Genomic DNA, 56,387 nt, shown 5'->3' with positions numbered 1-56,387 from the left:
CGGCGTCCTGTACCGACGACTTGAAGCGCAGAAAAACACAGTGAAGGATCATGCGTGGTCTCCCGTTGTCGTGCCCCGATTTGGCCACGATCACCATAGGCGGTGACGCCGCAATGGCAAGTCGGGTCTGATGCGGCTGAGCGCCGTCGAAGGCGGGTTATTTTACCAGAAGCGACCGGCCGAGATTGGGTTTCTTGAACGGCTCCATGCCGAGGCGGGCAAGTTCGTCAGCCCGTTCGTTTTCCGGATGGCCGGCATGGCCCTTGACCCAGTGCCACTTGACCTTATGGCGCTGGTTGGCGGCATCGAGCTGCTGCCAGAGTTCGCCATTCTTCACCGGCTTCTTGTCGGCGGTCTTCCAGCCGTTCTTCTTCCAGCCGAAGATCCACTTGGAGATACCGTCCATGACATATTTGCTGTCGGTATAGAGATCGACTTCGCAAGCGCTTTTCAATGCGGTGAGCGCGGAGATGGCAGCCAGAAGCTCCATGCGGTTATTGGTGGTTTCCGCCTCGCCGCCGTTCAGCTCCTTGGTGGTTTCACCGTAACGCAGGATGGCACCCCAGCCGCCGGGGCCGGGATTTCCGGAGCAGGCGCCATCGGTGAAAATCTCGACCTGCTTCATGACGCCACCTCGATTGCCGGAGCATATTCGGCGACCGATGAAATCTGCCGGTGGAAGCGCAGCTTGCGCAGATATTCGAGCGGGTCCTTCTTCACCACCAGCGCGCCTTCCGGCGTCGTCAGCCAGTCGTAAAGGCGGGTGAGGAAGAAGCGCAGGGCCGAACCGCGGGCGAGAACCGGCATCGCTTCGCGTTCTTCATCCGAGAGCGGGCGCACCGAACAATAACCTTCGAGCAGCGCCGAACCCTTGGTGACATTGTAGGAGCCATCCTTCTCGAAGCACCAGGCATTGAGGCAGATCGAGACGTCATAGGCGAGCAGGTCGTTGCAGGCGAAATAGAAGTCGATCAGGCCGGAAAGCTCGTCGCCGAGGAAAAAGACATTGTCCTGGAAGAGATCGGCATGGATGACGCCTGCGGGCAGGTTTTTCGGCCAATGGGCTTCGAGATAGACGAGTTCGGCGGTGATTTCCGCTTCAAGGCCCGTCTCGACCTCGTCGGCACGCTCGGCCGACTTTTCCCAAAGGACCTTCCAGCCTTCGAGCGACAGCGCATTCGGCCGCTTGATGTCGAACCCCTCACCGGCAAGATGCATGCCGGCCAACGCCTTGCCGACTTCACGGCAGTGCTTTGCCTCCGGCTTTCTCAGCCACATGCCTTCGAGGAAGGAGATGAGCGCTGCCGGACGACCGGAAAGCTCGCCCAGAAGTTCGCCATCACGGCGCGGAAGCGGCAGCGGGCAGGACAGGCCGCGCTCCGACAGATGCTGCATAAGCCCTAGGAAAAACGGCAGGTCCGACTTTTCCACCCGCTTTTCATAAAGCGTCAGGATCAGCGGATCCTTCGTCGTATGCAGCAGGAAGTTGGAGTTTTCCACGCCTTCGGCAATGCCCTTGTAGGAGGTCAGCTCGCCGACGTCATATTGCGCCAGAAAGTGCTTGAGGTCGGTTTCGGTGATGTCGGTATAAACGGCCAAGGCGGTCTCACAGTCGGTCAAGGGGCAGAATCATCTGCCCGGAAATGGTGCCTTACCTATCGCGCTGTTTACGTGGTCGCCGCAAGCGGGCGATCGCCATTTACCCAGGCCATATCCTCGACCGTCAGCGGCACGGAGCGAAGCTCGCGGTTGACGAGGAAGTTTTCGGTTTCCTCGGCGGTGATCGCCAGCTCGATCTCGGCGGCAAACCGTTCCTTGAAGGCGGCGATGATCTCGTCCACGATGACTTCGGGTGCCGATGCGCCTGCGGAGAGGCCGAGCGTGCGGATATTACCGATTTCGTCCCAGTTCAGTTCGGAGGCGCGCTGAACAAGCAGCGAGCGCTTTGCCCCTGCCCTCAGCGCTACCTCGACGAGGCGCTTGGAGTTGGATGAATTCGGAGCGCCGACGACGATGAAGAGATCGCAGCCGGGGGCGGCTTCCTTCACCGCTTCCTGGCGGTTGGTGGTGGCATAGCAGATACTGTCGGCGGCCGGGGCTGTCAGGTTCGGAAACCGTTCCTGCAGCTTGGCGATGACGCCCGCCGTGTCGTCGACAGACAGGGTCGTCTGGGTGACATAGCCGAGATTGTCGGGATCTTCCGGCATATAGGCTTCGGCATCGGCGATCGTATCGACGAGCGAGACCGTGCCTTCCGGCAATTGCCCCATCGTACCGATGACTTCTGGGTGTCCGGCATGGCCGATCAGCACGACATGGCGGCCGAGGCGCTGATGGCGCATGGCCTGCTTGTGAACCTTGGACACCAGCGGGCAGGTCGCATCGAGATAGAAGAGGTTTCGCGACTGCGCATCTTCGGGCACCGATTTCGGTACGCCGTGGGCGGAGAAAACGACCGGCTGCTGGCGATGTTCTTCCGGGATCTCGTTCAGTTCCTCGACAAAGACGGCGCCCTTGGCTTCCAGTCCCTCGACGACATAACGGTTATGGACGATCTCGTGGCGGACGTAGACCGGCGCACCGTATTGTTTCAGCGCCAAAACGACGATCTGGATCGCCCGGTCGACGCCGGCGCAGAAACCGCGCGGACCGCAAAGCCTGATCGAAAGAGCCGGTTTGGTGAGCTGAATGTTCATTCCGCATCCGCTGTTGGAAAATGCCTAAGGCCTCATATAGGCGAGGCAATTGAGGCGCGCCAACAGAAAATGTCGTTATCGACCTTCTCCGGCCGGTGATGATGCGGACTTGCGGCTGCGCCACCACATGCCGAAAACCACGGCCAGCAGTGCTGCGGCGAGACCGTACCATGTCGCGGCATATTGGAGATGGCTGTTGGGAAGGTCGAATTGCGTCACACCGCCCTTCGGCCAGCCGCCGGGATTGATGACGGATGCATCGGCATCGACGAAAAAGGCAATGACGTCGGAGAGCCCGGCACTTGCCGCCATGGCATCGAGGTCTTTCCAATAGAAGATGTTTTTAGCGAGATCATTGTCCGGGACCAGCATGGACGGCTTGCCGGAGAGTTTTGCGCGAGCGTAACCGGTGATCGTCTGTTCGCCGGAAACCTCGCCTTCCGCTCGTGTCGCCGGCTCCTTCATCTCATAGGGCACGAAGCCGCGATTGACGAAGATCTTGCGGCCGTCCGCCAGCGTCAGCGGCGTGTAGACATAAAAGCCGGTGCGACCTTCGAACGTGGCGAAGAAATGCCGCTCCTTTGTGTGGTCGAATATGCCGGAAAGCGCGATGCGGCGGTATTCGATATCGTCGCCGGCTGCAGCTCTCTGCTCGATCTGCGCAAGCGAAACCGGCTCGGCTGCGCGGCGCTCAGTGATATCGGCGAGAAGGCCCTCCTTCCAGTAGAGCCGCTCCACCTGCCATGTGCCAAGGATGAGCAGGATGGCGAGGGAGAGGAGAACGAGGACGGTGGTGAGGATATTTCTCAATGAGGTTTTCTTGCGTGAGCTGGTCGTGACGACGTTGGTTCTCATCTTGCTACGACCAATCTCAAACAAAGTCACACGCGGAGAACTAGCCCCTCACCCTAACCCTCTCCCCGTAAACGGGGCGAGGGAACGTGCCACGATTGAGGCATAGCGGCCGCGGCTTGCGTCCTTCTCCCCGTCATTACGGGGGTCCGGAGGACGGGACGGGGCAAGCGACCCGTCCCCGGTTGGTGCCGGCAGGCGGATGAGGGGCAACCGCCTGGCCCATTCATCACAGATGCGCCAGCGGTGCGCCCCAGCCGCCCCAGATGTAGATCGAGAAGAACAGGAACAGCCAGACGACGTCGACGAAGTGCCAGTACCAGGCGGCCGCTTCGAAGCCGAAATGGCGTTCGGGGGTGAAGCCGCCATTGATGGCGCGGATCAGGCAGACGATCAGGAAGATCGTGCCGATCAGCACGTGGAAACCGTGAAAACCGGTCGCCATGAAGAAGGTGGCGCCGTAGATCGAATTGGAGAATTCGAAGGGTGCGTGCGCGTATTCGTAGGCCTGCACGGCGGAGAACAGGATGCCGAGCGCGACCGTCAGCGCAAGCCCGGTGACCAGTCCCTTGCGGTCGTTGTGCAGGAGCGCGTGATGCGCCCAGGTCACGCAGGTGCCGGAGAGAAGCAGGATGATCGTGTTGTAGAGCGGCAGGTGCCAGGGATCGAGAACCTCGATGCCCTTGGGCGGCCATTGACCGCCGAGCGCTTCGACGCGGGCGGCCTGGATCGCCTCGTTGGGATAGAGGCTCGCATCGAAAAAGGCCCAGAACCAGGCGACGAAGAACATCACTTCGGAGGCGATGAACATGATCATGCCGTAACGCAGATGCAGCGATACGACCCGCGTGTGATGGCCTTCATCACCTTCCTTGATCGTGTCCGCCCACCAGCCGATCATCACATAAAGGATGATCGCCAGGCCGATGAAAAACACCCAGGGGGTGGCCCAGTTGAGGCCGAACATGTGGAACTCAGCGCCCTTGAGATAGCGCATGTAACCGACACCACCGAAGGTGATGACGAAGGCGCCGATCGCGGCCAGAAGCGGCCAAGGGCTCGGATCGATGATGTGGTAGTCGTGATTTTTCTGATGCGCGTCTGCCATGTCAAAATCCCCGATAAATGCCTCTCCACCGCCTGCGGAATTTTTTCGCAGGCGCTCCTCTCAAAGCTTATTGTCTGCCTCATTCTTCTTCACCGCTGCGACGGGCTTTGCCGGCTCGCTCGGGTAGAAGGAATAGGACAGGGTAATCGTTCTGATATTCTTCGTTTCCTCCGCCTTGACGATCTCCGGATCGACGTAAAAGACGACGGGCATGGAAACGCTTTCACCCGGCGCAAGCGTCTGCTCGGTGAAGCAGAAGCACTGCACCTTGTTGAAATAGGCACCGGCTTCCATCGGCGTGACGTTGAAGACGGCGGTGCCGGTGGTGGCGACGGCTGAGCGGTTGGTCGCCGTGTATTCGACCTGGATTGTCTCGCCGATCTTCGGCTGCACGGCTTTCGCCGCCTTGAAATCCCAGTTAAGGCCGCTTGATATGTTTGCATCGAAGGTAACCTGAACGGTGCGGTCGAGCACGGTCGACGAATACTGCTCTACACGCTGGGTTGTGCCGTTATAGCCGGTGATCTGGCAGAAGAGACGGTAGAGCGGAACAGACGCGTAAGCGGCGCCAACCATGCCGAAAACAAATACGGCGCAACCGGCAAAGATCGAGGCGTTGCTGACCCGCTTTGCCTGGCCTGAATGCCCGCCCTGAATTCCGCCTGCCATGTCGCTCCTCCCTTAGCTCCATTCGGCTCCGTCTATCGGCCTAGTTCCAGAACCCGCCGACCTTGACCAGCGTGATGATGTAGAAAAGCACGCAAAGCCCCGCGAGAACGAGGCCGAGTGCCACATTGCGGTTTCGCCGTGACCTTTTCTGCGTCTCGCTGAGCTTGACGGTATCGATCACAGAAACCCTCCAAGGAACTGGCCGAGACCGGCCGCCATGTGGTCGAAGATCAGCGCGGAGAAGACCGCGAAGAGATAGAAGATCGAGTAGAAGAACAGCTTCTTGGCCGGCAGCATCTTCTCGTCATCCTCGGCCATGCGCAGGACGAGAATGGAATAGTAGATGAAGATGAGGCTCAGAATGCCGGTAAAGATGCCGTAGCCGATGCTGGCAAGACCGGTGACGGTCGGGGCGGCGACGACGGCGGCCATCAGGACCGAATAGACGACCATCTGGATCTTGGTCGAGCGCTGGCCAACGACATTCGGCATCATCGGAATACCGACCGAGCCGTAATCGCGCATCTTGAACAGCGCCAACGCCCAGAAATGCGGCGGAGTCCACATGAAGGTGATCATGAACAGGATGACGCTGTCGAGTGACACGCCACCGGTAACGCAGGCCCAGCCGAGCATGGGCGGGAATGCGCCTGCAGCACCGCCGATGACGATGTTCTGTGGCGTCGAGCGCTTCAGCCACATCGTGTAGACGACGGCGTAGAAGAAGATGGTGAAGGCGAGCAGGCCGGCGGCAAACCAGTTGACGGCAAGGCCGAGGATGACGACCGAGAAGGCCGAGAGCGTCAGGCCGAAGGCAAGTGCCTCATTAGGGCGGATGCGGCCGGCGGGGATCGGGCGCTTGGCGGTGCGCGTCATCACGGCATCGATATCGGCATCGTACCACATGTTGAGCGCGCCGGAGGCGCCGGCACCAACGGCGATGCAGAGGATGGAGATGATCGCCAGAACCGGGTTGATCTCACCGGGCGCGAGAACAAGGCCTGCAAAGGCGGTGAAAACCACCAGCGACATGACGCGCGGCTTCAGCAGCGCGAAGAAATCGCGCGCATCGGCTTCGGAAAGGAGCTTTCCTTCCTCTTGCGACATCGCTTGGGTGGAATCGATAACAGTCATTTCAATTCAGATCCTGACGAGATGCCGGGCGCTGCCAAGGCAGCACCCGGATCGGAATTCCTACTTGATGCGGGGAAGCTGTTCCCATTGGTGATAGGGCGGCGGCGACGACAGCTGCCATTCCAGCGTGGTCGCACCCTCGCCCCAGGGGCTATCACCGGCAACCCGCTTCTTGGCGAAGGCTTCCCATACGCCAAAGAGGAAGATGAGTACACCCACGAAGGAGATATACGAGCCGACTGAGGAGACGTAGTTCCAGCCGGCGAAAGCATCCGGATAGTCGATATAACGGCGCGGCATGCCGGCAAGGCCGAGGAAGTGCTGCGGGAAGAAAACGAGGTTCACGCCGATGAACATGACCCAGAAATGCAGCTTGCCGATCGCCTCGTTATACATGTAGCCGAACATTTTCGGGAACCAGTAATACCAGGCGGCAAAGATGGCGAAGACCGCGCCGAGCGACAGGACGTAGTGGAAATGGGCCACGACGTAATAGGTGTCGTGAAGCGAGCGGTCGAGGCCGGCATTGGCCAGCTGCACGCCGGTGACGCCGCCAACGGTGAACAGGAAGATAAAGCCGATCGCCCAGATCATCGGTGTCGCAAACGTGATCGAGCCGCCCCACATGGTCGCGATCCAGGAGAAGATCTTGATGCCTGTCGGCACCGCGATCACCATCGTGGCGAAAACGAAATAACGCTGCGCATCGAGCGACAGGCCAACCGTGTACATGTGGTGGGCCCAGACGATGAAGCCGACAGCGCCGATCGCCACCATTGCATAGGCCATGCCGAGATAACCGAAGACCGGCTTTTTCGAGAAGGTCGAGACGATGTGGCTGACGATGCCGAAGCCGGGCAGGATGAGAATGTAGACTTCCGGGTGACCGAAGAACCAGAACAGATGCTGGTAGAGGATCGGGTCGCCGCCGCCTTCCGGCGAGAAGAATGTGGTGCCGAAGTTACGGTCGGTCAGCGCCATGGTGATGGCACCGGCCAGAACCGGCAGTGACAGAAGCAGAAGGAAGGCCGTTACCAGCACCGACCAGGCAAACAACGGCATCTTGTGCAGCGTCATGCCCGGCGCGCGCATGTTCAAAATGGTGGTGATGAAGTTGATCGCACCGAGAATGGACGAGGCACCGGCGACGTGGAGCGAGAAGATCGCGAGATCTACTGCCGGTCCCGGATGGCCGGAGGTCGAAAGCGGCGGATACATGGTCCAGCCGCCGCCCGCGCCATAGGCGCCTGCCGGTCCTTCGACGAACATCGACAAGACAAGAAGAAGGAAGGCCGGGACGATCAGCCAGAAGGAAATGTTGTTGAGACGCGGAAAAGCCATGTCCGGCGCGCCGATCATGATCGGCACCATCCAGTTGGCAAAACCGCCGATCATCGCCGGCATGACCATGAAGAAGATCATGATCAGCGCGTGGGCGGTGGTAAACACATTGAACATGTGCTTGCCGCCATCGATCGCGGCATCGCCCTCGAAACCATAGACGATAGAGGCGAGGCCGTGGAAAATCTGGATGCCGGGTTCCTGCAGCTCCATGCGCATCGCGACCGACAGAAGGCCGCCGATAATGCCGGCCATGATCGCGAAGATCAGGTAAAGCGTGCCGATATCCTTGTGATTGGTCGAGAACAGCCAGCGGGCGGCAAAACCCGGCTTGTGGTGATGCTCTCCATGCGCATGCGCGTCGTCATGGGCAGCGCGATGGGAATGGTCGTCGTGATGTGTCGTTTCAGCCATTGATCTCGCCTCCCTTACTTGACGTCGTTTGCAGCGACATCGACGCCGACTGCAATTTTGTTATCCGCAGATGCCAGAAGCGCCTTGTAGGCTCCGGGCAGATCGTTTGCGGCGGCAGCGAGCCAGGCGGTGTATTTCTCGTCCGAGACGACGCGGATGGCGATCGGCATATAGGCGTGGTCCTTGCCACAAAGCTCGGAACACTGTCCGTAATAAAGGCCCTCGCGTTCGGCGCGGAACCAGGTTTCGTTAAGGCGCCCTGGCACGGCATCGATCTTCACGCCGAAAGCCGGCATGGCGAAAGCATGGATGACATCGGTCGGAGCGGCTGTCACGAGAAGGCGTACCGTCTTGCCTACGGGAATGATCATCTCGTTGTCGACGGCGAGAAGGCGCGGATAAACGGCTATGTCCGTCTTGCCGGCCGCGGCGCGATCGGGTTCTTTCAACAGGTAGCTGTCGAAAGCGACAGGCGACGCCCCTTCCCCTTGGCCGGATCCCTCATATTCGTAATTCCACTGCCACTGGGTGGCGGTGGCCTTCACCGTCATGTCGGTTTCGGGAATTTCCAGCTGGGCGTTCAGAAGATTGAAGGACGGGATGGCCAGCATGAAGAGAATCAGGACCGGCGCCACCGTCCAGACGATCTCGATCGTCGTGTTATGGCTGGTGCGCGATGGCGTCGGGTTCTTGTCGGCGCGGAATTTCACGGCGACGATGATCAACAGTGCCAGAACGAAAAGCGTGACCGGAACGATGAACCAGAGCGTGTACTTCTCGAACCAGCTTATCTGGTGCATGATTTCGGTTGCCGGCGCCTGAAGCCCCATCTGCCAGGGATGCGGCTGGTCCGCATGCGCCACCGAGGCGCTTACCAGCCCCGCAATCGGGGCGGTGATAAGACAGATGATCGCCATCATCATCGCATAAGCCCTGTTCATCACAAACTTTCTCCCCACGCATGTGATCCAGATCAACTCTTACGCAGTCTCCAAGCTATAGCTTGGTTCAACCATAGTTTGCTTATATCCGCAACGTCTTGCGACAAATGCCCCTGCGGCATTTTGCGCATTGTAGACGCGCGACATCCTCTGGTTGATTTCCCTCCGTAATAGACCACACCTCCCTCCACAGAGTCGCAGCCTGAAATGAGGATATGCTCTTTCGGCTGACAAATTCCACCAGATTTTGAAGCCGGCGACGTCCTTGTGACTTGAACAGGGTCCTACTTTCGCCGTACTCCGCTGAAAACTCGGCAAGGCTTTCCAATTCGCACCGCGAAAGACAGGATAAGCCGCATTGATTCGAACCAGAGGTTTCCATGGGTCGTCCCTCCCTCATCGGCGCAAGCCTTATTGCCCTCCTGACGCTGGGCACGGTCTCCACCGCATTCGCACAGCCGGCACCCACACCGCCGGTGCCGAGTGCCGCACCGAAAGGTCCCGCCCCGAGCGCGCAGGCTCCGGCACCCGCCCCCACCCCTGGCCCTTCCGGACAGCAGCCCGGCAATGTGAAGGAAAGCCATGGCGCGTGGTCGGTGATCTGTGACCGCCCTGCCGGCGCTTCCGCCGAGCAATGCGCGCTGATGCAGAACGTTATTGCCGAGGACCGGCCGGAAGTCGGGCTTTCGGTCGTCGTCTTGAAGACGGCCGATCGCAAGGCGCGTATCCTGCGCATTCTCGCACCGCTCGGCGTTCTCTTGAAGGACGGCATGGAGCTTTATGTCGACAACAACAATATCGGTCGCGCCTATTTCACTCGCTGCTTCTCGGAAGGCTGCTATGTGGAAGTGGAAATCGACGAGGAACTGATGCGTATCCTGCGTGCCGGCAAGAACGCCGTGTTCGCACTGCGCGAATCCTCCGATCAGGACCGTGTCGGCATTCCCGTTGAACTCAACGGTTTTGGCCCCGGCTACGACGCACTTCCCTGATCATCGGATAGCTGCGTCGAAGGGCAGGAAGACCATGGGCCTCGTAGGCAGCCACCGTTTCACCGTTCGCTATGATGACGATATCGTGCGCGATGCGATCCGCGCCTTCGTCTGGCGTCGTGCCGTAGTCGAACAGAAGATGATGTGGGTCATCTCGGTTCTGATGTTGAGCTTTTCCATCTATTTCATCATCTCGGGCGACAACAATATTTTCGCCGGCGTCATGCTTGTCCTCGCCTTGGCGCCGGTCATCTTCGTCGCCGTGATCTGGCGCGCCCACAAGGTCAACACCTTCGGTCGCTACAAGCGCATGGGCGATCCGAAGGCCGAGATTACCGTCGATGCCGATGGAATCGACATCGTGTCCGATCTCGGCAGCGGCAAGTTGACGTGGCGAAGCATTACAGAAGTCTGGGAGCGTCCGCGGGCCTTCATGGTCTTCAGCGGTGACGGCCAGTTCAACACGCTGCCTCGCGAAACCATGCCGGATGCGGTTCAAGCCTATCTGCGAACCAGGCCGACCCAAGGATAGGCTTGCTTCGTCTCCGTGCCGGACCTACATCGGATGAAAAGGCGGTTTGCCGCCACAGCCTGCCGCGCCGAGGCGGGTCCTGCCCAAGGAGTATTTCCATGAACACCGATCTCTTGAGCCTGTTCGACACGGACGAAGCGAAGCTGCGGGCGATTGTCGCAAAAGCGCTTGCCGGCGCCGATGACGGGGAGCTTTTCGTCGAACATGCCCAGGCGGAATCGCTGACCTTCGACAACGGACGGCTGAAGGGCGGGTCTTTCAATACCGACCAGGGTTTTGGTCTGCGTTCTGTGGCTGGCGAGGCTGTCGGCTATGCCCATGCAGGCGACCTGAGCGCCGCAGCGCTGGAACGCGCGTCGGATGCCGTTCGCGCGGTAACCGCCGGTTATTCCGGTTCCTATGCGAGCGCCCCGCAGCGGACCAACAAGAAATATTACGGCGACGAGAACCCGATCGGCTCCCCGAGCTTCGAGGCGAAGGCCAAGCTTTTGACCGATATCGACGCCTATCTGCGCAACAAGGACGACAAGGTTCGCCAGGTCACCGCGACGATATCCGCCAGCTGGCAGGTGGTCGATATTTTGCGTGCGGACGGGCACCGGGTGCAGGACATCCGTCCGATGACGCGCATCAATATTTCCGTCGTCGTGGGAAGCGGCGACCGGCAGGAGAGCGGTTCGTTTGGCACCGGTGGCCGCATCGGCTTCGGCGATTTCGTCGCCGAAGGCAATTGGCAGGTTGGCGCTGATGAGGCGCTGCGCCAGGCGCTGGTCAATCTCGAGGCGATCGAGGCGCCGGCCGGCACGATGGATGTGGTGCTTTCCTCCGGCTGGCCGGGCGTGATGCTGCACGAGGCGGTCGGTCACGGGCTGGAAGGCGATTTCAACCGCAAGAAAACCTCTGCCTTTGCCGGGCTTCTCGGCGAAATGGTCGCCGCTCCGGGCGTCACCGTCGTCGACGACGGCACGATCGACAATCGCCGCGGCTCGATCACTATCGACGACGAAGGCACGCCGTCGGCCTATAACGTGCTGATCGAGAACGGAAAGCTCGTCGGTTATATGCAGGACCGGCAGAATGCCCGGCTGATGGGCATGAAGCCGACCGGCAACGGCCGCCGACAGGGCTATTCTTCAGTACCGATGCCGCGGATGACTAACACCTACATGCTTGGCGGCGACAAGACGCCGGAAGAGATCATCGCGTCCGTCAAGAAGGGTGTCTATGCCGTCTCCTTCGGCGGTGGTCAGGTGGATATCACCTCGGGCAAATTCGTCTTCGGCTGCACCGAGGCCTATCTCATTGAAAACGGCAAGGTCGGCCCGGCGATCAAGGGCGCGATGCTGATCGGCAACGGCCCGGATGCGATGAAGCGCGTGTCGATGGTCGGTAACGACATGAAGCTCGATACCGGCATCGGCAATTGCGGCAAGGCCGGTCAATGGGTTCCGGTCGGCGTCGGCCAGCCACATCTCAGGATGGATCAGGTCACCGTCGGCGGTACGAAGGCGTAAAAAGGATGAGCGACATCGTGATCCGCGCCTTCCGGACAGGCGACGAACAGGGCGTGATCAACGTCATCCTGCCGATCCAGCGCGAGGAGTTCGGTGTCGCGATCACCGCGGCGGATCAGCCGGATCTCGCCGCCATTGCGGATTTCTATCAGACGGCCAAGGGCGGGTTCTGGGTCGCCGAAAAAGACGGAAAGATCGTCGGCACGATTTCCCTGAAGGATATCGGCAATGACGAGGCCGCGTTGCGCAAGATGTTCGTCGCCGCCGAAGTTCGTGGCAAGGAGTTCGGCGTGGCCGCTCGCTTGCTCGACGCGCTTATGGCGCATGCGGCGGCTGTCGGGCTGAAGACGATCCTGCTCGGCACCACCGACAAGTTTCTCGCCGCCCACCGTTTCTACGAGAAGAACGGCTTCTCCGAGATCCTCGCCGACGAGCTGCCGGCAAGCTTTCCGCGGATGGCGGTGGATACGAAGTTCTATCGACGGACGGTTTGACGGCGTCAAACTTCCGAGTTGCTGAAGTAGACCTGTGCAGTATGGTCGCGACATGACTACACAACCTTGTCCAGTCTATCTTTTCAGAAGCCAAGGGTTCGCACCCGCCGGGGATACCGTAGTGTGTGTCGCGCCCGCTGAATGCGTCATCGCTGTTTATGGTGGTGAAGGACCATTCGGCACGGAGGGTCTTTCCTCGGCCTTCGGTGGAGCCGTCGTCTTCCGAAATGACGAAACGGGGTGCCATTTCCTAGGCGTTTGGGGGAGGCGCTATGCATCGCGCTTTCGCAGCGACCTGCGCCGCAACATGCCGATTTCAATCTGCCAAGAAGCGCCCGATGCGCGACAGATCATGTGGCACGCAGCAGACAGACGACCCAGCAAAATCAGGCACACATCCCCAGATCAGAAAGTGATGCGTGCTGAGACATTCGTGTTAAAATTCCTGTCGCCGCAAACGGGATGCTCGATCCACGAAATGCGCTTTGAAGCCAACCCGGCGATCGTTGCATCCATTCTGGTTACGGAATTCGCAGATCTGGCAACACACTCCTTCTATCCCGACAAGGAGGAATTGTTCGCGCTTGCCTCGGCAGCCGATCTCCTGCTGCCCGAATGGGACGGCGAGATCATGCTGACACGGCCGCATCGGATCGACGAGGCTAGCTATCTGGTCCATACGAATTTCGAACTGCCGCTGATGCTGGAGGGACGTAAGCCGTTTGCCATTCTTGATGGCGAAGAAGGGGTTGAATGGTTCGAAAACGTTCGCAACCTTTTTCGGCCGCATGTCGAAAGCGGCGCGTTCGTCGAGAGCGTCAAGGCTGTGCGGGGTGGCGGCCAAACATTTCTGACCGTCTATTACGCCCTGCCCGGTGAAGAATGGCGCTTCAAGGCCTATGACGACCTGATGAACGGCCCGAGGCCGTGGACGGAAGAGATGGAACGGCGACAGGGGTATCTGCTCGGCTATACACAAGAGGAATGCGACTGGTGGATCGCAAACGATTTTCGTCACCCCTCCCCGACTACCCCTTATTGACAGATCGTACGAAACCGCAGCAGGTGATCGGCTTTCTTCACCTCACAAACACCGCATGTCATGACTTCCCTCAATCCTATCTCCGCTTTTCTCGCGACATGGCTTCCGGGCCACTCGATCGGCGAACTTGCCTTCGTGCTTCTTGCCGCCGTTGTTGCAGGCCTTGCGCGCGGCTTTTCCGGCTTTGGCGGGGCGCTGATATTCATACCGCTCGCCGGTGCGGCGACGAGCCCGCAGATCGCGTCGGGACTGCTCCTTGTCATCGATTGGGTAATGACGCTCGGCATGCTGCCGGAAGGATGGCGCAGGGCGAACCGCCGCGATGTCTTCACCATGCTGGCCGGCGCCATCATCGGCGTTCCGGCTGGCGCGGCAATGCTTTCGCTCATGCCGTCGGTGACGCTGCGCTGGATCATTTCCGCTGTCGTCGTCTGCCTGCTGGTTTTCCTGATCTCGGGCTGGCGCTATCATGGCCGGCCGAAAACCTGGCTGACGGTCGGCGTCGGCGCGATTGCCGGCCTTTTCGGCGGCGCGGCCCAGATGTCCGGCCCCCCGATCGTCGCCTATTGGCTCGGCGGAGCGATCGAACGCAATGTGGTGCGCGCCAACCTCATTCTCTACTTCGCGCTGGCGAGCGTGCTTTCGGCCACATCCTATATCATCGGTGGCATCCTGACGCTGCAAGTCCTGCTGATCGCGCTTGCTGCAGGGCCGGCTTACGGCATCGGGCTTTTTTTCGGTTCACGGATGTTTGGTATCGCCAGTGAGACCACGTTCCGGCGGATCTGCTTCACACTTATCGGAGCCGCCGCCGTCATCGGGCTTCCGCTTCTCGACGGATTACGGCCGTAAGCGTGCTATCGTTCAGCAAGGCTTAATGGGTCGGCACTAGCCTGTCCCGTATCGGGCATGGCTGCCCCGGGGGCTAATTGCGGACACGATGAAGGACAAGGCAAAAGCGATCTGGCGTCGCAACGTCAAGCGCTGGCTGATCGGTGCCGGGCTGGAAGCTTCGGCGCTGATGGCAGGGGCCGGCCTGTTGACGTCGGCTCGCGGCTCGGGCGTCATCTTCACGCTTCATCATGTAAGGCCGGAATCCGCATCGGTCATCGGGCCTAACCGGCATCTGGAAATCACGCCGGAATTCCTCGATGCCGCGATCGTTCGGCTGAAATCACTCGGCTACGATTTCATAGCACTTTCGGATTTACCGGAACGGCTGGCTGCCCCTTCAACCAAGCCGTTTGCGGCCTTCACGCTTGATGACGGGTACCGCAATAATGCGGAACACGCGCTGCCCGTTTTCGCCCGGCATGGCGTGCCCTTCACCGTCTTCATCGCACAAGGGCTTGCCGAACACCGGCAACCTCTTTGGTGGGAGATCATGGGCCGACTTCTGCGTGAGCAGGATCGCATCAGCTTCGATTTCGGGCGTGGCGTTGAAACGGTGGACTTGAAGACGCCGGTACAGCAACTCGACACGTCTTTCCGCTTTGCCAGCTATGTCTGGGCTCGCAAAGAGGCCGAAGCCGTCGCAGACCTCTGTCTCCTGGCGGAACGATACGGCATCGATCCCCTTGCCACTACCCGCGAACTCATCATGGGGCCACAGGAACTGCGAGACTTCGCGGCGCATCCGCTCGTTTCGCTGGGCGCTCACACCGTGACGCATCGCAAGCTCAGCCGACTTGGCGCGGAAGAAGCCCTGAGAGAGATGCACAAATCGGCAGAATGGCTGACGGAACTCACAGGCGAGCGACCAACAGCAATTGCATATCCCTATGGAAGCCGGGACGCGATCGGACCGAGGGAGTTCCAATCCGCCCGCGATCTCGGTTTTGTGATCGGCCTTACCACACAACCTGGAATGCTCACTGCCGCCGACCTGGCCCGGCCGACCGCCCTGCCGCGCGTCTCACTGAACGGCTATTACCAGAAGGCGCGTTACGTCTCCGCACTCGCCTCCGGCATTCCCTTCGCGCTGAAGCGCTAGAGGTTTTGTTCTACGCAATTCCGGACGCAAAACCGGTTCGCGCTTTTGCTGGAATTGCTCAAGGGTACATCCGCACCTTGTTCCAGTTGCCGGACGGATCGTCGCGACGGAACTCGACACGGTCATGCAGGCGGAACTGGCGGTCGTGCCAGAATTCGATAGATGTCGGCCGGATACGGAAGCCGGACCAGTAGGACGGCCGCGGGATTTCGCCGATTGCATAACGCGCCGCATATTCCGCGACGGACTTCTCCAGGGCAAAACGTCCTTCGAGCGGACGCGACTGTTTCGATGCCCAGGCGCCGATGCGGCTGCCGCGCGGGCGGGATGCATAATAGGCGTCGGCCTCAGCATCGGTCACGACTTCTACCGGACCACGGATGCGCACCTGCCGGCGCAGCGATTTCCAGTGGAAACACATGGCCGCCTTCTTCTGGCCTAGGATTTCCTGGCCCTTCTGGCTCTCGAAATTGGTATAGAAAACGAACCCGTGCTCGTCGAAACCTTTGAGCAGCACCATGCGCACATTCGGAAGGCCATGTTCATCTACTGTTGCAACCGCAACGGCGTTTGGATCGTTAGGCTCGGAAGCTTCCGCATCCTTCAACCAGCGGGCGAAAAGGGTAAATGGTTCAGATTCTTCGGTGAAGTCACCGGTTGTTAACTCACTTCCAGACATATTGACTTAAATACTCCCAATCTGCTCGAACATGCCCGAGACGAAGCGCCGGACAGGATATTAGGTGTCAGTGATAGCAAAGTGGACCGAAATGACAAAGTGCCTGGGCCGCAAGAGCGGCGCTGCAATTTGCCTCGCCACGCTGACACTGTCGCTTGCGGGATGTACGAGTAGTCTGGATCTGTTTGGCGGATCGAGCAAGGTCGATCGGTCGCTTGCGACGGGAACCGTTGCCGGCAAGCCCCAATCCGAGACAAGCCTTTCCGACGAAGCGACTGTGCGCAATGCCGTCACTTCGGCCGATCTCGTGAAAATGGGCAACACTCCCCTTCCCTGGGCCAATGCCGCGACCGGCAGTGCCGGCGTGGTTTCCGTCATTCAGGAAGACAACGCCCAGGGTCGCGTCTGCCGCGCCTTCAAGACAACGCGTCATTCCTATGAAGGGATCGCCGTTTTTGCTGGCCAGACCTGCATGACCGGAAGCGGCGACTGGATGCTGATGGCCTTCGACAGGCAAGGCTGAGCCAAATTGTCACCCTTGGCCTAATTGTTTCCAAACCACACACCGCGTTAACTGATCCTTCACCATGCCTCAGCTGTGAAGCCGCGCTGTAACCACTGATTCAGGACTGCGCCTCTACTCTCTCAATCCGAGAAAATCGGAGCAGCGAGCAGTGCATGATGGCCCTGTGTTGCCCGTGTTTAAGTTTATTATCGGCAGGTTCGCGATTATGCCGGATCTGCCGCCAAAAGCGTAACCGGTGGTCTCACGATGCGTGATCCCTATTCCATCCTCGGCGTCAGACGGAACGCCGATGCAGACGAAATCAAGGCGGCCTGGCGGACGAAGGCCAAGACGATTCATCCCGACCACAATCGCGACGATCCGAGTGCAACGGACCGGTTTGCGGAGATCGGGCAGGCCTATGAATTGCTCAAGGATCCGGAGCGGCGCCGGCGTTATGACCGTGCAGCCGACATGCACCAGACAATCATGCAGCAGCGCGATGCGGCCGAACGCGCCAAGGCTGCGCGCGCCAATGCGGAAAAGGTGATGGAGGAGCTGGCAAAGGCCCAGGCTGCCCGCGCCCAGTCCGATGCTACCAAGGCCGACGCCACCAAGGCTGAACCGAAGGCCGATGCGGCAAAGACGAAAGCCCAGGGTGCGGCAAGCGGACAAGCCAAGCAGCAGACGGGCAAGAAGCCGAGCGAAAGCCCGGAAGAAACCATCGAACGCATTTTCGGCGGCAGCCCCGAGGCACGCGAGCGCGCCAAGGAACATGCCGACACGTCGGAGACCAAGGTCGAAGAAACGAACCCGAAGGATGGGCCGGGGCCGGAAGTCCGCTCCCCGCTGCCGATGATGGCCGTCGACCTCATCGCCAATCTGGTCAAACGTATCCGCGGCACAGCGCCAACACCGGAAAAGGCGCCGGATCTTCTGGTCGAGGCAAAGGTGACGGTGGCCGAACTGCTGGCGCTGAAACCGGTTACGATCAAGCTCTCGGACGACCGGGAAGTTCGCGTTCCGATCGAGCGGGGCACCACCGACGGACATCAGGTAAGGCTTACGGGCCAAGGCCTGAAACTGCCCAACATGAAACAGGGCGATCTTGTCGTGACGCTGAATGCGGCCCGCGACGACATCTATGTCGTCAGGGATTTCAACCTTCATATCGTGCTGCCCATCTCGCTGCAGGATGCCGTCCTCGGCGGTGAGGCGCAGGTGGAGACACCGGCGGGCCGGCGGACGGTGGAAATTCCCAGCTGGTCCGGATCCGACCGCACGATCACGATCGAAGGGCTAGGCCTTCATGACGCTGCCGGACGCGGCGATCTGGTGGTCGAACTGAGGATCGTGCTTCTGGAAACGCCGGATGCCAAGGTCACCGACCTCATGCGACTGATGCGCGATGGGCTGTATCTGTGAGACGGAAGCGTGACAAAGGGATGACATCATCCCCAGGCACGCATCTATTTCAGGCCATCTTTACGGTTGATGATTTGACGCATGCTTGAACCCTGATGCGGCCTATGCCATAGGCAACATTCATTTTTTCGTGTCAGGGATTACACAATGGTTCAGGCATCCGGCCTTATGGCAGGCAAGCGCGGGCTCATCATGGGCGTTGCGAACAATCGCTCGATTGCATGGGGCATTGCCAAGGCCATCGTCGACAATGGCGGCGAAGTGGCCTTCACCTATCAGGGCGATGCGCTGAAGAAGCGGGTCGAACCGCTGGCGGCCGAACTCGGCGCCTTCATGGCCGGCCACTGTGATGTCAGCGACGAAGCGACGATCGACGAGGTCTTCGCCAATCTCGAAAATCACTGGGGCAAGATCGACTTCATCGTGCACGCCATCGGCTTTTCCGACAAGGACGAGCTGACCGGCCGTTATGTCGACACCTCCGCCGACAATTTTGCCAAGACGATGCAGATCTCGGTCTATTCTTTCACGTCCGTCGCACGCCGGGCCGAAAAGCTGATGACCGATGGCGGCTCGATGCTGACGCTGACCTATTACGGTGCGGAAAAGGTCATGCCGAACTACAACGTCATGGGCGTTGCAAAGGCGGCTCTCGAGGCCAGCGTCAAATATCTGGCGGTCGACCTCGGCCCGAAGAACATCCGCGTCAACGCGATCTCGGCCGGTCCGATCAAGACACTTGCCGCATCCGGCATCGGTGACTTCCGCTACATCTTGAAATGGAACGAGTACAATGCGCCGCTGCGCCGTACCGTCACCATCGAAGATGTCGGCGATGTCGGCCTTTACATGCTTTCCGACCTCTCCCGTTCGGTGACCGGCGAAGTGCATCACGCCGACAGCGGTTATCACGCTATCGGCATGAAGGCGGTCGACGCTCCGGACATTTCGGTCATCAAGGACTAACGAGGAACGATCCCGTGCTTGTCTATGTGATCCGCCACGGCCAGACGGACTGGAATGCCGAAGGCCGTCTTCAGGGACAAAAGGATATCCCGATCAATGCGATCGGGCGTGGACAGGCTACCCGTAACGGTGAAACGCTGCGCGAACTCGTCGGCTCAGCCGACGGGTTCGATTTCGTTGCAAGCCCCCTTTGGCGTACAAGGGAGACAATGGAGCGCATACGGACCGCCATGGGATTGGACCCGGCGGGCTACCGTACAGATGAACTCCTGAAAGAGCTTTCGTTCGGTGACTGGGAAGGGTTTACCACCGCCGAGATAAAGAAGACTGCTCCGGAGCGACTGCGGGAACGTTCAAAAAACAAGTGGAGCTTCATTCCACCGGGCGAAGATGCCGAGAGTTATGAAATCCTTTCCTGGCGTATAGGCGCATGGCTCGCATCGCTGAAGGGACCTACGATTTCCGTCAGCCACGGCGGAGTGCTTCGCTCGCTTTTCCGCATTATCGGCAATGTCGATGAAGATGAAGCCGCCAACATGCCGATCCATCAGGACCGTATCGTCAGGATCGAGTTGAGTGAGGGCGACGCGGGTGACGGAACGGTTGCCAAAGGTTCGATCGCCTGGATTTAAGCTGAACGGGCGTGAAACACGTCGAAAGCGCCCGCATTCCCTCACTCTGATATCAAACGATTTCCAGATCGTCGACGATACGGCTGCCGTCTACCATGGTATAGAAGACCAGAACCTTGACGCCTGCCTTCAATCCTTCGAAGTTAAACTCTTCCGAAACCTTGTAGGTCTTGCCGTCGTCAAGCGTCAGGCTCAGCGCATTGACGTCCACCTTCCTGATTGTCGCCTCGATATCCGCGCTCTGAGCAAAGCTGTTGAGCGGCGAGAAGATACTTGCGGTGGCGAGCAGGGTGGCGATGAGCATGCGCATCTTGGAGGCCTTTTGATGAGGTCCGTGTGTTTCGTTTCGAAGCAAAGATAGCCCTCAGAATGTGGCAAAAGTTGCTCTTGATCATGACATTTCGCGCGTGAAACGAGGCATTATTATTAACAAAAATATAACAAATACCTTTTTTCGACTTTCCCCAGGAGATTCAAAACATCAAAATCAAGTATTGATTAAACATAATTCCTCGTTCACAGCACCCTGTATCGCGAAATGATAAATTAACACCCCGCCAATACACTATTTCTCGGTCATCCCGGGTTAGAGAAGGGCATTCAGCAGGTGAAATTCAGGCCGCCACACTATTTAAACTGGCACAATATCATTGCCTCGAATCCAATTTCCCTGCTTGCGGCACTAACAATTTCGCTTTGCATATTTGCGATTGCACTAGGTCTTGATCGGCGCAATACCGAATTCGGGCGTGCCGCATTGCGCGCAGATGTGGAAAACACAGCCTCTGCCGTGTCACGTAACCTGACTGGGCGCATCGAGACAGATATCAAGGATGCGCAGGCGCTTGCGCAGCGTCTTCTGCGCGAACAGAATGCAACCTCAGACCACTTGCGACATCTCGTCGAGGCTACATTCGACAATCATCGGCATTTTGCCGCGGTAGCCTTGGCGCCAGATCTTTCCATATCGCAGATCCACACACCCGAGGGTATTTCGAGCGCGGACGCTTCGCTGCCATTCGACGTCAAAAGGTTAGACGCGGATCTGATGGATACCAGGGACAGGACATCGCCGAGTATCGTCACAGGTTCGCAGGAGAACCACCTGACGCTGGTCGTACCGATTGTGCTGGACGATAAGACACTTCGCCAGCCCTGGGGCGCGCTTGCCATCGTCATCAACAAGGCGGAGCTTCTAAAGGAAGCGGGAATGATCGTCGACGATGACGCGGGCCGGCCCAGCCCAGTCGATCTTACAAACGTAAACTTCTCGCTGCGAGACAGGGCGAAACCTGGCTATCTGGCGTTTTTTGGCGATGACACGGTCGACGACCAATCGCCGCTCACCAAGACGCTGGAGATTGCCGGCTCGCGCTGGGATCTTTCGCTTGCCCCGAAGAACGGCTGGGCTACCCCCCCGGAAAACCAGTACCACTTCCGGCTATTTCTCGCATTCGGTGCGGTTGCGCTCATCGTACCAATCGTGGTGGCGACCGGGCTGCTTTCCGAGCGCAACCGGAATATTGCCGAACTGAAAACGCGTGAATCCAGCCTTCTTGATCTTTCACAGCGCTTCAATCTCGCGATGGAGGCTTCCAACATCGGCATATGGGAGGTCAGCGGCGACGGGTTGCAGCTCTTCCTGGATCGGCGCGCCAGACTGCTTCACGGCGTAAACTCGCCACAGGATGTGCAGCGGCTGAAGGGATTGCTGCAGCACGTGGCCACTGAAGATAGAGCGAAAGCGGAAGCTCATTTCCTTAAATGGGCGCGGCTCTACGAATCTTGCACCGAAACCTATCGCATAACCTCGGCTGACGGCGAGGTCCGGCACTTGAGATCAGCCGGCGCACGTTACGAAAACATCGACGGCAGCCACCGCATGACCGGTATTGTGTGGGATGTGAGCGCCGACATGCTGATGGCACAGACGCTGCGCGACGCCAAGGCCAATACCGAGGTCAAGAATGCCGAGCTGGAGCTTGCGCTGGACGAATTGTCGAGCCGCGAGCGGGAGCTTGAGGAACTATCCGGCAAGCTCGACCTCGCACTTGCCTCCTACGGCTGCGGCATATGGGAATATACGCCCGGACAGGGCACCGAAACGTGGGATGCGCGCATGTGCCAGCTGTATGGCATCCCTTTCACCAACGGCATCATAACCCAGGAACGCTGGCTCAATCTGCTCTTGCCCGAAGACCGACCGATCGCGATCAACGCATCGAGAGCGTATCTCAGCGGCCAAACGAAGGAGGCATTGGTGGTCCGCGTAGCGCAGGCGGACGGTACGATCCGCTACGTGCGCTCCGTCGGCCAGCTGCATCAGGGTAAGGACGGCTCGAAGAAACTCATCGGGCTGGCCTTTGATGTGACTAAGGATACGGCACTCACGGTGGAACTGCAGAAGGCCAAGACAGAAGCGGACGCCAAGAACAGCGAACTCGAAATTGCCAAGAGCAGGATCGAACACAATGCGCTGCATGACCCGCTGACGCTGCTGGCTAATCGGCGCAAGCTCGACATGGAGCTCGACGCCCTGTCGCGCGCTTCCGGCAGGCGAAAATTCGCCCTGCTTCACCTCGATCTCGACCGTTTCAAGCAGATCAACGATACGCTGGGACATGCCGCAGGCGACGCGATGCTCGTGCACGCCTCCAAAATCCTGACCCGCAATATCAACGAAAAAGATACGGTCGCTCGCATCGGCGGCGACGAATTCGTCATCCTGGTGCATGATCAGGCAAGCTCGAAGGAGCTTGCGCAGCTTGCGGCGCGGATCATTTCCGAGTTTCGCCAGCCGCTCGATTTCGACGGGTTTTCCTGCCGCTGCGGCGTGTCGATCGGGATCGCCGAAGCCAATGGCACGCATGTCGATGCGCGGCGCATTCTCGTCAATGCCGATCTGGCGCTTTACCGGGCCAAGGGCATGGGGCGCAACCGGTTCGAATTCTTTACACAGAACCTGCATGCGGAGATTATCGACCATAAGCGGACGGCGGACGAGCTGCTGGCGGCAATCGAGAACCATGAGTTTTCCGCCTGGTACCAGCCGCAGATCAGCGCGGGCACACATAAGCTGACGGGCGTCGAGGCGCTTATCCGCTGGCGGCATCCCCGCCGGGGCCTGCTTGCTCCCGACCAGTTCCTGAAGATCGCAGACGACCTTAACGTGACGGCGACGCTCGATCAACTGATGCTGGAAACAGTGCTGAAGGACAAGATGCGCTGGGCGGCGATGGGCGTCGCCGTGCCCAGGGTTTCTGTCAACGTGTCGTCGCGACGGCTGCATGACGAACACCTGATCGACATGCTGCGTGGCCTGCAGATCGCACCCGGCGAGATCGCCTTCGAACTGGTGGAATCGATCTTCCTCGATGACAGCGACAGCGCCGTCGTCGCCAATCTGGACCGGATCAAGGAACTCGGCATCGATGTGGAGATCGATGATTTCGGCACCGGGCACACCTCAATCGTCAGCCTTCTGCGACTGAAACCGAAGCGACTGAAGATAGACAAGCAACTGGTTCTGCCAATCCTTCATTCGCCGCAAGAGCGCGCGCTGGTTCGATCGATCATCGATATAGCCCGTTCACTCGGCGTCGAAACGGTTGCGGAAGGTGTCGAGACCTTCGAACACGCAAGTCTGCTTGAGGACCTCGGCTGCGATCTTCTGCAGGGTTATGCCTTCGCGCGCGCCCTGCCCTTCGACGATTTCACGTTAAGAGCACAGGAGGGCTGGCAAAGATCGGTGGCATGAGCCGCCGAACCTTGTGCCTGTCGACCGGACTGTTCACCCGGCGGGTACCGGCAGCAAGCAAGAAAGGCTTGTCCGCGCCCATGCTTTTGCCTAATAAAGCCTCGATAAAACCGGCGTTTCAAGCGCCCTTGCAGCCAGGCAGTCTTCATGTCCCACAATTCGTTCGGCCATCTTTTCCGCGTTACGACCTGGGGCGAAAGCCATGGTCCCGCACTCGGTTGCGTGGTCGATGGCTGCCCTCCCGGACTGCGCTTCACCCATGCCGACATTCAGGCCTGGATGGACAAGCGCAAGCCCGGCCAGTCGCGTTTCGTCACCCAGCGGCGCGAGGATGACGTCGTCAAGGTTCTCTCCGGCGTGATGTTCGACGAGGACGGCGAGACGATGATCTCGACCGGCACGCCGATCTCGATGCTTATCGAGAATACCGATCAGCGTTCCAAGGATTACGGCGAGATCGCCCGCCGCTATCGTCCCGGCCATGCCGACTATACCTATGACGTCAAATACGGCATTCGCGATTATCGCGGCGGCGGACGTTCGTCTGCCCGCGAAACCGCGGCCCGTGTCGCCGCCGGCGGCATTGCACGGCTTGTTGTACCGGGTGTGACCGTGCGCGGCGCGCTCGTCCAGATCGGCAAGCACAAGATCAACCGGAATAACTGGGACTGGCGCCAAGTCGACCAGAACCCGTTCTTCTGCCCCGACCCGGAGATGGTTCCGGTTTGGGAAGAGTATCTCGACGGCATCCGCAAATCCGGTTCCTCGATCGGCGCGGTTGTCGAAGTTATCGCCGAAGGTATTCCGGCAGGTCTCGGCGCGCCGATCTACGGCAAGCTCGATCAGGACATCGCCTCGCTGCTGATGTCGATCAACGCTGTGAAGGGCGTCGAGATCGGCGAAGGCTTTGCCTCGGCGGAACTGACCGGCGAGGAAAATGCCGACGAGATGCGGATGGGCAATGACGGCAAGCCGATCTTCCTTTCCAACCATGCCGGCGGCATTCTCGGTGGTATTTCTACCGGAGAAGCCATCGTCGCGCGCTTTGCAATCAAGCCGACCTCGTCGATCCTCACCGAGCGCCAGTCGATCGATGCCGACGGCAACAATGTCGATGTGCGCACCAAGGGGCGCCACGACCCTTGCGTGGGCATCCGCGCCGTGCCGATCGGCGAGGCGATGGTCGCCTGCGCCATTGCAGATCACTACCTTAGGGATCGCGGCCAGACCGGCCGCCTGAAATAGGAATTTTCCCATGGCCTACGATCAGAAGTCCGTAGTTGAAGCCATCCGCGCCTTCGAGGCCGGAGAGATTGTCGTCGTTACCGATGATGACGACCGCGAGAACGAGGGCGACCTGATCGTCGCCGCCGTGCATTGCACGCCCGAGAAGATGGCCTTCATCGTGCGCCACACATCCGGCATCGTCTGTGCGCCGATGCCGCGCGAAGAGGCCAAGCGGCTTAACCTCAATGCCATGGTGGCCGAAAACGACAGCGCCCACACGACGGCCTTTACCGTCAGCGTCGATTTCAAGCATGGCACGACGACCGGCATTTCCGCCGACGACCGGACGCTGACGGTGCGCAACCTTGCCAACCCGAATGTCGGTGCTGCGGATTTCGTTCGTCCCGGCCATATCTTTCCGCTTATTTCACGCGAGGGCGGGGTTCTGATGCGCTCCGGTCATACGGAAGCGGCGACCGACCTCTGCAAGCTCGCCAACCTGCCGCCGATTGGCGTGATTTCCGAACTCGTCAACGACAACGGCACCGTGATGCGCGGCCAGCAGGTGGCGGCATTCGCCGTCGAACACGGGCTGAAACAGATTTCCGTTGCCGACCTGATCGCCTACCGGCAGCGCAAGGAAACCCTGATCCAATTGATCTCGTCCTTCGACGTGACAACCCCGGTCGGCCGTGCCAAGGCGCATGCCTATTCGCTGCCCTGGGACCCGATGCAGCATGTCGCCGTGATCTTCGGTGACATCCGTGACGGCGTCGACATTCCGGTTCGCCTTCACCTCGAAAACGTGGCGCAGGACGTGTTCGGCGCCGAACGCTCTGTCGAGCGCTACATGAAGATGATCGAGAACGAAGGCCGCGGTGTGATCATCTACCTGCGCGAAGGTTCCGTGGGCGTCGGCCAGACCGAACATGGACGCAAGATGCGCCAGGACCAGGAAGCCCATGCCGAGGCGCAGGCGCGTGAAAGCGAATGGCTTGAAATCGGTCTCGGCGCGCAGATCCTGAAAGATCTCGGCGTCACCTCGATCAAGCTCCTCACCCGAAGCGAACGCCACTATGTGGGGCTGGAAGGTTTCGGCATCCGGATCGCCGAGACGGTGATCTGCTGATCGCTGCGATCGCAACCCCTATAATTCCGGGATTGTAACCTCTTTCGTTTCGTCGGATCGTCGCTCATTGTCGGGCGGCGATTTTTCGTGTACGAATAATGCGGATCATCTGGGACGAGCGGAAGCGACGGGTCAATCTGGATAAGCACGGCTTCGATTTTGCCGAGCTTTCAGTTGAGTTCTTTCTGGCTGCGGTGACCATCCCTGCCAGAGGCAGGAGGTCGAAGGCTGTCGGTCGGTTAAACGACGGTACCATCGTTGTGATATATCTAACCCTCGGCTCCGAAGCGATTTCGGTAATCTCCATGCGCACCGCCCGCCATGACGAACGGAGGAGGCTTGAATGAAAATGAAGCCAGAGTTGCAGACAGAATTCCGGCCCGGACGCGGCTACACAAAGGAAGACTGGGATGCTGTAGACAGCCCTCCCCTCACCAAGGAAGAGCTAGCCAGCATGCGCCCCTTCCGCGAGGTCTTCCCCGAAATGGCGGAGAAGATGGAAAAGGCAATTGCTGCACGCGGCCGCCCCAAGGTCGAGGCGCCGAAGGTTGCCGTGACGTTGAGGCTCGATCCGGACGTGCTCGACAGGTTCAAAGCATCGGGCAAGGACTGGCGCAGCCGCATGGCCGAGGAATTGCGCAAGGCCGCAGGGCTTTAGGTCAGCGGCTGGCCGACAGTATCTTCTCGATAAAACGGTGCGCCTGCAGCGCATCGTGACCGGAGACGCGCAATGTCTCTTCACCGGTGATCGAACCGATAAAATTGCCGATCAGGGCGCGGTGCATCTCATGCCCGAAGGCCATCGGATCGACGCCCGTGCCGATCGACTGCTCGCCCCCCACCTTTGCCACCGTGCCGTCCATGAACGCTGCTTCCAGCGTGTCGCCGGAAAGGGTGGCCGTGCCTTGCGTGCCGATCAGTTCGATCCGGTCTGGCAGGCCGGGATAGGCCGAGGTCGTGGCGTTCAGCGTGCCGATCGCGCCGCTTTCGAAAGAGAGGCAGGCCGCGACCAGATCCTCTGTCTCCATCTGGTGGATGGGCGTGGTGCGAACGAAGGAGGAAACATCCTTGGGCGCGCCGGCATAACTCAGGAGAAGGTCGATCGTGTGGACCGCCTGGGTGAGCAGGACGCCGCCGCCGTCACGCGCCCTCGTTCCCCTGCCCTCGACATCGTAATAGCTTTGCGGCCGCCAGTTGCGAATGGCAGCGGATGCGCCGACCAGCGAACCGAGGCGGCCGGTGACGACCAGAAGATCGAGCGCGAGTGCGGCCGGGCGAAACCGGTTCTGCAGCACGACGCCCAATTTCACATTCGCCTCCTCAGCCACAGCCACAATAGCCTCGGCCCGTTGAAGGCTGATATCCAATGGCTTTTCCAGGAGAATATGTTTTCCTGCCGCTGCGGCACGCTCGACAAGCTCCCAATGGCTGCTTGGAGGTGTGAGGATCAGCACGGCATCGATATCCGGATCGTCGAAAATAGCGTCGAGACTGTCGATAACCGGGATCGGGTATTGTGCGGCGAAAGCCTCGCGACGTGCCGCTGTCGGGCTGTAGGCTGCAACGCATTCGACCTGATCGGCGAGATCGATCAAGGCTCGGGCGTGGTGGCCTGCCGCCATGCCAAGACCAATCATCGCCACCTGTAGTTTTGCCATGTCGTATTCCTCCCGATATGCAGCGCCCAAGACTTAACCGGATCGTCGCTGCTTTGCGATGCCGGAAGATCCGTTAGTGACACCGGCCTGCCGTGACGAATGGACGCCTTTCATAAACTGCTGCGAAACCGAGCAGGAAAGCGCTCTCGGATCAATCCCTGATTGCTGTTTATCTTCAACATCTTCGGCGCCGAAGGAAATGGCAAGGCCGCGCGGGCGGAGATGATTGCTGCAATTTTATCGGAACCAGCCATGCGGGGTTGCAGTTAGTCGAGGACTTCGTGGATCCGATCACGTGCCCCCAACCATCAAATGCAAGGCAGGACCGATGAACACGCGCCCTCAATTTGCATCCCGTATTCCGCTGACCGCTCTGCCACCACAAATCTATTATGTGCATCCGCTTGCGCTCAATGGATTGGATGCGTGGGAGGAGGTTTTTGCTCATGCCCGCGCCCTGGGCTTCGACACGATCCTGTCAGGTCCACTGTTTCATAGCGGCAGTGGCGCAAGCATCTTTACGACATCTGACTTCGATCGTCTGGCCCCCTCTCTCGGACTTGGCTCGAATTCGTTGGAGGCGATTACCGCACTCACGCATGCCGCGCGCGAATGCGAGCTGAAATTCATGCTCGATCTGGTTATCGATCAGGTCGCGGCAGACCGTTACGCCTCTCCATCGGTCGCAGCTGATCCGCGCCTGAAGCCGCATCAGATGGGCGCGCAGAGGATCGATTTTACCGCGCAGCCCCGACATGTCGAAGAATGGAAGGAGCGGCTGGTGTCTCTGACCGATGCCGGTGTCGCCGGTTTCCGCTGTATCGGCATCGGTAGCGTTTCCCCGAAAGTATGGGATGATCTGGTCGCTCATACGCGCCGTTCCAGGCCCGAGACGATCTTCATTGCCTGGACGCCGGGAAGCTCGTTTGCCGACCGCAAGGCACTGAAAGACAGCGGATTCGACGGCAGTTTTTCCTCGCTCGCATGGTGGGACATGGAAGAGCGCTGGATCATGGACGAATACCAGGTTCAGCGTGATCTCGGTTATCAGATCGCCTTTCCCGAAGCGCCATTCGGCAGGCGCATCGCCCACGGCACGGATGGTTGCGAGGTCTTGAAGCGCAAGGCCGTGCGGGCGCTGAAGCTCGCCTCGACTTTCACCAGCGGGCTGATGATCCCGATGGGGTTCGAATATGGCGTTTCACTGCCGCTTGATCCGCTCCATGGCGACGGATCGGGGCTGCGGGGCTTGAAAGACCAGCGTTCCTACGATCTTTCCGCTGAAATCCGCGACATCAACGGCGCGACCAACAAAACGACCGCTGGTTTTGCGCGGCGCCCGCTGACGCTCGTTTCCGCTAGCCAGGGTCCCGTTGTCGGACTGTTCCAGACGGATGAAGAGGACAGCCGCGCGTCAGAAAAGATGCGCGTCGTGCTTCTGAACCGCGACCTGCGCAAGACTGCTCCCGCCCCTTTCAACGTGTTGCGCGAGGCCGCCTCACCCTTCCTGCCCCTGGTCGCACCGGAGGACGGGACGGAGGTTTTTGATGCGAAACTGAAGCTCAAGCCCGGAGAGATCCGCATCTTCGAGGGTTATGTTTCCGAACCGATCGTCGATGCCGTACCGGTTCCCAGAGCCGAAGCGGCTGCAGCCTCCCCACGGCTGGCGATCGAGAAGATCACACCTGCGGTCGATGAGGGCCGCTTTGTCGTCAAGCGCGTGGTGGGCGAGGTCCTGAAGGTCGAGGCCGACATTTTTGGCGATGGGCATGATCCGCTGTCGGCCGCCCTGCTTTATCGCTGCGCCGATGACGAGGATTGGCAGGAAGTGCCTATGCAGCTCGTTCTCAACGACCGCTGGCAGGCGGAATTTCCGCTGAAACGCATGGGGCGGCACGAGTTTGCCGTGGAAGGCTGGAAGAACCCGTTCCAGATCTTTCGCTACGAGTTCACCAAGAAACATGAGGCCGGCCTGGATCTGCGGCTAGAAATTCAGGAGGGTATCAATCTGGTACTCGATGCGCTGGATCATGCCGCCAGCAATTTGAAACCCCAACTGCAAAAGCTGTTCGACCGGCTGACGGCAGAACAGGACAAGCAGCGAACGCAGACCCTGCTTCTGCCGGAAACCGCCGAGCTGATGGCAAAAGCCGACCGTCGACCACACCGGGTTCGCTCGCAAGCGATACCCGTCGATGCGGAACGGACCGCGGCAAGCTTTGCCAGCTGGTACCAGATCTTTCCGCGCTCGCAGAGCGGCGATCCGGGCCGCCATGGCACATTCGATGACGTGATCGCCCGGCTGCCCGCCATTCGCGAGATGGGCTTCGACGTGCTCTATTTTCCACCTATCCACCCGATCGGCAAAACCAACCGCAAGGGCAAGAACAATACGCTCACGCCCGCACCGGACGATCCGGGAAGTCCTTACGCAATCGGCTCGCCGGATGGCGGGCATGACGAGATCCATCCCGAACTCGGCACGTTCGACGACTTCCGTCGACTGGTGGATGCAGCCGCCGATCATGGGCTTGAGATTGCCCTCGACCTCGCCATCCAGGCCTCGCCGGATCACCCGTGGCTGAAATCACATCCGGGCTGGTTCGACTGGCGGCCGGACGGGACGATCCGCTATGCGGAAAATCCGCCGAAGCGATACGAAGACATCGTCAATGTCGATTTCTACGCGAAAGAGGCAGTTCCCTCGCTCTGGATCGAACTGCGCGACGTGGTGCAGAAATGGGTCGACAACGGCGTCAAGCTGTTCCGCGTCGACAACCCGCACACCAAACCGTTTCCCTTCTGGGAATGGATGATCGCCGATATCCGCTCGCGGCATCCGGAAGTCGTGTTCCTGTCGGAAGCGTTTACCAAGCCGAAGGTGATGTACCGGCTCGCCAAGGTCGGGTTCTCGCAGTCCTATACCTATTTCACCTGGCGTAACGCCAAGTGGGAACTTGAAGAATACATGCGCGAGATCACCACTCAAGAGCCGAAAGAGTTCTTCCGGCCGCATTTCTTCGTCAACACCCACGACATCAATCCGGATTTCCTGCAGAACGCGCCGCGCCCTGCCTATCTGATCCGGGCTGCCCTTGCCGCCACGCTGTCCGGTCTGTGGGGCGTCTATAACGGCTTCGAGCTTTGCGAAGGCCGGCCGGATGCCAAACGCAAGGAATATGCGGATTCGGAAAAATACGAAATCCGCGCCTGGGATTACGACAGGCCCGGCAATATCAAGGGCGAGATCGCGCTCCTGAACCGCATCCGCCGCGAAAACCCGGCGCTGCATTCGCATCTCGGCCTGCAGCTTCTGACCGCGTGGAACGACAATATCATGTTCTTCGAAAAGGCCAGTGCAGGACGCGAGAACGTGCTGCTCATCGCCGTCAATCTCGACCCCTATAATGCGCATGAGGCGGATGTCGAACTTCCGCTCTGGTCGTGGAACAAGCCCGACCACGCTTCGCTTCAACTGGAAGACCTGATCGCCGGCAACCGGTTCACCTGGACAGGAAAAATCCAGCGCCTGCGGCTCGACCCGCAGGCAGGACTGCCGTTCGCCATCTGGCGTGTCAGATAAGGGAGGAATGTGCCGTGGATTTCATGACCAATAGCCTTTCGGAGGCGATCAGCCAGAACCAGCAGCAGAATGACGATCCGCTATGGTACAAGGACGCGATTATCTACCAGCTGCATGTGAAGTCGTTTCACGACACGAACGGCGACGGAATAGGCGACTTCAAGGGGCTGACCGAAAAGCTCGATCACATTGCCTCGCTCGGCGCAAATGCGATCTGGCTCCTGCCCTTCTTTCCCTCTCCGCGCCGCGACGATGGTTATGACATCGCAGACTACGGCAATGTCAGCCCCGACTATGGCACGATGGAGGATTTTCGGGCGTTTGTCGAAGCCGCACACGAGCGTGGAATCCGGGTCATCATCGAGCTCGTCATCAACCACACGTCGGATCAGCATCCCTGGTTCCAGCGGGCGCGACATTCGCCGGCGGGTTCGCCGGAACGGGATTTCTATGTCTGGTCCGATACTGACCAGAAATTCCCCGAAACCCGGATCATCTTTCTCGATACGGAAAAGTCGAACTGGACCTGGGATCCGGTAGCCGGCGCGTATTACTGGCATCGGTTTTATTCGCATCAGCCGGATCTCAACTTCGACAATCCGGCCGTGCTGGAAGAGCTTCTGCAGGTGATGCGTTACTGGGCCGATACCGGCATCGACGGATTTCGGCTGGACGCGATCCCCTATCTGATCGAGCGCGAGGGCACGAATAACGAGAACCTGCCCGAAACGCATGACATCCTGAAGCGCATTCGTGCGGCACTCGATGAGAGCCATCCGGGGAAAATGCTGCTCGCCGAAGCCAACCAGTGGCCGGAGGATACGCGCGAATATTTCGGTGACGGCGACGAGTGCAACATGGCGTTTCATTTTCCGCTGATGCCGCGCATGTACATGGCCATTGCCAAGGAAGACCGCTTCCCGATCACCGACATCATGCGCCAGACGCCGGAAATTCCGGAAAACTGCCAATGGGCGATCTTCCTGCGGAACCATGACGAGCTGACTCTGGAAATGGTGACCGACGAGGAGCGCGATTACCTCTGGAACACCTATGCCGCAGACCGTCGTGCCCGCATCAATCTCGGTATCCGCCGGCGCCTCGCTCCGCTGATGGAACGTGACCGGCGGCGGATCGAACTGATGAATGCGCTGCTCCTGTCCATGCCCGGCACGCCGGTCATCTATTATGGTGACGAAATCGGCATGGGCGACAATATCTATCTCGGCGATCGCGACGGCGTGCGCACCCCGATGCAATGGTCGCCGGACCGCAATGGCGGCTTTTCCAAAGGCGATCCTGCCCGTCTCGTGCTGCCACCGGTCATGGACCCGCTCTACGGCTATGAGGCGGTGAATGTCGAGGCGCAAGGGGCTGACGCCCATTCGCTGCTCAACTGGACTCGGCGCATGCTGGCGCTGCGCAACCGGCACCCGGCTTTCGGCCGTGGTTCGCTTCGGTTCCTGACGCCGGGCAACCGCAAGATCATGGCCTATCTGCGTGAGCATGACGGCGAGACGATCCTCTGCGTCGCCAATCTTTCACGACTGCCCCAGGCCGTGGAGCTGGATCTAGCGCAGTTCGAGGGCTCGGTGCCGATCGAGCTCACCGGCATGTCACCCTTCCCGCCGATCGGGCAATTGACCTATCTGCTGACGCTTCCGCCCTATGGGTTCTTCTGGTTCCAGCTGTCGCCGGAATCCGATGGGCCGAGCTGGCGCAAGGCGCCGCCGGAACAGGTGCAGGATATGGTGACCATGGTGGTGCGCCGCGACCTGCAGGAACTGGTCGACCAGCCCAAGCTGGTGGATACGATGTCGAACGAGGTGCTGCCGGGATATCTCACGATGCGGCGCTGGTTCGGCGCGAAGGGCGAGATCCTGAACCACGCGGCGCTCATCTCGGCAACGCCACTTCCCTTTGCCAACAACATCCTTCTCGGCGAACTGGAAGCCGATATCGCCGGCCGCATGGACAACTATCTCTTGCCGCTGGCAGTATCCTGGGACGACAGTTTTCCGACCGCGCTTGCCCAGCAGCTTGCCATGGCGCGATTGAGACAAGGGCGTCGGGTCGGCTTCCTGACCGATGGCTTTGCGCATGAAAGTTTTGCACGCGCTATCCTGCGCGGCCTGTCGGAGCGGGCCGTGATTACCGGTCGCACCGGGGCGCTCGAATTCATCGGCACCGATCATCTTGATAAACTGGAGATCAGCGACGAACTGCCGGTGCATTGGCTTTCAGCCGAACAGTCCAATAGTTCACTGATCGTCGGCGATCTGGCGATGGTCAAGCTGATCCGCCATATCTTTCCAGGGATCCATCCGGAGGTGGAGATGACGCGGCACCTCACCAAGGTGGGGTACCGGAACACGGCGCAGCTTCTCGGCGAAGTCGCCCGCACAGGGCCCGACGGCACGCGCCACACGCTGATCATTGTACAGAAGGCAATCCGCAACCAGGGTGATGCATGGAACTGGATGCTCGGAAATCTGCGCCGCTCGATCGACGAGATCGTCGTCACCGGACTGGAGAACGAAACCGCCGACGAACATTTCAAACCGCTGGTGGATTTCGCAGCGACAATAGGAACACGGCTTGGCGAGCTGCATGTGGCGCTGGCGGAAAATACCGATGACGAAGCCTTCAAGCCGGAATGGGGCACGAAGGACGACGTCGCCGCAGCCCGCCGTGCAGTGGCCGAACAGATCGGCCAGAGCCTTGCCATTCTGGAGGGCACCCTGCCGGGACTGGAGGGCGAGATGGCCGAGATCGCGCGGTCGCTGATCGCCCGCCGTGACGAACTTACAGCACTTGCAAGCCGTCTGACGGAAGCGACCGGCGGCACGTTGAAGACGCGCCACCACGGTGATTTCCATCTCGGCCAGATCCTGGTTGCCGAAAGCGATGCCTATATTATCGACTTCGAGGGCGAGCCGACCAAGACGCTTGGCGAGCGAAGGGCAAAAACCAATCCGCTGCGCGACGTGGCAGGACTCTTACGTTCACTCAGCTATCTCGCCGCTGCGGCAGACATGGACCGCGAAGTTGTGAGCGAGGTAGACGATATCCGCCATCGCCAGCTGATTACCCGCTTCATCGAACTGGCTGAGCCTGCATTCCTCGGCGCCTATTTCACCGCCGTCGAGAAATCCGATGCGCTGATGCAATCAAACGACAACCGAGACAGAGTGCTCGATCTCTTCCTTTTGGAAAAGGCCGCTTACGAAGTCGCCTATGAGGTTCGCAGCCGACCGCACTGGCTGCCCCTTCCGCTTGCCGGTTTTTCGGCGATCGCCTCACGACTATTGGAGACTGACCGATGAGATATGAACGCGCAGAGCTGATGACCGGCATGGTGCAGGAAGGACTGCAGGCACTTGCCGAAGGGCGTCACGGAGATCCGTTCTCCATGCTCGGGCAGCATCAATATGGTGATCTCACCGTCGTCAGGACACTGTTGCCCGGCGCACTGTCTGTGTCGGTTGTCGAAAGCGATACCGGACGGGTGATGGCAGAGCTCGAACCGATCCATGACGTCGGCATTTTCGCTGGTCTTGTCGGCGGGCCGGCACCTTACCGTCTGCGGATCGAATGGCCGGACGCGGTTCAGGAGACCGAAGACCCTTATTCATTTTCACCGCTGCTCGGCGAACTGGATCTGCATCTGATCAGCCAGGGCACCCATTACGAACTCGGCCGCACGCTCGGGGCCCTCCCGATGGAGATCGACGGCGTTTCAGGCGTGCGCTTTTCCGTCTGGGCGCCGAATGCGCAGCGGGTTTCCGTGGTCGGTGATTTCAACGCCTGGGACGGACGGCGCAACCCGATGCGGCTTCGCCCACAGGCGGGGATATGGGAACTGTTCATTCCGCGGCTGACGCATGGCGAGCGCTACAAGTTTGAGCTGCTCGACAGCCACGGCCACCTCTCGCCGCAACGCGCCGACCCGGTGGCGCGGTCATCGGAAGCGGCGCCATCAACCGCATCTATCGTCGCCTCGTCGCGACCGTTTCGCTGGCATGATGCGGACTGGATGGAACGGCAGGCACAGGATCGCAGCCGCGACGGCGCGATGTCTGTCTATGAAGTGCATCTCGGTTCCTGGGTGCGGATTTCCGAAGAGGGCAACCGCTCGCTGGACTGGGTAGAGCTCAGCCAGCGACTTATTCCCTATGCGCAATCCCTCGGCTTCACCCATATCGAGATGCTGCCGATCATGGAGCATCCGTTCGGCGGTTCATGGGGTTACCAGCCGCTTGGCCTGTTCGCACCGACCGGACGTCATGGCACACCTGAAGATTTTGCCTATTTCGTCGACCGCTGCCATCAGGCCGGCATCGGCGTCATCCTCGACTGGGTGCCGGCGCATTTCCCGACCGATGTCTGGGGTCTTGCCCGTTTCGACGGGACCGCACTTTATGAACATTCCGATCCTCGCGAGGGCTTCCACAAGGACTGGAACACGTTGATCTACAATCTTGGCCGCAACGAAGTGAAAGGGTTCCTGATCGCCTCGGCGCTCGAATGGCTTGAGCACTTCCATGTCGATGCATTGCGCGTCGATGCAGTCGCCTCGATGCTTTACCGCGACTATAGCCGCAACGAGGGTGAATGGATCCCGAACCAGTATGGCGGGCGAGAGAACCTTGAATCCGTCGAGTTCTTCAAACATCTGAACAGCATCATCCACGAGCGCTGCCCACACGCCTTTACCGTTGCGGAAGAATCCACCGCATGGCCTGGCGTGACCAAGAAACCGGAAGACGGCGGGCTGGGCTTCGATTTCAAGTGGAATATGGGGTGGATGCACGACACTCTGCATTATGTCTCGGACGACCCGGTCTATCGCAAGTATGAACATGGCGGCATGACCTTCGGGATGATCTATGCCTATTCAGAGCGTTTCATGCTGCCGATTTCCCATGACGAAGTGGTACATGGCAAAGGCTCGATGCTTGGCAAGATGCCGGGCGACCGGTGGCAGAAGCTTGCCAACCTGCGCGCCTATTACGGCTTCATGTGGGGACATCCGGGCAAAAAGCTGCTTTTCATGGGCAGCGAGATAGGTCAGGAAAGCGAATGGGACCATGACGCTTCGGTCGTCTGGGATCTCCTCGACCGGCCGGAGCATGCCGGTATCCAGTTCCTCATTCGCGACCTCAACCGGCTTTATGCGACCGAGACGGCGCTGCAGTTCAGCGACCTGCATCCAGAGGGATTTGAATGGGCCGTGGCGGATGACGCGGAAAACTCCGTCTATGGCATGCTTCGCTCATCACAGGACCGTTCATCACATATGCTGGTCATGTCGAACATGACGCCAGTGCCGCGCTACGGCTACCGTGTGGGGGTGCCGGAAGACGGCCGCTGGGAGGTGGCCCTCAACACCGATGCAGCAATCTATGGCGGCTCTAATTTCGGCCAGATGGATGCCTGGGGACAACGCTCCCCGCAGCACGACAAGCCATACTCGATCGCGCTTGACCTCCCGCCACTTTCGACGGTGTTTCTGAGGTGGCGGAGGTAATCACTATTCTCGCCAACCGGGCTGATAAATAACCTTTTCGACACCGGCAAACCTGCCCACCCGCTGCAGCTCCGCATCGAGCTTTTCCAGTCGTCCGGCCGATGCCCGCACGCCCTTTTCAAGCCAAAGGCGCTTGACGTCGAGCACACCCGCCTTGCGGTCGGCCTTCATATCGATGCGGCCGATCATCCGGTCGCCTTCCAGAAGCGGGAAAACATAATAACCGTATTGCCGTTTCGGCTCGGGCACGAAAACCTCGATACGGTAGAAGAAATTGAACAGGCGCTCGGCGCGGTCGCGGTTGCGCAGCAGCGGATCGAACGGGCTCAGCACCCGGATGCGAGCCGGTGGATCGGGAATGTCGCCGAGGTGATCGGGAAACCCGAGAAGTGCGTAGGAAGCGCGCGGACGGCTGCCGTCAGCGGCTTCGATCACCACTTCGGTCAGTTCGTCGCGGTGGATTGCCACCCAGGCTTTTGCTTCTTCCGGCGTGACGATATCCCAGAAGGCGGCGAGTTCTCCGGATGTGGCAAAACCGAGCTTTTTCATCGCGCTGCGGCAGGCCCAGTCGACGAATTCATCATGATCGACTTCAGGTTCGTGATGATGGGTGGCGATGACCCGTTCGGTGAGATCATAGACCTTTTGAAAGTTGACTCGCCCTGCGATCGCCAGCTTGCCGGTGTGCCAGTAATATTCGAGCGCCGTCTTGTTCGGATGCCAGTTCCACCAGCCGCCGGACTTGTGGTCCTCCATCTTCATGTCGCGGGACATGATCGCGCCGTTTTCGGCGATATGCCGGAATGTGTCGTCGAAAGCGGAATCGAAGCCCTCGCCATGCCATTTGCGCCAGCGCTCTGCGAGGATAGGTTCACGGCGGCGAAAGCGGTGTTTCCAGTAACGGAAAAGCCGTGCCGGAATAATCGAGGCGTCGTGGGTCCAGTGCTCGAAAAGCTCGCCATCCTTTTCGAGAAGCGCTGTCAGATGCTCCCGCCGATAGGTCTGATTGCGGGAAAACAGGATCATGTGATGGGCGCGTTCGACAGTGGCGATACTATCCACCTGGACGAAGCCGAGATCGTCGATCAGTTGCAAGAGCCCGGCCTTGGCCAACGCGCGACCGGGCGGAGCGCAAAGCTGTTGCCGTTCCAGAAAGATCCGCCTTGCCTGCTCGTTGTCGATCAAAATAGCCATGGCGGGAGACTATGGGCTTCATGCAACCTTTGCAATGTTCTTTTTTTGTTCCGAATTCCTTTGTTGCCCATGGCGGTTTATAGACGCGGGAGGATTTTGAGGATCAGGTTTGGATATCCACTTTGAAAAGGTCGAGGTTCGCTTCGAGGGCCGCACCGTCATCCATCCGCTCGACCTGACGATAAGCGGGCGGCGGGTCGGCATTATCGGACTGAACGGCTCCGGCAAGACCACGCTTGCGCGAATGATCAACGGGCTGGTCAAGCCATCGTCCGGCCAGGTCACGGTCAACGGTTTCGATACGGTGACAAACGAAGACGAAGCGCGCGGACAAAGCGGATTCATTTTCCAGAACCCGCAGAACCAGATCATCCTGCCGCTGCTGCGCGAAGATATCGCGCTCGGCCTCAAGTCACGCAAACTGCCGAAGCCGGAGGTGACGGCGGCGGTCGATGCCGTACTCGACCGTTTCGGCATAAGGCATCTCGGAGACCGGCGCGCGCACGAGCTTTCCGGCGGAGAGTTGCAGCTTGCAGCGCTGGCCTCGGTGCTGGTTACCGAGCCAAAAATTCTGGTGATGGACGAGCCCACCAACCAGCTCGACCTGAAGAACCGCAATCTGGTGGAAAAGACGATCCACACACTGCCGGAAGACGTGATCGTCATCAGCCACGATCTCGATCTCGTGGCCGGTCTGGACCGGGTGCTGCTCGTTCATGAAGGACGGATCGCGGCAGACGGTGGACCTGCCGAAGTCATCGGCGAGTACCGAGCGATGCACGGAGCGACAGCCTGATGCGCTCGCTGCATATCAATGGCGACAGCGTTCTGCACCGGCTGCCGGCGGCTGTGAAGCTGGCGGCGCTGGCCGTCATCAGCCTCGTTCTCTTCATGATCGACAATGCAGGATTTCTTGCCAGTGCAGCGCTTGCAGGCCTTGCCGGCCACGCGCTGCTGCGGATCAGCGCTGCGGAAATCTGGCGCCGGATGCGCCCGTTTGCACTGATCGTTGTCGTCGTTGCGCTGTTTACGGCGACTTTCAACGGCACGGCCGAAGGACTGACCGCGTTTTTCCGGCTGGCGGCGCTGGCGCTTTTCGCCAGCCTTGTCACCGCAACGACGACGACTGGCGATTTCATCGACGTGATCACCAGGGCTGCAATGCCGCTGGAGCGGCTGGGCATTCTGAAAGCGCTGGATGTCGGGCTTTCGATCGGCCTGGTCATCCGTTTCGTGCCGGAAATCCTCAGCCGCTACGAGGTGATCCGGGATGCGCATTACGCCCGCGGGTTGAAGCCGCGTCCGGTGTCGCTCATCGTTCCGCTGATCATCACAACGCTCCAAAGCGCTGACGAGATTGCCGCTGCCATTGACGCCCGCGGCATCCGCAGTCAGAAGTGACGGATTGTCAGTCTCAAGGAACCCCAAACCATGGCAACCCGCGACCTCGTTCTTTCAGCGCTCTTTGCCGCCATCATCGTGGCTCTCGGCCTCGTTCCGCCGATCATGCTCGGCTTCATTCCGGTTCCGATCACCGCCCAGTCGCTCGGCGTGATGCTGGCAGGCGTCGTGCTCGGCGCCAAGCGCGGCACGATTTCGGTGCTGCTTGTGCTGGTGCTTGCAGCGATCGGGCTTCCGGTTCTCTCCGGCGGCCGTGGCGGCCTTGCCGTATTCATGGCGCCGACCACCGGTTATCTGATTGGCTGGGTGTTCGCCGCCCTCACCACCGGCTACCTGTCGCAGCTTCTCGTCAGCCACAGCCAGGCCGGCTTCGTGCAAACGGTCAATTTCTTCGTCGCGGCGCTGTTCGGCGGTGTGATCGTTCTTTATATCTGCGGCATCAGCTATCTGGCTTTGGTCACCGGCCTCGGCTTCTCCAAGGCATTCATGGGTTCGCTCGCCTTCATTCCGGGCGACGTGCTGAAAGCCGTGATCGCAGCCCTTGCCGGCCGCGCCGTCATGGTTGGCTACCCGCTCCTGCCCCAGAGGGCCTGAGCCTGAGCATAAGGCTCAATCGAGAAACGAATAAAGCCAGTCGCGCAGGTCTTCCGGAAGCGCGACCGGGCTGCCGCCCTTCCCGTCTGTTGCGACCCAGACAATCTCGACTTCGGCGACGGCCTCTTCTCCACGGGTCATGCGCACAAGGAAACCTGCCGATTTTCCGCCGATCTTGCTGACACCGACATGGGTGTGGACGATATCCCCGACGGCAAGCGGCACATGGAATGTCCCGGCAACCTTGCCGGTGATGAAGAACGGGTCATCGTCCTTGGTCTTGCGGCGACGCCAGAAGGCGGCAACCGCTTCCTCGGCGCGGTCGATATAGACCGAACGGAACATCTGGCCATTCATGTCGACGTCGCGGAAGGCAACGCGAAAATCCGACGCCTTGATCGTATCCTTGGCCACGCACACCTCTGAACAGCCATTTCCCCAACACTATTCTTTCCGGCCAAACCGGCCCGAGGGCAAGGGCTGCGGCTTGAAAAAATGCGGCGGATGCGCCATGTCGTGGGCAACAGACCGTCGGGGACACGTTTCATGACCACCCGCCTTTACGAACACCAGATCTTTCTCGAACATCCTGCACCCGAAGGCCACCCGGAGCGGCCCGACCGGCTGCGTTCGCTGGCGATCGCGCTCCAGCATCCGAATTTTTCCGATCTGGCACGCAAGGAAGCCCCCCAGGCCAACGAGGATGCGGTCCTGCTTGCGCATCCGGAGGAACATCTTCGCGCCGTGATGCGCGAAATCCCGGAAGAGGACACGATCCGTCAGATCGAGGCGGATACCTATGTCGGGCCGAAAAGCCTGCAGGCGGCGCTGACCGGTATCGGCGGCGCGATGGCGGCTGTCGACGATGTGATGACCGGCAAGGTCGACAATGCCTTTGTCGCGGCCCGGCCTCCGGGCCACCATGCGGAAAAATCCAAGGCAATGGGCTTCTGCCTGTTCAACAATGCAGCGATTGCAGCGCGCCATGCCCAGCAGACCTATGGCGTCGAGCGCGTCGCGATCATCGACTGGGACGTGCATCACGGCAACGGCACGCAGGACATATTCTGGGATGACCCGTCGGTCCTGTTCTGCTCCACCCACCAGATGCCGCTCTACCCCGGCACAGGCGCCAAGAACGAAACGGGTGCGAAGAACACCGTGGTGAACGCGCCGCTTTCGCCCAATGACGGTAGCGATCATTTTCGCGATGCGTTCAAGGACCGCGTGCTTCCGCGGCTCGATGATTTTCGTCCCGATTTCATCATCATCTCGGCCGGTTTCGACGCGCATCACCGCGATCCGCTGGCGCAGATCAACCTTGTCGGCGACGATTTCGACTGGGCGACCGGGCGGCTGATGGAAATTGCTGGGAAATACGCCAACAACCGGGTCGTCAGCCTGCTTGAGGGTGGTTATGATCTGGAAGGACTGGCAGAATCCGCCGGCATGCATATCGTGAGACTGATGAGAGGATGAAGGACATGACCGAAACCACCGATACAATCGATGTAAGCGGCTATTCCTTCGAAAAGGCTGTTGCCGAACTCGAAAGCATCGTTGCGCGGCTGGAACGCGGCGACGTGGCGCTGGACGAGTCCATCGCCATTTATGAGCGCGGCGAAGCGCTGAAGAAACATTGCGAGAAGCTGCTCAACGCGGCCGAAAACCGGATCGAGAAGATCCGCCTCGACCGCGCCGGAAAGGTGCAGGGCGTCGAGCCGCTCGACGGGGAGTAAGGCTCAGCGGTAACGCTGGAAGGCGCTCCCCGATAACTGCATGCGTGCTCCGCCACCAGATGCCGCAAGACAGGTATGCCATGAGCAAAAAGCCGAAAGTCCGGGCCAAACCGCCTTACCTGCGCAGCATTTCCATAAAAAGCACTTGGACGGACTTCGAAGCCTATCCCTATTCCCTGCCGCTTTTGCAGGGCGGGGATTTCTCCCTTCGGTTCGACCACCCGATTACGATCATCGTGGGCGAAAACGGCATCGGCAAATCCACCCTTCTGGAGGGCATTGCCGTGCTGGCAGGTTTCGATGACGCGGGCGGCGGAAGCGGTTATCGTCCCGTCGACCACTCGATGGCGATGGAAACGCCCGGCGGTATCCTATCCAAATGCCTTGTCGGCGGGTGGTTGCCGAAAGTTGCTGCAGGGTGGTTCTTCAAGGCAGAGACGTTCTTCTCCGTTGCCCGTTATCTCGATCAGGCCGCCAGAGAGAGCAACGAGATGGGGCCGGACTTTCTTTCCTACTCCCACGGCGAGGGGTTTCTGCGTTTCTTCCATGAACGCTGCCGGCGACGCGGCATCTTCATCCTCGACGAACCGGAATCGGCACTTTCTCCCAGACGCCAGATCGAGCTGATGAGAATATTGCGCGAAGCGGAACATGCCGGCGACGCGCAGTTCATCATCGCCACCCATTCGCCGCTGATCATGGCCTATCCCGGCGCACGACTTTTGCGCATGACCAAGGACGGGCTGTCGGAAACGGACTTCCGCGAGACCGACCATTTTGCGCTGATGAAGGAGTTCACCTCCGATCCGGAAACTTTCGTCGCCGAAATGTTTCCGCCAGCCGAAGACGATGAGCAGATGGACCTTTATTCGCAGGATCCAAACCCATATTGAGCTTGGCGGAACAGTTACGCCCCGGCTTTGTCCACTTTTGAGCGACCGCGCCATGATGAACCTGAGATGCAGCCCTAAACCGTAGATTGCCGCGGCTGGTTTCACTCGACTGTCACACCGTTCCTTCCTATATTATCCATATGGACAAGGATCAGGTCATCGCCAAGCTGAGAGAGCACGAGACGGAGCTGCGCGCTGCGGGTGCGGAACGCATATCGATCTTCGGCTCGGTGGCGCGTGGCGAGGCGACCGAGGGTTCCGATCTGGATGTGCTGGTGACGCTCTCCGAGCCTGTCATTCAGTCGGGTTGGGGCTATTTTAGTGCGCTGGAAAACCTGCGAACGCTGATCACCGAAATTACCGGGGCCAACAGCGTCGATGTGATTTCCGAGCCGCTGGAAAAAGAGCGTTTCCGCCAAAACGTTGAGCGGGATCGCGCCATTGCCTACTAAGCGGCCTCTGACGCGCATGCGTGACATTGTCGAGAATGGCCGAGCCATTCTCGAATACACATCCGGTATGGAACTTGCGGACTATCGGCGGAACCGTCTGGTGAAGGATGCCAGTGAGCGATACCTATCAAGGGTTTCAGAGGCTGCCGTCAAGCTTGGATCGATTGCCGAGGAATCGTTTCCTGTCCAAGACTGGCGTGGGATCAGGGCTTTCGGCAACGTTCTGCGACACGACTACCCGGATCTGCTGGACAGAATGATCTGGACCATGATCACCGACCGCCTCCCCTCCCTCATTGTTGAACTCGAAACATTTCTCGCCAAATATCCCGAAGATCAGGAAACACTCTAGCGAGGCCGCATGTCCTTTTTCCCCGGAACAGACCCCGCCCCCGGCGATGCCTTTGCCTGTGATGCGATCGAGAACCTGATCATCCCGCGTTCTTCCGATATCGGCGGGTTTTCGGTCAGGCGCGCGTTGCCGAGCCGGCAGCGACGGTTGGTCGGGCCGTTCATCTTCTTCGACCGCATGGGACCGGCCATCCTCAAGCCCGACGAGGCGCTGGATGTGAAGCCGCATCCGCATATCGGGCTTTCGACCGTCACTTATCTGTTCGACGGCGAGATCAAGCATCGCGACAGTCTGGGCACCGAACTGGTGATCAAGCCCGGCGACATCAACCTGATGACGGCGGGGCGCGGCATTACGCATTCGGAACGTACACCGGAGAACCTGCGCGGGCATCCGCTGTCGATGTCCGGGCTGCAAACTTGGCTGGCGCTGCCGGACAACAAGGAAGAAATCGACCCCGCCTTTGCCCATACCGGCCGGGAGGTGATGCCCGAAATCGAATGGGACGGCGCGCATGGGCGCGTGGTGATCGGCGCATTCGAGGGACTTTCCTCGCCGGTTTCGACCTTTACCGACACGCTTTATGTCGACCTGCGGCTAGAGCCGGGCAAGAGTTTTCCATTCGGCGCCGGCCATGAGGAACGCGCGCTTTACATCCTCGCTGGCGAGCTGGAGATCGCCGGTGACCGGTTCGCGGCCGATCAGCTGCTGGTGTTTCGCGCCGGTGACGAGATCACGCTTCGGGCCGGGCCACTTGGCTGTCATGTCATGCTGTTCGGAGGTGCGGCACTCAATTCCAAGCGTTATATCTGGTGGAACTTCGTCTCCTCCTCGAAGGAACGGATCGAAAAAGCCAAGGAAGAGTGGCGAACGGGCCGGTTCGACATCGTTCCGGGCGACGAGGAAGAGTTCGTTCCTTTGCCCTCGCCATAGGCTTTCCGCTTGCCCGGCAGCTAAAATCGATTAGAACCGGATGTTCGTAAAACTTGAAAAAAGCCGTTTTCTGCTCATCTTTTGGGACGAAACGACTTCCAAGAAAACAAGAAGAGAAAGCCAGCTTCCGTGACTTCCCTGCCCGCGACGCCGCTGCTCGACACCGTCAAGCTCCCCGCAGATCTGAAGAAAGTCGATGATCGCGACCTGCCCAAGCTTGCCCGTGAAGTGCGCGACGAGATGATCGATGCGGTGTCGAAAACGGGCGGTCACCTGGGTGCCGGACTTGGCGTCGTCGAATTGACGATCGCTATCCACAAGGTTTTCAACACGCCTGAAGACCGGCTGATCTTCGATGTCGGCCACCAGTGTTATCCGCACAAGATCCTGACCGGCCGCCGCGACCGGATCCGCACGCTGCGCCAGGAAGACGGTCTTTCCGGCTTCACCCGCCGGGCGGAAAGCGAATACGATCCCTTTGGCGCCGCGCATTCCTCCACCTCGATTTCGGCCGGTCTCGGCATGGCGGTCGGCTCGGAGCTTGCGGGCAAGAAGCGCAACGTGATCTCGATCATCGGCGACGGCTCGATGTCGGCCGGCATGGCGTTTGAAGCGCTGAACAATGCCGGCGCGCTGGATGCCCGGCTGATCGTCATTCTCAACGACAACGACATGTCGATTGCCCCGCCGACCGGCGCGATGAGCGCCTATCTGGCGCGCCTTGCCTCCGGCCGCGCCTATATGGGCGTGCGCGAAATGGGCAAGAAGCTGACCGGCTATCTCGGCCGTTCCGTCGACCGCGCGATCACCCGTGCCGTCGAACATGCACGCGGTTACGTGACCGGCGGTACGATGTTCGAGGAACTCGGCTTCTACCATATCGGCCCGATCGATGGTCATTCCTTCGACCATCTCCTGCCGGTCCTGCGCAATGTGCGCGACAATGCCCATGGCCCGGTGCTGATCCATGTCGTCACCCAGAAGGGCAAGGGTTATCCGCCGGCGGAAGCTGCGGCCGACAAATATCACGGCGTCAACAAGTTCGACGTCATCACCGGCGCACAGGCCAAGGCCAAGCCGAATGCCCCCTCCTATACGAGCGTCTTCGGTGATGCTCTGGTGCAGGAAGCAGGCTTTGACGACAGAATAGTCGGCATCACCGCTGCGATGCCCGATGGAACTGGGCTTAGCAAGCTGCAACAGGCCTATCCGTCGCGCACCTTTGATGTCGGCATTGCCGAGCAGCATGCGGTGACCTTTGCCGCCGGTTTGGCGACCGAGGGCTTCAAGCCGTTCTGCGCCATCTATTCCACCTTCCTGCAGCGTGGTTACGACCAGGTTGTGCATGACGTGGCGATCCAGGGTCTGCCGGTTCGTTTCCCGATCGATCGCGCCGGTTTCGTCGGCGCCGACGGCCCGACCCATGCCGGTTCTTTCGACACGACATTCCTCGCCACGCTGCCGAACATGGTCGTCATGGCCGCCGCCGACGAGGCGGAGCTGAAACACATGGTGCGCACCGCCGTCGCCTATGACGACGGCCCGATCTCGTTTCGTTATCCGCGCGGCGAAGGCGTCGGCGTCGAACTGCCGGAACGCGGTGAAATCCTTGAGATCGGCAAGGGCCGCATCGTCAGGGAAGGCTCCAAGGTTGCGGTTTTATCTTTCGGCACGCGGTTGAAAGACTGTCTACTTGCTGCCGAGGATCTTGAGGCCGCCGGCCTTTCGACGACGGTTGCGGATGCGCGCTTCGCCAAGCCGCTCGATCATGACCTGATCCGCCAGCTTGCCCGCCACCACGAGGTGCTGATCACCATCGAGGAAGGTGCTGTCGGCGGTTTCGGCAGCCATGTTCTGCAGTTCATGAGCTCCGAGGGCCTGCTCGATCATGGCCTGAAGGTCCGCTCTATGGTTCTTCCGGATATCTGGATGGAACAGGCAAGCCCGGACGTGATGTATGCCAAGGCCGGTCTCGACCGCGCCGGCATCGTCAGGACCGTGTTCGGCGCGCTCGGCAAGACAGTGATCGGCGTGGGCGCTGCAGGATAAGCCACGCCTCAGTTTCGCTGACCTTCTACCAGCATGTCGAATTCCACCACGTTGGAATAGATCGGCGTGCCGACATCCATGGCGTAATGCGACCGCAGTATCCGGCCGCTGACGGTAAATCCGATCATGCGGCCGTTCCACGACGTCAACCTGACATCGAAACTTTCCGCTGCACTATGCCCTTTGGCAGTTAGCGTGCCGGTGATGTGGGCGCTATCCGGACCGGTTTGCTCGACACGATTGGAACGAAAGGTAATCCTGTCGTAATTGTCGGTATCGAACACGGCACTCGAACGCAGGAAGGTATCGACCCTTGCCTGGCCGGTGCTGACACTTTGCGGCTCCAGTTCAAAATTCACCACCGCATGGCTCAAGTCGCCTGCCTTCAGATTGAAATTGCCGGAGAACCTGCCAAAGCGTCCCTTGATACCGCCACCGCCGACCTGATCGACCTGAAAGCGGATATCGGATGAGCCGGTGATGGTGTAACGCCCCGCCGCTTCGGTGAGATTTGGGACGCTTGGCGCCGCGGGGGCAAGTGGCGCCGATGACGAATAGAGAACTATTGCGGTTAGAATTGATGTCCCTCGGATCATGATACGTCACCTCCCTGACGAATCCTTGCCTTATCGATGGCCGCGAAGGCCGAGCATGCGGATCAGAACGGCATCGCGCCTTATATAGTGGTGGTAAAGCGCAGCGCCGGCATGCAGCGCCACCAGTGCGAGGACGAGATAGGCGAGCACGGCGTGCGCCGTCGTCCACCAGGCTTCGGCAGCATCGGACTTTGCCACCGGCAGATGCGGGATGACGACGAGATCAAAAGCAAATGTCGGTATCTCCAACGTAGACACCGAGGCTATCATCCAGCCTGCGAGCGGCACGGCAAGCGCCAGCAAAAGCAGCAGATGATGCATGACGCGCGCGGCCCCATGTTCGAGAGCGCTCATCTCGGCGATCGGTTTCGGTCGGGGGCTAAACAGCGAGTAGGCAAGCCGCACCAGAGACACAAGCAGAGCCAGCATGCCGAAAGACTTGTGCCACTGAAACAATGAGAACTGCAGAGCCGGATCGACGGAACGGCGCGTCATCGCGAAACCAAGCACGATCAACCCGAGGATCAGCAGGGCGACCAGCCAATGGAGCGTGATCGTCACAAAGTTATATCGATCAAGGCCTTTGGCATGACGGCGCATGGCTGGCTTTCCCGATGCCTGAACAAACAGCTTTGCGCCTGGCCGGTGGTTGCTTCAACTCACAATCACTTGCGTCGCCTCAAATCATACCTAGCAGATAACGATAAATCGGCCGGTATTCCGGTCAAGCCGGATTAGCTCCGCCAAGCTGCAGGCGGTCGGAAGAAGCGCGCAGCCTTTTCCTTTCGAGAAACCAGCCAAGCGCCAGATGTGCGGCGCAGCCCGCAACAAGGATAATCATCTGGGCGCCAAGCGACGCCTGCGGGTGCAGGTCCATATAGACGCTTGCCGAGGTAGAAAAAACGATACCCATCGAAAAGATCGGCAGGCTGTGGCGACCGATCATCGAAACGTGCCGCAGCCATACCCATCCTGCTGCCTTTTTCACAAAATCCATCTTCCAGGCGAGATAGAGGATGGCCAGCGCGTCGGCGATGCGCAACGGCCCGCTATTGGTTTTCGAAATCAGTTCCTTGTAGAAACCGGGATAAGGCGGCTGCAGCCATGCCAGGAAATAGACGAGGTTTACCGGGATGGCGATGATGGCGAAGCCTGCCGCAAGGAAGAACGCCTTGCGGTCATAGGGCAAGGGATCCCGACCGGTCTTGATGCGGATACCGAGCACGACGCCGATGGTGAAGATCAGCTGCCAGGAAAGCGGATCGAAGTACCAATGCCCGCTTTCCAGCGCCAGGTTCGCAAAGTTGACGTGCCCACGACCCGCGACGATCCAAATGAGCGTCGAAAGCCCTATCAGCAGTGTCGGGGAACGATCGTGAAGCAGGAAGACGAACGGAACCCAGAGCATGAGCACGATATACATCGGCAAAATGTCAAGATCTCCGGGCATGTAGGCCAGTAGCGCGGCCTGTACCCCACGCCGGACCGGCTCGTTGAGAAAGCCGGCCATATCACTGACCGCGCTGGTATGAGCATATTCGATCGCCAGCAGCGACGCGAATGCCGCCATGATCAGGAAAAGCAGCAGGTATGCGAGATAGATGCGCCATGCACGGCGCCAGGGGCGCGACAGAGAGAGACCGGCATTCGGGCGATAATAGGCAAGCGCCGAAGACATGCCGGCGAGCAGCACGAATAGCTCCGACGCATCGGCAAAGCCGCGCGAATGTTGGAACGTGGCGGAAAAGGTGAATTCGGCGTGGCCAATAAAAATCAGCAGCAGCGTCATGCCGCGTAACAGATCGATCCTGACTTCGCGTTGAATTCCCATGGGTGTCTCCGCGACACAATCATCACCAATGCCGCTGGCTCGTTCCTAGCGAAAAATCACTACCGGCCGCTTGAAGAACTCATACTCATTTTACAGATCTCCGACTTATGGCCGATTTCGGGATTCTCTGCCTATTGCTGGGGGCACGGCGCGATCGCCTGTCTGTTTCGCTTTTGCTCCAATCCGGAGGCGGAACCGATACCTGCTTTTGCTGGAATTGCTTGCCTTGCGACACGGAAACCGCCAAGAGAGCCGCATGAACCAACACTCCTCATCCGTCCGTCTCGACCAGCTGCTGGTCACACTCAACCTTTTTGACAGCCGCTCGCGGGCACGCGACGCGATTGCGCGCGGCACCGTGAAGGTCGACGGCAAGGTCGTAACCAAACCGGCGCAGACCGTTTCAGTGGAAGCCGAGATCGTCGTCGATGATCCGGCCAGCACCTATGTCTCGCGCGCGGCGCTGAAACTGATTGCGGCACTCGACCATTTCGGCCTCGACCCGGAAGGCCTGACCTGCCTCGACGTCGGAGCTTCGACGGGTGGATTTACCCAGGTTCTCCTGGAGCGCGGTGCGGCGCATGTCATCGCCGTCGATGTCGGCCATGACCAGATGCACGAGCGGTTGCTCAGCGATGAGCGCGTCACCAATATCGAGGGACTGAATGCCCGCGAGATGACGGCGGACGACATCGATGACGAGCCGGTCGATTTCATCGTTTCCGACGTCTCGTTCATCTCGCTGAAGCTTGCCCTGCCGCCGGCGCTCGAACTGGCGGAACCGGGCAGCCATTGCGTGCTTCTGGTCAAGCCGCAGTTCGAAGCGGGACGCGAGAATGTCGGCAAGGGCGGCATGCTGAAACAGCCGGAAACGGCGCCGGACGTTGCCGCCGAACTGGAGCGCTGGCTCGTCGAAGAGATGGAGTGGGAAAGTCTCGGGATGATCCCCTCGCCGATCGCTGGCGGCGACGGCAATGTCGAATTCCTGCTTGGCGGAAGGAAGCCATCATGAGTACGGTCACCGTCACGATCGAAAAGCTCGGCGCACAGGGCCATGGCGTTGCCGAAAGTGAATACGGGCCGGTTTATGTGCCTTACGCGCTGCCCGGCGAAACGTTGGCAATCGCGCGCAATGGCGATTACGGCACCGTCATGTCGACCTCCAATGTCTCGCCGGACCGGATCGAACCGGTCTGTCGGCATTTCAATCCCGATGGCGACAATTGCGGCGGCTGTTCGCTGCAGCATCTGGCGGCACCGGCCTATAACGCTTTCAAGCGTGAACTCGTGATCGATGCGCTGAAGGCGCGCGGGCTGACACCGGAAGTCGGGGAGACCATTGCGTGCCATCCCGGCGAGCGACGCCGCGCCGTATTTTCCGTGCGCCGCACCGAGAAGGAGCTGCTGCTCGGTTTCAACCGCGCCGAGACCAACCACATCGTATCAATCGAGGAATGTCCCATCACCTCGCCCGGTATCGTGGCGAGGCTTCCCGCGATCCGCACAGTGGCGGCAGCGCTTGCTCAAGGGTCCGAGAGCTTCCACCTGACGGTGCTCGAGACGCTATCCGGGCTTGATCTGGCGGCTGATGGACTGAAAAAGCTCGACGACAAACAGCGTCGTGCCGTGACCGAAGCCGTGCTTTCGCTGAAAGGCATTGCGCGGGTTTCGGTGAATGGCGAGATCATTCTCGAACCGACGAAGCCGGTCATCGATTTCGGCGGTGTCAACGTGTCGCCGCCGCCCGGAGCCTTCACACAGGCGACCAAGCCTGCGGAAGAGGCGATGGCGGAGCTGGTGATGAACCATCTCGGCAAGGCCAAGCGGGTGATCGACCTGTTTGCCGGCTCGGGTACGTTTTCGCTCAGGATCGCCCGCAAGGCGAAGGTGCATGCGGTCGAGGGCGAGGACAAGTCTATCAAGGCGCTCGATCTTGCGGCGCGCAACACGCAGGGGCTGAAACCGGTCACGGTGGAAAAGCGCGACCTCTTCCGTCGTCCGATGATGGCGCAGGAACTGAAGGTCTATGATGCGGCGGTCTTCGACCCGCCGCGCGCCGGCGCCGAAGTTCAGGTGAAGGAGCTTGTCCGCTCCGGGATCAAGACGGTCGTGGCCGTTTCCTGCAACCCTGCGACACTTGCGCGAGACCTCAAAATTCTCGTCGATGCGGGCTATCGCATCAAGTCGGTGACGCCGATCGACCAGTTCCTCTGGTCGCCGCATGTGGAAGCCGTGGCGCTGCTTTCGCGTTAATCTGACGCAAACCTCGCCCCAGTTCGGGGCAGGCTCATTCTGAAGTGCCGCGAAGTTACACGTTCCGGTATTGCTTTCGGCACTTTTGAATTCCCTCCGATTTACCGAACATTAGGACGAGAGCATATTTCGCCGCCTCGCAGCCTGTGGAAGCAAATGACTTGCTTTGCTGCGACGGGAGGGGAAATCATGACAGACGTAGCGATGCATGGGCATGGCGTGCGCGGCATGAAACCGGAGACGCTGCATTCCTTCGACGGGATCGGCGATCCCGGAAAATTCGGGGTGATGTTTCCAAATCTGTTGCCGCTTTCCGCCAGCGACGATGCTCTGGCGGAACTGGCGGCGGCGATGCTGGACAAGCTCGATGCGGCGGGCAATCCCGATCCCGCCGGCGACAACATGAACATCCCGGCGGGTTATACCTATCTCGGCCAGTTCATCGACCACGACATCACGCTGGACACGACGCCGCTCGACCAGCAGAAGGCCGATCCGCTGGCGACGGTGAATTTCCGCACACCGGCGCTCGACCTCGATTCGCTTTATGGCGACGGGCCGGGCATCCATCCCTATCTCTACCAGCGCGATCCCGCCAAACCGAAGATCATCGGCAAGATGCTGATCGGACATGCGGCGCAATCACCCGACCAGAATGGCCGCTCCATCCCGACACTGCCCAACGACCTGCCGCGTAATCAGGTCGGACATGCGCTGATCTTCGACGAGCGCAATGACGAGAACCTTTTGGTGGCGCAGATGCATCTTCTGATGCTGAAGTTCCACAACAAGGTGTTCGACAGGGTGGTCGCCGCAAATCCCGGCCTCAGCGACGACGCGCGGTTCAAGGAAACCAGGCGGATCGTCACCTGGCATTACCAGTGGATCGTGCTGTTCGATTTCGTCGAGCGGCTGACCGAGCCGGGCCTGATCCAGAAGATCAAGCGTCAGGGCCGGCGTTTCTACCGGTTCAAGCAGCGACCCTACATGCCGGCAGAATTTGCCGCTGCCTGTTACCGGCTCGGGCATTCGATGGTGCGACAGACCTACAGCCATAACCAGGTGTTCAACCCGACGGCGGATTCGATCGCCAACGGCACGCTGGGTCTCCTGTTCTTCTTTACCGGAAAATCAGGATCGATCACCGGCGAACTCGCGCCCGTACCACCCGCCCCGCCACCTTCCGCGCAGAACACACTGCCATCCAACTGGGTGATCGACTGGCGGCGTTATTTCGATCTCGGCACGCCGGCCGGCGGCAACTTCGCGCTCAACCACAGCCGCCGTCTCGACCCGTTGCTGACACCGGCGCTGCATACGCTGCCGGGACTGATACCCGAGGCCCCGCCGCAGTTGGTGCGGGAATTCAACCTCGCCTTCCGCAACCTGCGCCGCGGCGTGCAGATCGGGCTTCCATCCGGCCAGGCGGTCTGTCGGGCGATGGGCCTCACACCGCTCAAACCGGCGCAGGTCGCGACCGGGCCGGACGGCAAGGCGGCCAAGAAACATGGGCTGCATGAGGAAACGCCGCTCTGGTATTATGCGCTGAAAGAGGCGGAGCATTACCACAAGGGCGAACGCCTCGGCCCGATGGCCTCGACCATCGTCGCCGAGACCTTTCTCGGCATGGTGCATGGCGACCATAATTCCTTCCTCTGGCAGCAGTCCGACTGGAAGCCGGAGCTGCCGAGCGCCAAGGCCGGGCATTTCACCATGGCAGACCTGATCCGCTTCGTCGGCGATATCAACCCGGTCGGCACCGCGCTCGAACAGGTACTGGAGCCGCAACCGTAAACAACCAAGATTGCCGCCGAGATTGCCTGCCCGCCCGCAGGCAAGGCCTGCCGGTGCCGACGTCACGGTCGCATCGGCAGGCTGATCTTATTCCAGTAGCAATTCCGGACGCAAAACCGGTTCCCACTTTTGCTGAAATTGCTTCAACGACGAAGGAAAGCCTCGAAGGCCGCCCGCGCCTCGGCGCTTTTCAGCCGGGCGGAAAAATGCACGAGTTCCTGATCGATCCGCGCCAGAACCTCATCGCGCGGACCGCGGACGAGATCGCGGGCAATCTGCAGCGCCTGCGGCGGTTTCTTGCCCAGTTCTGCGCCGATTGCCAGCGCTTCCATTTCCACCGCGTTCGGAGCGACGACCTTCCAGATCATGCCGGCTTCGAGTGCTGCCTCGGCGGAAAAGCCTTCGCCGGCCACCAGAAGCGCGAAGGCCCGTTGATGGCCGATGATCCTCGGCGCAAGCAGGCTCGATGCGGCTTCGGGAACAAGCGCCAGATCAACGAAGGGCGTCTTGAACAGGCTGCGGCCGGAGGCAACCGTCAGGTCGCAGTGAAGATTGAGCGTCGTGCCGATGCCGATCGCCAGCCCGTCAACACCGGAGACGAGCGGCTTTTCGGCCAGTGCCAGCGCCTTGATGAACAGGGCTCCGGCCGGCGGCTCCGTGGTGCCCGACATCGCATAACCGACGAAATCGCCCATGTCGTTGCCGGCGGAAAAACAGCCTTCGGTGCCGAGAAACACGACGGCCTTCACCTCGTCATCGGTATTGGCCTCTTCGAGCGCCGCCGTCATGCGCTGATACATGGCCGAGGTGATGGCGTTCTTCTTTTCCGGCCGGTTGAAGCGGATGATCAGAACGCCGGGATAGGCGTCGGTACGCTCGACGATGATATGTTCGGTCAAGTTAACTCCTCTATCCGTGACGATCCCCCTCTGGCCTGCCGGCCATCTCCCCCACAAGGGGGGAGAAGACCTGCGGCACCCTCACCAATCAATCGAAGCTTGGAGGCTGCGGCTAGGTTAAGCCCCTCCCCCTTGTGGGGAGGGGTTGGGGCGGGGTCTTTTATAGTCAGCCACCCTGTTGAAGGGATCCTATCTAGTCCAGCAGGCTGCGGGCGGCGGAAAGGCTGGCGGAGCCGGCGATGACGCGATCCTTGAGCGCCGAGGTTTCTGCAAGCAGGTTTTCCGCCATGAAGCGGCAGAGGCTGACACGCCCGTTCCCCTCGCCGTTATCGACGGCCACCAGCCCGCCCTTGGCGAGGTAAACACCGGTCAGGACGAGGCCGAAGAGGCGCTGATAGGGCGTCGCTCCTGCCAGAGCATCGGCCGTGCGGCCATCCGCCTGTGCCACCAGCAACCATGCGGTTGCAGCCTCCAGAGCAGCGATCGCGGCCCGGAGCCGGTCACCAGTTTCGCCGAAGTCGGGATCGTTGCGGGCTGCGACCTCTTCGGCCACCTGCTTCAGTTCGGCGAGCAGCCCCTTCACCTGATCGCCGCCGGAAAGCGGCAGTTTGCGGGTGACGAGGTCGATCGCCTGAATGCCGTTTGTGCCTTCATAGATCGGGGCGATGCGGGCATCGCGCAGATAACGCGCCGCACCGGTCTCTTCGATGAAGCCCATTCCTCCATGGACCTGAATGCCAAGCGAGGCGACATCGACGCCGATATCGGTGGAGAAGGATTTGGCGATCGGGGTCAGCAGGGCCGCACGCTCTGCCCAATTTTTGGCCTCTTCACCCTCATGATGATGGGACATGTCGGTGGCATGGGCGCAGGCATAACAAATCGCCCGCGCACCTTGGGTCAGCGCCTTCATGGTCAAAAGCATCTGGGCGACATCCGGATGCTCGATGATCGGGCTCATCCCGCTGTTCTGGCCCCCGTTCTGGACGCCGCTTTTATCGTTTCCCGACCGGTTGGGCGCCTTGCCCTGCGTGCGTTCCTTGGCGAAGGCGATGGCCTTCTGGGTCGCGGCTTCGGCAATCGCGACACCCTGGATGCCGACGGCGAGGCGTGCGTTGTTCATCATCGTGAACATGCAGGCGAGCCCCTTGTTTTCCTCGCCGACCAGATAACCGACAGCACCCCATTCCTCGCCGAACCGGCCATCGCCGAAAATCATCGTGCAGGTGGGCGAACCATGAATGCCGAGCTTGTGCTCGATCGAGTGGCAGAGAACGTCGTTGCGCTCGCCGAGCGATCCATCCTCGTTGACCAGGAATTTCGGCACCAGAAACAGCGAGATGCCGCGCGTTCCGGCCGGTGCGTCCGCCAAACGGGCGAGGACCAGATGGATGATGTTGTCGGCGGCGTCATGTTCGCCCCAGGTGATGAAAATCTTCTGGCCGAAGATGCGATAGGTGCCGTCGTCGCGCGGCTCCGCGCGGGTCTTCAGCACCCCGAGATCGGAGCCGGCATGCGGTTCCGTTAGGTTCATCGTGCCGGTCCACTCGCCGGACACCATCTTTTTCAGAAAGACCTGCTTGAGTTCATCCGAGCCGTGGGCTGCGAGCGCCTCGATCGCGCCCATCGTCAGTGTCGGGGCCAGCGCGAAGGCCATTGAGGCTGAGTTCCACATTTCTAGCGCTGCGACATTGAGCATATGCGGCAGGTTCTGGCCGCCAAAGGCTTCCGGCGCGGTCAGCCCGTTCCAGCCGCCATCGCGCCAGCGGCGGTAAAGATCGGGCCAGGCCTTCGGCGTCGTCACCTCGCCGTCTTCGAGTTTTGCACCCTCACGGTCGCCCTTCTCGCCGAGCGGCGCGATCTCGCTCGAGGCGAAGCGTCCGGCTTCCTCAAGGATTGCCGCCACCAGATCACCGCTGAGGTCGCCGAAGCGCCCCTCCTCCAGGGCCGCGGAAAGACCGGCAACATGGTTCAACGTGAAGGCAATCTCCTCCACCGGGGCGCTGTACATATGATCCTCCTCATCAGCCGTGCAGCCTTGCCTCTCCGGACAAGTAATTCCTTTTACGTAAACGTAAGGGAGATTGTCAATCGGCAGGTTGTTCCATCATGAAGCAGACGCGCATGAGGGGAAAGAGAAATGATAAAATGCAGGATGGCAGGGGCGATAAAGATTCTTTCGCGAGTTTGTCGTAGAAGGTCTTCAGGATACCGGAGTTCCGCCGATGGACACCGCCACCGCTGATGACGCCTGCCATTCCCGGTCTCGTCTGGGCCTACCGTTTTGATGCGCCGACGCGCTCCTGCGCACGGCTGCCGCTTGAAACGACGGCCAGAGAGCTGGATACGGAAGATGGTTTCCTGTGGCTGCATCTGAACCTCGCCGACAGCCGGGTGCCGGCCTTCCTGGAAAACCTGCCCGGCGTGACGCCGCCGGTGCTTGCGGCTCTCACCACGCGCGACACCCATGCGGCGATCATTCTCGACGAACAGCTGATCTACGGCACGCTGATCGACTTCCAGAAGGAGTTCGACAGCGAGACGCGCGATATCGGCTGGCTGCATTTCTTCGTCTCGGATCGCATCATCATCAC

55 protein-coding genes (2 of these 55 only partly in view) are annotated in these 56,387 nt (G+C 60.0%); 33 read left to right on the top strand and 22 right to left on the bottom strand.

What is annotated here, in order from left to right; translation table 11 throughout:
- The 11 genes from JZX87_RS04985 to coxB all read right to left on the bottom strand — a co-directional run.
- A protein-coding gene (locus JZX87_RS04985) for a Dabb family protein (protein ID WP_148144080.1) crosses the window boundary here: on the bottom strand, window positions 1-52 show its beginning. It extends 257 nt beyond the left edge of the window; the window shows 52 of its 309 coding nt (coding positions 1-52); its start codon is at window positions 50-52; its stop codon lies off the left edge, out of view.
- Window positions 53-157: 105 nt separating this feature from the next.
- Window positions 158-625: a ribonuclease HI gene (gene rnhA, locus JZX87_RS04980; protein ID WP_183822950.1), complete on the bottom strand. Its 468-nt coding sequence runs from the start codon at window positions 623-625 to the stop codon at window positions 158-160.
- On the bottom strand, window positions 622-1,599 hold the full coding sequence (locus JZX87_RS04975) for a homoserine kinase (protein WP_206824273.1): 978 nt from the start codon (window positions 1,597-1,599) through the stop codon (window positions 622-624). The genes rnhA and JZX87_RS04975 overlap by 4 nt, the downstream gene beginning before the upstream one ends.
- A 68-nt stretch (window positions 1,600-1,667) precedes the next feature.
- The gene (gene ispH, locus JZX87_RS04970) at window positions 1,668-2,696 is read right to left on the bottom strand and encodes a 4-hydroxy-3-methylbut-2-enyl diphosphate reductase (protein WP_206824272.1); all 1,029 of its coding nucleotides are present in this window, start codon (window positions 2,694-2,696) and stop codon (window positions 1,668-1,670) included.
- Between the two features lie 75 nt (window positions 2,697-2,771).
- Window positions 2,772-3,551, bottom strand: coding sequence for an SURF1 family protein (locus JZX87_RS04965; protein WP_206824268.1), 780 nt, complete (start codon window positions 3,549-3,551; stop codon window positions 2,772-2,774).
- Between the two features lie 226 nt (window positions 3,552-3,777).
- Window positions 3,778-4,656: a cytochrome c oxidase subunit 3 gene (locus tag JZX87_RS04960; RefSeq protein WP_183822958.1), complete on the bottom strand. Its 879-nt coding sequence runs from the start codon at window positions 4,654-4,656 to the stop codon at window positions 3,778-3,780.
- A 60-nt stretch (window positions 4,657-4,716) separates the two neighbouring features.
- Complete coding sequence (locus tag JZX87_RS04955) at window positions 4,717-5,325, bottom strand: cytochrome c oxidase assembly protein (RefSeq protein ID WP_206824266.1); 609 nt, start codon at window positions 5,323-5,325, stop codon at window positions 4,717-4,719.
- A 40-nt stretch (window positions 5,326-5,365) separates the two neighbouring features.
- On the bottom strand, window positions 5,366-5,503 hold the full coding sequence (locus tag JZX87_RS04950; RefSeq protein WP_502711300.1) for a cytochrome c oxidase system small membrane protein: 138 nt from the start codon (window positions 5,501-5,503) through the stop codon (window positions 5,366-5,368).
- Entirely contained in the window at window positions 5,503-6,459 is a 957-nt protein-coding gene (gene cyoE / locus JZX87_RS04945; protein WP_206824264.1) for a heme o synthase, read from the bottom strand. The genes JZX87_RS04950 and cyoE overlap by 1 nt, the downstream gene beginning before the upstream one ends.
- Before the next feature lie 60 nt (window positions 6,460-6,519).
- Window positions 6,520-8,214, bottom strand: a complete 1,695-nt coding sequence (gene ctaD / locus JZX87_RS04940; protein WP_206824262.1) for a cytochrome c oxidase subunit I — start codon at window positions 8,212-8,214, stop codon at window positions 6,520-6,522.
- Window positions 8,215-8,228: 14 nt separating this feature from the next.
- Window positions 8,229-9,155 carry a cytochrome c oxidase subunit II gene (gene coxB / locus JZX87_RS04935; protein ID WP_206824260.1) on the bottom strand — a complete coding sequence of 309 codons (927 nt, stop codon included), beginning with the start codon at window positions 9,153-9,155 and terminating at the stop codon, window positions 8,229-8,231.
- Between the two features lie 380 nt (window positions 9,156-9,535).
- Here coxB and JZX87_RS04930 point away from each other — a divergent pair, with 380 nt between their 5' ends.
- From JZX87_RS04930 to JZX87_RS04900, 7 genes are all read left to right on the top strand, one after another.
- Window positions 9,536-10,147, top strand: coding sequence for an invasion associated locus B family protein (locus tag JZX87_RS04930; protein WP_286194157.1), 612 nt, complete (start codon window positions 9,536-9,538; stop codon window positions 10,145-10,147).
- Window positions 10,148-10,181: 34 nt separating this feature from the next.
- Complete coding sequence (locus JZX87_RS04925; RefSeq protein ID WP_206824258.1) at window positions 10,182-10,679, top strand: YcxB family protein; 498 nt, start codon at window positions 10,182-10,184, stop codon at window positions 10,677-10,679.
- Between the two features lie 98 nt (window positions 10,680-10,777).
- Window positions 10,778-12,193, top strand: a complete 1,416-nt coding sequence (tldD, locus tag JZX87_RS04920; RefSeq protein ID WP_206824256.1) for a metalloprotease TldD — start codon at window positions 10,778-10,780, stop codon at window positions 12,191-12,193.
- A gap of 5 nt (window positions 12,194-12,198) precedes the next feature.
- A complete protein-coding gene (locus JZX87_RS04915) occupies window positions 12,199-12,687 on the top strand; it encodes a GNAT family N-acetyltransferase (protein ID WP_206824252.1) in 489 nt (162 codons plus the stop codon).
- 415 nt (window positions 12,688-13,102) lie between these two features.
- The gene (locus tag JZX87_RS04910; protein ID WP_148142818.1) at window positions 13,103-13,729 is read left to right on the top strand and encodes a hypothetical protein; all 627 of its coding nucleotides are present in this window, start codon (window positions 13,103-13,105) and stop codon (window positions 13,727-13,729) included.
- A 60-nt stretch (window positions 13,730-13,789) separates the two neighbouring features.
- A complete protein-coding gene (locus JZX87_RS04905; protein WP_183822972.1) occupies window positions 13,790-14,581 on the top strand; it encodes a sulfite exporter TauE/SafE family protein in 792 nt (263 codons plus the stop codon).
- Window positions 14,582-14,669: 88 nt separating this feature from the next.
- The gene (locus JZX87_RS04900; RefSeq protein WP_206824250.1) at window positions 14,670-15,722 is read left to right on the top strand and encodes a polysaccharide deacetylase family protein; all 1,053 of its coding nucleotides are present in this window, start codon (window positions 14,670-14,672) and stop codon (window positions 15,720-15,722) included.
- 58 nt (window positions 15,723-15,780) lie between these two features.
- Here the strand turns inward: JZX87_RS04900 and pdxH are convergent, their stop codons facing one another.
- Window positions 15,781-16,401, bottom strand: a complete 621-nt coding sequence (gene pdxH / locus JZX87_RS04895; protein WP_148142821.1) for a pyridoxamine 5'-phosphate oxidase — start codon at window positions 16,399-16,401, stop codon at window positions 15,781-15,783.
- A 64-nt stretch (window positions 16,402-16,465) separates the two neighbouring features.
- On the opposite strand from pdxH, the gene JZX87_RS04890 reads away from it, so the two are divergent.
- From JZX87_RS04890 to JZX87_RS04875, 4 genes are all read left to right on the top strand, one after another.
- Window positions 16,466-16,924 carry an RT0821/Lpp0805 family surface protein gene (locus JZX87_RS04890; protein WP_206824246.1) on the top strand — a complete coding sequence of 153 codons (459 nt, stop codon included), beginning with the start codon at window positions 16,466-16,468 and terminating at the stop codon, window positions 16,922-16,924.
- Between the two features lie 249 nt (window positions 16,925-17,173).
- Complete coding sequence (locus JZX87_RS04885; protein ID WP_206824243.1) at window positions 17,174-18,331, top strand: J domain-containing protein; 1,158 nt, start codon at window positions 17,174-17,176, stop codon at window positions 18,329-18,331.
- Between the two features lie 147 nt (window positions 18,332-18,478).
- The gene (gene fabI, locus JZX87_RS04880; RefSeq protein WP_183822980.1) at window positions 18,479-19,297 is read left to right on the top strand and encodes an enoyl-ACP reductase FabI; all 819 of its coding nucleotides are present in this window, start codon (window positions 18,479-18,481) and stop codon (window positions 19,295-19,297) included.
- 14 nt (window positions 19,298-19,311) lie between these two features.
- On the top strand, window positions 19,312-19,929 hold the full coding sequence (locus JZX87_RS04875) for a histidine phosphatase family protein (protein ID WP_148142824.1): 618 nt from the start codon (window positions 19,312-19,314) through the stop codon (window positions 19,927-19,929).
- A gap of 52 nt (window positions 19,930-19,981) precedes the next feature.
- On the opposite strand, the gene JZX87_RS04870 is transcribed toward JZX87_RS04875, so the two are convergent.
- Window positions 19,982-20,239: a DUF1344 domain-containing protein gene (locus JZX87_RS04870; RefSeq protein WP_206824241.1), complete on the bottom strand. Its 258-nt coding sequence runs from the start codon at window positions 20,237-20,239 to the stop codon at window positions 19,982-19,984.
- A gap of 447 nt (window positions 20,240-20,686) precedes the next feature.
- Between JZX87_RS04870 and JZX87_RS04865 the strand changes: the two genes are divergently transcribed.
- The 5 genes from JZX87_RS04865 (at window position 20,687) to JZX87_RS04845 (ending at window position 26,700) form a co-directional block, all read left to right on the top strand.
- The gene (locus tag JZX87_RS04865) at window positions 20,687-23,686 is read left to right on the top strand and encodes a bifunctional diguanylate cyclase/phosphodiesterase (RefSeq protein WP_286194156.1); all 3,000 of its coding nucleotides are present in this window, start codon (window positions 20,687-20,689) and stop codon (window positions 23,684-23,686) included.
- Window positions 23,687-23,833: 147 nt separating this feature from the next.
- Window positions 23,834-24,931, top strand: a complete 1,098-nt coding sequence (aroC, locus tag JZX87_RS04860; RefSeq protein WP_206824240.1) for a chorismate synthase — start codon at window positions 23,834-23,836, stop codon at window positions 24,929-24,931.
- A gap of 10 nt (window positions 24,932-24,941) precedes the next feature.
- Complete coding sequence (ribB, locus tag JZX87_RS04855; RefSeq protein ID WP_206824236.1) at window positions 24,942-26,042, top strand: 3,4-dihydroxy-2-butanone-4-phosphate synthase; 1,101 nt, start codon at window positions 24,942-24,944, stop codon at window positions 26,040-26,042.
- A gap of 98 nt (window positions 26,043-26,140) precedes the next feature.
- Window positions 26,141-26,389, top strand: a complete 249-nt coding sequence (locus JZX87_RS04850) for a BrnT family toxin (RefSeq protein WP_206824234.1) — start codon at window positions 26,141-26,143, stop codon at window positions 26,387-26,389.
- Window positions 26,386-26,700 carry a BrnA antitoxin family protein gene (locus JZX87_RS04845; protein ID WP_206824232.1) on the top strand — a complete coding sequence of 105 codons (315 nt, stop codon included), beginning with the start codon at window positions 26,386-26,388 and terminating at the stop codon, window positions 26,698-26,700. The genes JZX87_RS04850 and JZX87_RS04845 overlap by 4 nt, the downstream gene beginning before the upstream one ends.
- Window position 26,701: 1 nt before the next feature.
- Here the strand turns inward: JZX87_RS04845 and JZX87_RS04840 are convergent, their stop codons facing one another.
- On the bottom strand, window positions 26,702-27,700 hold the full coding sequence (locus JZX87_RS04840) for a Gfo/Idh/MocA family protein (protein WP_206824230.1): 999 nt from the start codon (window positions 27,698-27,700) through the stop codon (window positions 26,702-26,704).
- A 328-nt stretch (window positions 27,701-28,028) separates the two neighbouring features.
- Here JZX87_RS04840 and JZX87_RS04835 point away from each other — a divergent pair, with 328 nt between their 5' ends.
- Genes JZX87_RS04835 through glgB form a run of 3 tightly spaced genes read left to right on the top strand, consistent with a single transcriptional unit; the run spans window position 28,029 to window position 36,813 of the window.
- Window positions 28,029-31,283, top strand: a complete 3,255-nt coding sequence (locus JZX87_RS04835; protein ID WP_206824228.1) for a maltotransferase domain-containing protein — start codon at window positions 28,029-28,031, stop codon at window positions 31,281-31,283.
- Window positions 31,284-31,306: 23 nt separating this feature from the next.
- On the top strand, window positions 31,307-34,609 hold the full coding sequence (treS, locus tag JZX87_RS04830; RefSeq protein WP_206824571.1) for a maltose alpha-D-glucosyltransferase: 3,303 nt from the start codon (window positions 31,307-31,309) through the stop codon (window positions 34,607-34,609).
- Window positions 34,606-36,813 carry a 1,4-alpha-glucan branching protein GlgB gene (glgB, locus tag JZX87_RS04825; protein ID WP_206824227.1) on the top strand — a complete coding sequence of 736 codons (2,208 nt, stop codon included), beginning with the start codon at window positions 34,606-34,608 and terminating at the stop codon, window positions 36,811-36,813. Before treS ends, glgB begins: the two co-directional genes overlap by 4 nt.
- Before the next feature lie 3 nt (window positions 36,814-36,816).
- Here glgB and JZX87_RS04820 read toward each other — a convergent pair whose 3' ends face one another.
- On the bottom strand, window positions 36,817-38,007 hold the full coding sequence (locus JZX87_RS04820; RefSeq protein WP_206824225.1) for a winged helix-turn-helix domain-containing protein: 1,191 nt from the start codon (window positions 38,005-38,007) through the stop codon (window positions 36,817-36,819).
- Window positions 38,008-38,116: 109 nt separating this feature from the next.
- Between JZX87_RS04820 and JZX87_RS04815 the strand changes: the two genes are divergently transcribed.
- From JZX87_RS04815 to JZX87_RS04805, 3 genes are read left to right on the top strand one after another with little or no spacing between them, the layout of a single operon-like run.
- Window positions 38,117-38,803, top strand: coding sequence for an energy-coupling factor ABC transporter ATP-binding protein (locus JZX87_RS04815; RefSeq protein ID WP_206824223.1), 687 nt, complete (start codon window positions 38,117-38,119; stop codon window positions 38,801-38,803).
- The gene (locus JZX87_RS04810; protein WP_206824222.1) at window positions 38,803-39,408 is read left to right on the top strand and encodes a CbiQ family ECF transporter T component; all 606 of its coding nucleotides are present in this window, start codon (window positions 38,803-38,805) and stop codon (window positions 39,406-39,408) included. The genes JZX87_RS04815 and JZX87_RS04810 overlap by 1 nt, the downstream gene beginning before the upstream one ends.
- A gap of 30 nt (window positions 39,409-39,438) precedes the next feature.
- Entirely contained in the window at window positions 39,439-40,002 is a 564-nt protein-coding gene (locus JZX87_RS04805; RefSeq protein WP_148142836.1) for a biotin transporter BioY, read from the top strand.
- 15 nt (window positions 40,003-40,017) lie between these two features.
- On the opposite strand, the gene JZX87_RS04800 is transcribed toward JZX87_RS04805, so the two are convergent.
- Window positions 40,018-40,416 (bottom strand): thioesterase family protein, encoded by a 399-nt coding sequence (locus JZX87_RS04800; protein WP_183823006.1) that lies wholly within the window; start codon window positions 40,414-40,416, stop codon window positions 40,018-40,020.
- Window positions 40,417-40,548: 132 nt separating this feature from the next.
- Between JZX87_RS04800 and JZX87_RS04795 the strand changes: the two genes are divergently transcribed.
- From JZX87_RS04795 to dxs, 7 genes are all read left to right on the top strand, one after another.
- Window positions 40,549-41,481 carry a histone deacetylase family protein gene (locus tag JZX87_RS04795; RefSeq protein ID WP_206824217.1) on the top strand — a complete coding sequence of 311 codons (933 nt, stop codon included), beginning with the start codon at window positions 40,549-40,551 and terminating at the stop codon, window positions 41,479-41,481.
- Window positions 41,482-41,486: 5 nt separating this feature from the next.
- On the top strand, window positions 41,487-41,741 hold the full coding sequence (locus JZX87_RS04790; protein WP_148142839.1) for an exodeoxyribonuclease VII small subunit: 255 nt from the start codon (window positions 41,487-41,489) through the stop codon (window positions 41,739-41,741).
- Between the two features lie 80 nt (window positions 41,742-41,821).
- Window positions 41,822-42,634: an AAA family ATPase gene (locus JZX87_RS04785; RefSeq protein ID WP_206824216.1), complete on the top strand. Its 813-nt coding sequence runs from the start codon at window positions 41,822-41,824 to the stop codon at window positions 42,632-42,634.
- Between the two features lie 140 nt (window positions 42,635-42,774).
- Window positions 42,775-43,086 carry a nucleotidyltransferase family protein gene (locus JZX87_RS04780; RefSeq protein WP_206824215.1) on the top strand — a complete coding sequence of 104 codons (312 nt, stop codon included), beginning with the start codon at window positions 42,775-42,777 and terminating at the stop codon, window positions 43,084-43,086.
- A 16-nt stretch (window positions 43,087-43,102) separates the two neighbouring features.
- Window positions 43,103-43,438 (top strand): HepT-like ribonuclease domain-containing protein, encoded by a 336-nt coding sequence (locus JZX87_RS04775; RefSeq protein WP_206824214.1) that lies wholly within the window; start codon window positions 43,103-43,105, stop codon window positions 43,436-43,438.
- 9 nt (window positions 43,439-43,447) lie between these two features.
- On the top strand, window positions 43,448-44,371 hold the full coding sequence (locus JZX87_RS04770; protein WP_206824213.1) for a pirin family protein: 924 nt from the start codon (window positions 43,448-43,450) through the stop codon (window positions 44,369-44,371).
- A 129-nt stretch (window positions 44,372-44,500) separates the two neighbouring features.
- Entirely contained in the window at window positions 44,501-46,420 is a 1,920-nt protein-coding gene (gene dxs / locus JZX87_RS04765) for a 1-deoxy-D-xylulose-5-phosphate synthase (protein ID WP_206824212.1), read from the top strand.
- A gap of 8 nt (window positions 46,421-46,428) precedes the next feature.
- Here dxs and JZX87_RS04760 read toward each other — a convergent pair whose 3' ends face one another.
- The 3 genes from JZX87_RS04760 to JZX87_RS04750 form a co-directional block, all read right to left on the bottom strand.
- Window positions 46,429-47,016, bottom strand: a complete 588-nt coding sequence (locus JZX87_RS04760; RefSeq protein ID WP_206824210.1) for a YceI family protein — start codon at window positions 47,014-47,016, stop codon at window positions 46,429-46,431.
- A 30-nt stretch (window positions 47,017-47,046) separates the two neighbouring features.
- The gene (locus JZX87_RS04755; RefSeq protein WP_206824208.1) at window positions 47,047-47,616 is read right to left on the bottom strand and encodes a cytochrome b; all 570 of its coding nucleotides are present in this window, start codon (window positions 47,614-47,616) and stop codon (window positions 47,047-47,049) included.
- A gap of 124 nt (window positions 47,617-47,740) precedes the next feature.
- On the bottom strand, window positions 47,741-48,847 hold the full coding sequence (locus JZX87_RS04750) for an OpgC family protein (RefSeq protein ID WP_206824206.1): 1,107 nt from the start codon (window positions 48,845-48,847) through the stop codon (window positions 47,741-47,743).
- A gap of 256 nt (window positions 48,848-49,103) precedes the next feature.
- On the opposite strand from JZX87_RS04750, the gene JZX87_RS04745 reads away from it, so the two are divergent.
- From JZX87_RS04745 to JZX87_RS04735, 3 genes are all read left to right on the top strand, one after another.
- On the top strand, window positions 49,104-49,859 hold the full coding sequence (locus JZX87_RS04745; RefSeq protein WP_206824204.1) for a TlyA family RNA methyltransferase: 756 nt from the start codon (window positions 49,104-49,106) through the stop codon (window positions 49,857-49,859).
- Window positions 49,856-51,100: a class I SAM-dependent RNA methyltransferase gene (locus JZX87_RS04740; protein ID WP_206824202.1), complete on the top strand. Its 1,245-nt coding sequence runs from the start codon at window positions 49,856-49,858 to the stop codon at window positions 51,098-51,100. Before JZX87_RS04745 ends, JZX87_RS04740 begins: the two co-directional genes overlap by 4 nt.
- A 189-nt stretch (window positions 51,101-51,289) precedes the next feature.
- Window positions 51,290-52,894, top strand: a complete 1,605-nt coding sequence (locus JZX87_RS04735; protein WP_206824201.1) for a peroxidase family protein — start codon at window positions 51,290-51,292, stop codon at window positions 52,892-52,894.
- 143 nt (window positions 52,895-53,037) lie between these two features.
- On the opposite strand, the gene JZX87_RS04730 is transcribed toward JZX87_RS04735, so the two are convergent.
- The 3 genes from JZX87_RS04730 to JZX87_RS04720 all read right to left on the bottom strand — a co-directional run bounded on the left by JZX87_RS04730 (window position 53,038) and on the right by JZX87_RS04720 (window position 56,051).
- Window positions 53,038-53,793, bottom strand: a complete 756-nt coding sequence (locus JZX87_RS04730) for a crotonase/enoyl-CoA hydratase family protein (protein ID WP_206824199.1) — start codon at window positions 53,791-53,793, stop codon at window positions 53,038-53,040.
- Window positions 53,794-53,986: 193 nt separating this feature from the next.
- A complete protein-coding gene (locus JZX87_RS04725; protein ID WP_206824197.1) occupies window positions 53,987-55,804 on the bottom strand; it encodes an acyl-CoA dehydrogenase family protein in 1,818 nt (605 codons plus the stop codon).
- A gap of 76 nt (window positions 55,805-55,880) precedes the next feature.
- Window positions 55,881-56,051: a hypothetical protein gene (locus JZX87_RS04720; RefSeq protein WP_206824194.1), complete on the bottom strand. Its 171-nt coding sequence runs from the start codon at window positions 56,049-56,051 to the stop codon at window positions 55,881-55,883.
- Here JZX87_RS04720 and JZX87_RS04715 point away from each other — a divergent pair.
- Window positions 56,038-56,387: the 5' end (the start) of a transporter gene (locus JZX87_RS04715; protein ID WP_206824192.1), read on the top strand. Its footprint extends 637 nt past the window's final position; the window shows 350 of its 987 coding nt (coding positions 1-350); the start codon lies at window positions 56,038-56,040; the stop codon falls past the right edge of the window. The two genes, JZX87_RS04720 and JZX87_RS04715, sit on opposite strands and share 14 nt — an antisense overlap.

It is taken from the genome of Agrobacterium sp. Ap1, from assembly GCF_017313375.1.
Classification (GTDB): Bacteria; Pseudomonadota; Alphaproteobacteria; order Rhizobiales; family Rhizobiaceae; genus Neorhizobium; species Neorhizobium cellulosilyticum.
Note: the sequence above shows the minus strand (reverse complement) of the source record. Positions and strands in the feature narration are given on the sequence as shown.

What these genes read in the sequence shown, in the direction of transcription:
- rnhA (WP_183822950.1), bottom strand. Translation starts at nt 625, where the DNA reads ATGAAGCAGGTCGAGATTTTCACCGATGGCGCCTGCTCCGGAAATCCC.
- ispH (WP_206824272.1), bottom strand. Translation starts at nt 2,696, where the DNA reads ATGAACATTCAGCTCACCAAACCGGCTCTTTCGATCAGGCTTTGCGGT.
- JZX87_RS04965 (WP_206824268.1), bottom strand. Translation starts at nt 3,551, where the DNA reads ATGAGAACCAACGTCGTCACGACCAGCTCACGCAAGAAAACCTCATTG.
- JZX87_RS04960 (WP_183822958.1), bottom strand. Translation starts at nt 4,656, where the DNA reads ATGGCAGACGCGCATCAGAAAAATCACGACTACCACATCATCGATCCG.
- JZX87_RS04955 (WP_206824266.1), bottom strand. Translation starts at nt 5,325, where the DNA reads ATGGCAGGCGGAATTCAGGGCGGGCATTCAGGCCAGGCAAAGCGGGTC.
- cyoE (WP_206824264.1), bottom strand. Translation starts at nt 6,459, where the DNA reads ATGACTGTTATCGATTCCACCCAAGCGATGTCGCAAGAGGAAGGAAAG.
- ctaD (WP_206824262.1), bottom strand. Translation starts at nt 8,214, where the DNA reads ATGGCTGAAACGACACATCACGACGACCATTCCCATCGCGCTGCCCAT.
- coxB (WP_206824260.1), bottom strand. Translation starts at nt 9,155, where the DNA reads ATGAACAGGGCTTATGCGATGATGATGGCGATCATCTGTCTTATCACC.
- JZX87_RS04930 (WP_286194157.1), top strand. Translation starts at nt 9,536, where the DNA reads ATGGGTCGTCCCTCCCTCATCGGCGCAAGCCTTATTGCCCTCCTGACG.
- JZX87_RS04925 (WP_206824258.1), top strand. Translation starts at nt 10,182, where the DNA reads ATGGGCCTCGTAGGCAGCCACCGTTTCACCGTTCGCTATGATGACGAT.
- tldD (WP_206824256.1), top strand. Translation starts at nt 10,778, where the DNA reads ATGAACACCGATCTCTTGAGCCTGTTCGACACGGACGAAGCGAAGCTG.
- JZX87_RS04915 (WP_206824252.1), top strand. Translation starts at nt 12,199, where the DNA reads ATGAGCGACATCGTGATCCGCGCCTTCCGGACAGGCGACGAACAGGGC.
- JZX87_RS04910 (WP_148142818.1), top strand. Translation starts at nt 13,103, where the DNA reads ATGCGTGCTGAGACATTCGTGTTAAAATTCCTGTCGCCGCAAACGGGA.
- JZX87_RS04905 (WP_183822972.1), top strand. Translation starts at nt 13,790, where the DNA reads ATGACTTCCCTCAATCCTATCTCCGCTTTTCTCGCGACATGGCTTCCG.
- JZX87_RS04900 (WP_206824250.1), top strand. Translation starts at nt 14,670, where the DNA reads ATGAAGGACAAGGCAAAAGCGATCTGGCGTCGCAACGTCAAGCGCTGG.
- pdxH (WP_148142821.1), bottom strand. Translation starts at nt 16,401, where the DNA reads ATGTCTGGAAGTGAGTTAACAACCGGTGACTTCACCGAAGAATCTGAA.
- JZX87_RS04885 (WP_206824243.1), top strand. Translation starts at nt 17,174, where the DNA reads ATGCGTGATCCCTATTCCATCCTCGGCGTCAGACGGAACGCCGATGCA.
- fabI (WP_183822980.1), top strand. Translation starts at nt 18,479, where the DNA reads ATGGTTCAGGCATCCGGCCTTATGGCAGGCAAGCGCGGGCTCATCATG.
- JZX87_RS04870 (WP_206824241.1), bottom strand. Translation starts at nt 20,239, where the DNA reads ATGCGCATGCTCATCGCCACCCTGCTCGCCACCGCAAGTATCTTCTCG.
- aroC (WP_206824240.1), top strand. Translation starts at nt 23,834, where the DNA reads ATGTCCCACAATTCGTTCGGCCATCTTTTCCGCGTTACGACCTGGGGC.
- ribB (WP_206824236.1), top strand. Translation starts at nt 24,942, where the DNA reads ATGGCCTACGATCAGAAGTCCGTAGTTGAAGCCATCCGCGCCTTCGAG.
- JZX87_RS04850 (WP_206824234.1), top strand. Translation starts at nt 26,141, where the DNA reads ATGCGGATCATCTGGGACGAGCGGAAGCGACGGGTCAATCTGGATAAG.
- JZX87_RS04845 (WP_206824232.1), top strand. Translation starts at nt 26,386, where the DNA reads ATGAAAATGAAGCCAGAGTTGCAGACAGAATTCCGGCCCGGACGCGGC.
- JZX87_RS04840 (WP_206824230.1), bottom strand. Translation starts at nt 27,700, where the DNA reads ATGGCAAAACTACAGGTGGCGATGATTGGTCTTGGCATGGCGGCAGGC.
- JZX87_RS04835 (WP_206824228.1), top strand. Translation starts at nt 28,029, where the DNA reads ATGAACACGCGCCCTCAATTTGCATCCCGTATTCCGCTGACCGCTCTG.
- treS (WP_206824571.1), top strand. Translation starts at nt 31,307, where the DNA reads ATGACCAATAGCCTTTCGGAGGCGATCAGCCAGAACCAGCAGCAGAAT.
- glgB (WP_206824227.1), top strand. Translation starts at nt 34,606, where the DNA reads ATGAGATATGAACGCGCAGAGCTGATGACCGGCATGGTGCAGGAAGGA.
- JZX87_RS04820 (WP_206824225.1), bottom strand. Translation starts at nt 38,007, where the DNA reads ATGGCTATTTTGATCGACAACGAGCAGGCAAGGCGGATCTTTCTGGAA.
- JZX87_RS04810 (WP_206824222.1), top strand. Translation starts at nt 38,803, where the DNA reads ATGCGCTCGCTGCATATCAATGGCGACAGCGTTCTGCACCGGCTGCCG.
- JZX87_RS04805 (WP_148142836.1), top strand. Translation starts at nt 39,439, where the DNA reads ATGGCAACCCGCGACCTCGTTCTTTCAGCGCTCTTTGCCGCCATCATC.
- JZX87_RS04795 (WP_206824217.1), top strand. Translation starts at nt 40,549, where the DNA reads ATGACCACCCGCCTTTACGAACACCAGATCTTTCTCGAACATCCTGCA.
- JZX87_RS04790 (WP_148142839.1), top strand. Translation starts at nt 41,487, where the DNA reads ATGACCGAAACCACCGATACAATCGATGTAAGCGGCTATTCCTTCGAA.
- JZX87_RS04785 (WP_206824216.1), top strand. Translation starts at nt 41,822, where the DNA reads ATGAGCAAAAAGCCGAAAGTCCGGGCCAAACCGCCTTACCTGCGCAGC.
- JZX87_RS04780 (WP_206824215.1), top strand. Translation starts at nt 42,775, where the DNA reads ATGGACAAGGATCAGGTCATCGCCAAGCTGAGAGAGCACGAGACGGAG.
- JZX87_RS04775 (WP_206824214.1), top strand. Translation starts at nt 43,103, where the DNA reads ATGCGTGACATTGTCGAGAATGGCCGAGCCATTCTCGAATACACATCC.
- JZX87_RS04770 (WP_206824213.1), top strand. Translation starts at nt 43,448, where the DNA reads ATGTCCTTTTTCCCCGGAACAGACCCCGCCCCCGGCGATGCCTTTGCC.
- JZX87_RS04760 (WP_206824210.1), bottom strand. Translation starts at nt 47,016, where the DNA reads ATGATCCGAGGGACATCAATTCTAACCGCAATAGTTCTCTATTCGTCA.
- JZX87_RS04755 (WP_206824208.1), bottom strand. Translation starts at nt 47,616, where the DNA reads ATGCGCCGTCATGCCAAAGGCCTTGATCGATATAACTTTGTGACGATC.
- JZX87_RS04750 (WP_206824206.1), bottom strand. Translation starts at nt 48,847, where the DNA reads ATGGGAATTCAACGCGAAGTCAGGATCGATCTGTTACGCGGCATGACG.
- JZX87_RS04745 (WP_206824204.1), top strand. Translation starts at nt 49,104, where the DNA reads ATGAACCAACACTCCTCATCCGTCCGTCTCGACCAGCTGCTGGTCACA.
- JZX87_RS04740 (WP_206824202.1), top strand. Translation starts at nt 49,856, where the DNA reads ATGAGTACGGTCACCGTCACGATCGAAAAGCTCGGCGCACAGGGCCAT.
- JZX87_RS04735 (WP_206824201.1), top strand. Translation starts at nt 51,290, where the DNA reads ATGACAGACGTAGCGATGCATGGGCATGGCGTGCGCGGCATGAAACCG.
- JZX87_RS04725 (WP_206824197.1), bottom strand. Translation starts at nt 55,804, where the DNA reads ATGTACAGCGCCCCGGTGGAGGAGATTGCCTTCACGTTGAACCATGTT.
- JZX87_RS04720 (WP_206824194.1), bottom strand. Translation starts at nt 56,051, where the DNA reads ATGGCAGGCGTCATCAGCGGTGGCGGTGTCCATCGGCGGAACTCCGGT.